This is a genomic window from Pseudoalteromonas sp. BSi20652 (assembly GCF_000239855.1).
Classification (GTDB): Bacteria; Pseudomonadota; Gammaproteobacteria; order Enterobacterales; family Alteromonadaceae; genus Pseudoalteromonas.
Genome location: NZ_BADT01000001.1, coordinates 1 through 49151 on the forward strand (window position 1 = coordinate 1; position 49151 = coordinate 49151).

44 protein-coding genes and 2 pseudogenes are annotated in these 49151 nt (G+C 38.3%); 15 read left to right on the plus strand and 31 right to left on the minus strand.

The annotated features are described in order from the left end of the window. Positions 1 to 367 precede the first annotated feature (367 nt). Positions 368 to 1678 (plus strand): hypothetical protein, encoded by a 1311-nt coding sequence (locus P20652_RS17000; protein ID WP_008165237.1) that lies wholly within the window; start codon positions 368 to 370, stop codon positions 1676 to 1678. A gap of 251 nt (positions 1679 to 1929) precedes the next feature. Here P20652_RS17000 and P20652_RS16995 read toward each other — a convergent pair whose 3' ends face one another. Further along, positions 1930 to 2733 carry a DUF2306 domain-containing protein gene (locus tag P20652_RS16995; RefSeq protein ID WP_158307892.1) on the minus strand — a complete coding sequence of 268 codons (804 nt, stop codon included), beginning with the start codon at positions 2731 to 2733 and terminating at the stop codon, positions 1930 to 1932. A 359-nt stretch (positions 2734 to 3092) separates the two neighbouring features. Between P20652_RS16995 and P20652_RS16990 the strand changes: the two genes are divergently transcribed. Next, on the plus strand, positions 3093 to 4097 hold the full coding sequence (locus tag P20652_RS16990; protein WP_237707079.1) for an AraC family transcriptional regulator: 1005 nt from the start codon (positions 3093 to 3095) through the stop codon (positions 4095 to 4097). Positions 4098 to 4505: 408 nt separating this feature from the next. Here the strand turns inward: P20652_RS16990 and P20652_RS16985 are convergent, their stop codons facing one another. The 5 genes from P20652_RS16985 to P20652_RS16965 form a co-directional block, all read right to left on the minus strand. After that, entirely contained in the window at positions 4506 to 4814 is a 309-nt protein-coding gene (locus tag P20652_RS16985; protein ID WP_008165240.1) for a hypothetical protein, read from the minus strand. A 157-nt stretch (positions 4815 to 4971) separates the two neighbouring features. Then, a complete protein-coding gene (locus tag P20652_RS16980) occupies positions 4972 to 5187 on the minus strand; it encodes a helix-turn-helix transcriptional regulator (RefSeq protein WP_008165241.1) in 216 nt (71 codons plus the stop codon). After that, complete coding sequence (locus P20652_RS16975) at positions 5187 to 5744, minus strand: DUF2975 domain-containing protein (protein WP_008165242.1); 558 nt, start codon at positions 5742 to 5744, stop codon at positions 5187 to 5189. Before P20652_RS16975 ends, P20652_RS16980 begins: the two co-directional genes overlap by 1 nt. 97 nt (positions 5745 to 5841) lie before the next feature. After that, entirely contained in the window at positions 5842 to 6600 is a 759-nt protein-coding gene (locus P20652_RS16970) for an alpha/beta hydrolase (RefSeq protein WP_008165243.1), read from the minus strand. A gap of 192 nt (positions 6601 to 6792) precedes the next feature. Beyond that, positions 6793 to 8781, minus strand: a complete 1989-nt coding sequence (locus P20652_RS16965) for a methyl-accepting chemotaxis protein (RefSeq protein WP_033016842.1) — start codon at positions 8779 to 8781, stop codon at positions 6793 to 6795. 434 nt (positions 8782 to 9215) lie between these two features. Between P20652_RS16965 and P20652_RS16960 the strand changes: the two genes are divergently transcribed. The 5 genes from P20652_RS16960 (at position 9216) to P20652_RS16940 (ending at position 13660) form a co-directional block, all read left to right on the plus strand. Then, entirely contained in the window at positions 9216 to 10019 is an 804-nt protein-coding gene (locus P20652_RS16960) for an alpha/beta hydrolase (RefSeq protein WP_139048190.1), read from the plus strand. Beyond that, a complete protein-coding gene (gene kynU / locus P20652_RS16955; protein ID WP_008165246.1) occupies positions 10016 to 11251 on the plus strand; it encodes a kynureninase in 1236 nt (411 codons plus the stop codon). The genes P20652_RS16960 and kynU overlap by 4 nt, the downstream gene beginning before the upstream one ends. 393 nt (positions 11252 to 11644) lie before the next feature. After that, entirely contained in the window at positions 11645 to 12241 is a 597-nt protein-coding gene (locus P20652_RS16950; protein ID WP_008165247.1) for an ACP phosphodiesterase, read from the plus strand. Between the two features lie 104 nt (positions 12242 to 12345). Then, positions 12346 to 13281 (plus strand): hypothetical protein, encoded by a 936-nt coding sequence (locus tag P20652_RS16945; RefSeq protein WP_033016844.1) that lies wholly within the window; start codon positions 12346 to 12348, stop codon positions 13279 to 13281. A 37-nt stretch (positions 13282 to 13318) separates the two neighbouring features. Beyond that, positions 13319 to 13660, plus strand: coding sequence for a YajD family HNH nuclease (locus P20652_RS16940; RefSeq protein ID WP_008165249.1), 342 nt, complete (start codon positions 13319 to 13321; stop codon positions 13658 to 13660). Between the two features lie 66 nt (positions 13661 to 13726). Here the strand turns inward: P20652_RS16940 and P20652_RS16935 are convergent, their stop codons facing one another. Beyond that, positions 13727 to 14161 carry a nuclear transport factor 2 family protein gene (locus tag P20652_RS16935; RefSeq protein WP_008165250.1) on the minus strand — a complete coding sequence of 145 codons (435 nt, stop codon included), beginning with the start codon at positions 14159 to 14161 and terminating at the stop codon, positions 13727 to 13729. A 99-nt stretch (positions 14162 to 14260) separates the two neighbouring features. Further along, positions 14261 to 14731, minus strand: coding sequence for a YHS domain-containing (seleno)protein (locus P20652_RS16930; RefSeq protein ID WP_008165251.1), 471 nt, complete (start codon positions 14729 to 14731; stop codon positions 14261 to 14263). Between the two features lie 126 nt (positions 14732 to 14857). On the opposite strand from P20652_RS16930, the gene P20652_RS21280 reads away from it, so the two are divergent. After that, positions 14858 to 15109, plus strand: coding sequence for a cupin domain-containing protein (locus tag P20652_RS21280; protein ID WP_008165252.1), 252 nt, complete (start codon positions 14858 to 14860; stop codon positions 15107 to 15109). Beyond that, the gene (locus P20652_RS21285) at positions 15109 to 15666 is read left to right on the plus strand and encodes an AraC family transcriptional regulator (protein WP_008165253.1); all 558 of its coding nucleotides are present in this window, start codon (positions 15109 to 15111) and stop codon (positions 15664 to 15666) included. The genes P20652_RS21280 and P20652_RS21285 overlap by 1 nt, the downstream gene beginning before the upstream one ends. A 38-nt stretch (positions 15667 to 15704) precedes the next feature. Here the strand turns inward: P20652_RS21285 and P20652_RS16925 are convergent, their stop codons facing one another. Both P20652_RS16925 and P20652_RS16920 read right to left on the minus strand, forming a co-directional pair. Beyond that, the gene (locus P20652_RS16925) at positions 15705 to 16976 is read right to left on the minus strand and encodes an alpha/beta hydrolase (protein WP_008165254.1); all 1272 of its coding nucleotides are present in this window, start codon (positions 16974 to 16976) and stop codon (positions 15705 to 15707) included. A 204-nt stretch (positions 16977 to 17180) separates the two neighbouring features. Continuing rightward, on the minus strand, positions 17181 to 18539 hold the full coding sequence (locus P20652_RS16920; protein ID WP_008165255.1) for a serine hydrolase: 1359 nt from the start codon (positions 18537 to 18539) through the stop codon (positions 17181 to 17183). A 217-nt stretch (positions 18540 to 18756) separates the two neighbouring features. On the opposite strand from P20652_RS16920, the gene P20652_RS16915 reads away from it, so the two are divergent. Beyond that, positions 18757 to 19029 carry a hypothetical protein gene (locus P20652_RS16915; protein ID WP_231612769.1) on the plus strand — a complete coding sequence of 91 codons (273 nt, stop codon included), beginning with the start codon at positions 18757 to 18759 and terminating at the stop codon, positions 19027 to 19029. 124 nt (positions 19030 to 19153) lie between these two features. On the opposite strand, the gene P20652_RS16910 is transcribed toward P20652_RS16915, so the two are convergent. From P20652_RS16910 to P20652_RS16895, 4 genes are all read right to left on the minus strand, one after another. Then, on the minus strand, positions 19154 to 19831 hold the full coding sequence (locus P20652_RS16910; RefSeq protein WP_008165257.1) for a DUF799 domain-containing protein: 678 nt from the start codon (positions 19829 to 19831) through the stop codon (positions 19154 to 19156). Between the two features lies 1 nt (position 19832). After that, positions 19833 to 20180 (minus strand): DUF4810 domain-containing protein, encoded by a 348-nt coding sequence (locus tag P20652_RS16905; RefSeq protein WP_008165258.1) that lies wholly within the window; start codon positions 20178 to 20180, stop codon positions 19833 to 19835. Further along, positions 20180 to 20860 (minus strand): CsgG/HfaB family protein, encoded by a 681-nt coding sequence (locus tag P20652_RS16900; protein WP_008165259.1) that lies wholly within the window; start codon positions 20858 to 20860, stop codon positions 20180 to 20182. Before P20652_RS16900 ends, P20652_RS16905 begins: the two co-directional genes overlap by 1 nt. A gap of 306 nt (positions 20861 to 21166) precedes the next feature. Continuing rightward, positions 21167 to 21949 carry a DUF1223 domain-containing protein gene (locus tag P20652_RS16895; RefSeq protein WP_008165260.1) on the minus strand — a complete coding sequence of 261 codons (783 nt, stop codon included), beginning with the start codon at positions 21947 to 21949 and terminating at the stop codon, positions 21167 to 21169. A gap of 164 nt (positions 21950 to 22113) precedes the next feature. Here P20652_RS16895 and P20652_RS16890 point away from each other — a divergent pair. Continuing rightward, positions 22114 to 22792, plus strand: a pseudogene (locus tag P20652_RS16890) (glutathione S-transferase family protein). 53 nt (positions 22793 to 22845) lie between these two features. On the opposite strand, the gene P20652_RS16885 reads toward P20652_RS16890, so the two are convergent. From P20652_RS16885 to P20652_RS16855, 7 genes are all read right to left on the minus strand, one after another. Beyond that, entirely contained in the window at positions 22846 to 24585 is a 1740-nt protein-coding gene (locus tag P20652_RS16885) for a SulP family inorganic anion transporter (RefSeq protein WP_033016847.1), read from the minus strand. A gap of 468 nt (positions 24586 to 25053) precedes the next feature. Next, entirely contained in the window at positions 25054 to 27993 is a 2940-nt protein-coding gene (locus P20652_RS16880; protein WP_008165266.1) for a TonB-dependent receptor, read from the minus strand. Between the two features lie 867 nt (positions 27994 to 28860). Next, positions 28861 to 29385 (minus strand): DNA starvation/stationary phase protection protein Dps, encoded by a 525-nt coding sequence (gene dps / locus P20652_RS16875; protein ID WP_008165268.1) that lies wholly within the window; start codon positions 29383 to 29385, stop codon positions 28861 to 28863. Between the two features lie 360 nt (positions 29386 to 29745). Next, positions 29746 to 30114, minus strand: coding sequence for a DUF2237 family protein (locus tag P20652_RS16870; protein ID WP_008165272.1), 369 nt, complete (start codon positions 30112 to 30114; stop codon positions 29746 to 29748). 79 nt (positions 30115 to 30193) lie between these two features. Then, positions 30194 to 32062, minus strand: a complete 1869-nt coding sequence (gss, locus tag P20652_RS16865) for a bifunctional glutathionylspermidine amidase/synthase (protein WP_008165274.1) — start codon at positions 32060 to 32062, stop codon at positions 30194 to 30196. A 481-nt stretch (positions 32063 to 32543) separates the two neighbouring features. Beyond that, positions 32544 to 33299 carry a DUF6515 family protein gene (locus P20652_RS16860; protein WP_008165275.1) on the minus strand — a complete coding sequence of 252 codons (756 nt, stop codon included), beginning with the start codon at positions 33297 to 33299 and terminating at the stop codon, positions 32544 to 32546. A 309-nt stretch (positions 33300 to 33608) separates the two neighbouring features. Beyond that, complete coding sequence (locus tag P20652_RS16855; RefSeq protein WP_008165277.1) at positions 33609 to 34748, minus strand: alkene reductase; 1140 nt, start codon at positions 34746 to 34748, stop codon at positions 33609 to 33611. A gap of 80 nt (positions 34749 to 34828) precedes the next feature. Here P20652_RS16855 and P20652_RS16850 point away from each other — a divergent pair, with 80 nt between their 5' ends. Then, entirely contained in the window at positions 34829 to 35746 is a 918-nt protein-coding gene (locus P20652_RS16850; RefSeq protein ID WP_008165278.1) for a LysR family transcriptional regulator, read from the plus strand. 19 nt (positions 35747 to 35765) lie between these two features. Here the strand turns inward: P20652_RS16850 and P20652_RS21290 are convergent, their stop codons facing one another. The 3 genes from P20652_RS21290 to P20652_RS16835 all read right to left on the minus strand — a co-directional run bounded on the left by P20652_RS21290 (position 35766) and on the right by P20652_RS16835 (position 39926). Continuing rightward, on the minus strand, positions 35766 to 36752 hold the full coding sequence (locus tag P20652_RS21290; protein ID WP_008165281.1) for a methyl-accepting chemotaxis protein: 987 nt from the start codon (positions 36750 to 36752) through the stop codon (positions 35766 to 35768). 251 nt (positions 36753 to 37003) lie between these two features. Next, a complete protein-coding gene (locus P20652_RS16840) occupies positions 37004 to 37867 on the minus strand; it encodes an MBL fold metallo-hydrolase (RefSeq protein ID WP_008165288.1) in 864 nt (287 codons plus the stop codon). Between the two features lie 175 nt (positions 37868 to 38042). Beyond that, complete coding sequence (locus P20652_RS16835) at positions 38043 to 39926, minus strand: propionyl-CoA synthetase (protein WP_008165290.1); 1884 nt, start codon at positions 39924 to 39926, stop codon at positions 38043 to 38045. A 186-nt stretch (positions 39927 to 40112) separates the two neighbouring features. On the opposite strand from P20652_RS16835, the gene P20652_RS16830 reads away from it, so the two are divergent. Then, positions 40113 to 40514, plus strand: coding sequence for an NUDIX hydrolase (locus tag P20652_RS16830; protein WP_033016855.1), 402 nt, complete (start codon positions 40113 to 40115; stop codon positions 40512 to 40514). Here P20652_RS16830 and P20652_RS17085 read toward each other — a convergent pair. From P20652_RS17085 to P20652_RS16800, 6 genes and pseudogenes are all read right to left on the minus strand, one after another. Continuing rightward, positions 40515 to 41613 (minus strand): annotated as a pseudogene (locus P20652_RS17085) (polysaccharide lyase family 7 protein). A gap of 251 nt (positions 41614 to 41864) precedes the next feature. After that, entirely contained in the window at positions 41865 to 42629 is a 765-nt protein-coding gene (locus P20652_RS16825) for an ABC transporter substrate-binding protein (protein WP_008165300.1), read from the minus strand. A 206-nt stretch (positions 42630 to 42835) separates the two neighbouring features. Beyond that, complete coding sequence (locus P20652_RS16820; RefSeq protein WP_008165302.1) at positions 42836 to 44380, minus strand: DUF4105 domain-containing protein; 1545 nt, start codon at positions 44378 to 44380, stop codon at positions 42836 to 42838. 371 nt (positions 44381 to 44751) lie between these two features. After that, the gene (locus tag P20652_RS16810; protein ID WP_008165306.1) at positions 44752 to 45234 is read right to left on the minus strand and encodes a DUF3015 domain-containing protein; all 483 of its coding nucleotides are present in this window, start codon (positions 45232 to 45234) and stop codon (positions 44752 to 44754) included. Between the two features lie 168 nt (positions 45235 to 45402). Next, positions 45403 to 45792: a hypothetical protein gene (locus P20652_RS16805; RefSeq protein ID WP_008165308.1), complete on the minus strand. Its 390-nt coding sequence runs from the start codon at positions 45790 to 45792 to the stop codon at positions 45403 to 45405. Continuing rightward, positions 45789 to 46094, minus strand: coding sequence for a hypothetical protein (locus P20652_RS16800; RefSeq protein WP_033016856.1), 306 nt, complete (start codon positions 46092 to 46094; stop codon positions 45789 to 45791). Before P20652_RS16800 ends, P20652_RS16805 begins: the two co-directional genes overlap by 4 nt. A gap of 273 nt (positions 46095 to 46367) precedes the next feature. On the opposite strand from P20652_RS16800, the gene P20652_RS16795 reads away from it, so the two are divergent. After that, positions 46368 to 46787, plus strand: coding sequence for a VOC family protein (locus P20652_RS16795; protein WP_008165311.1), 420 nt, complete (start codon positions 46368 to 46370; stop codon positions 46785 to 46787). Positions 46788 to 46835: 48 nt separating this feature from the next. On the opposite strand, the gene P20652_RS16790 is transcribed toward P20652_RS16795, so the two are convergent. Further along, entirely contained in the window at positions 46836 to 47732 is an 897-nt protein-coding gene (locus tag P20652_RS16790) for an AraC family transcriptional regulator (protein ID WP_008165313.1), read from the minus strand. Between the two features lie 194 nt (positions 47733 to 47926). Between P20652_RS16790 and P20652_RS16785 the strand changes: the two genes are divergently transcribed. After that, a complete protein-coding gene (locus P20652_RS16785; RefSeq protein ID WP_008165314.1) occupies positions 47927 to 49072 on the plus strand; it encodes an iron-containing alcohol dehydrogenase in 1146 nt (381 codons plus the stop codon). Positions 49073 to 49151 lie beyond the last annotated feature (79 nt).

Consider the following 49151-nt stretch of genomic DNA (forward strand, 5'->3'; position numbering starts at 1 on the left):
TGCAGGCTAAGTAAGTTAATAATTGCAGATGATAGGGTCAAATTACAGTTCGAAAAACTTCGAGATAGTTTGATGTATGAAGTCAAGATTTGACCCCAAGCCTTTCCAAGCCTCCTTTCTTTGTGGAGTGAAGAACTAAATGGGTGACCCCTAAGCCCGACCAAGGTTTGACCCCTAATCCCGACCGAACCCCAGCCTACTCAGGCCACGAACTAACTTTGCAGGTATGGCTATTTGTTGGCTTTATTTGCGAGGTGTATGTTTTATTTTTGTTTACAAACTATTACAATTTAGTTGCTAAATAACCTATTGTTGCTCTATTTAAGTGGAGATAATGAAACAGAATAAACTTAATGGACTAATAAAAATGAATAAATTTATACTTACCCCACTCGCTATTGCACTTTCTTTAACACTCAGCGCATGTGGTGGCTCTTCATCAGATGGGAATTCTGCAAGCTCATCAAATGGCGGCAGCACTACTCAGCTTCAAACTATTGCCTTGCAAACATTAACCCGTGAGTGCGGGGCTAATTCTGCGTACCAAACAGATGTTGTTTTTCATAATGACGATGGTGATGCTATAGGCTCTGTTAAAACCGACGCCCAAGGTAGTTTTTCAGGTGAATTACCTTCTGGTACAAAACATGTATCAGTATTAGGTGATGTGTTTGATGAAGAAGACGGTGGTTATAAGCAAATTTTCACTGAGCTTGATATTGAAAATAGAACTAATTTAGGCACATTTTATTTTAATGATTTTAGAGAGAATTGTGGATGTACAGAATATAGTGTTGATACAACAGCGCTAAGTGCGATTGCATCTGATTACACAATATACCAATCTCAAGGTGATGAGGTTTCAGGTTCTGTATACATTTGCCCAAGTGACAATAAGCTATATTTAACAGCGCTGTCTAGGTATTCAGTTGATGCAAAAGCAGCAGTTATTGATGTACCGGTAAACTCATCAGTTATTACGCTAACAGATGAAGACTTTATTCACGACGGTGTTGAAGTTCCTGTTCAATTAGATTTTAATGCTGATTATTCTAGTACTAGGAGTTATATTGAAGCTGAAAATACTTATCAGTTTGTTCAATATAGTTTTTCAGCAATATCAGACACTCTTTTCATATTCCCCACAGTAACTGAGCACAATTTTTATGTGCAGCTTGATTTTATGTCCGACTCGATGAACATAGATGGTGTTGAAGTTGATATCCAAAGTTATGCTCGAAGCGCAATAGAAACTGATGGTGATTATCAGCTGACAGAGCTTCCCACCGTTACTGAAGATTTAGGGTTTAGTTTACTTCAATTTACTGAAAACAATGATGCAAGCTTTGACTTTAGCAATGTAGATAACCGGTTTGCTCGAACAACATGGGGTTATAGTTTTTTAGTTGATGATGCTGCAGAAAGCCGGTTTGATTGGACAATAAGAGGTGGCATAAGCGGTCAAATTCCTGATTTATCTTTTGGTAGTATTTTTCCTGAGCCTACCGATGAAGTTATTTTAGAAGAGCTAACGTTATTACTTTATGGCTATGCTGGTAATGCAACCGATGCTAACAGTTATGCACAATTATTAGATACGATTTCTGAAGGCGGGCATTTAACTAAGCCTGAATTTAGTAATTACGTATATACATTCGTAGGTGCTGAGTTATATTAGTAGTCACGTTTGATTTTGTAGTATAAGGCCACATTTTTGGCCTTATACATTAAAATTAAAGGGGTCAAATTTTGCTTAATATATTAAGGGTCTAGATTCATGGTTTACTATTCATTGAGAGAATAACTATGTCTAGACCGCTACGAATAGAATACCAAAATATCTTTTTAAGTGATGACGATTTTAAGCATTTTTTATACTGTATTTGTCCATCTACTTCGGCCTTTCTTCTTTAATGATTATTGAGTATGTTAGCCAACTATCGCTGGGTACCAACTTGCAAGCACTACACCAAATAAGCCGACTAAAAATACGATGGATATCAACACCATTAAGCTTGCTGTGGTGATTGTAATGATTTTATTAGTTGTAGTTTCTGCATGCCTTACCAGCTCAGCAATAAGTAAAGGGATCACATAAGAGCAAATACTTACAGCTAGCACGGTTGGACCGGTAAATGTTGTAATATCAATCCCTAAAGTACCAAATGTTAAAAACCAGGCAAAAATTATCAGCCTAAAAAATAAAACGCCGTTTGCTGCAAGGTATAAACGTATTGCCCAAATTTTATGTTTAGTGATATTACGCTTTCTGGCCGCTTGTACAGCTAATATACTCGCTAAAAGAACCATGCAACCACCAAACATAATCAACGCATGCATCAAGGTGTTACCAACGGTTGCTCTGGCTATCATAAGATACATACCTGCTAAAGAGATGGTGCAAGCTAATATTACGAATACGCGGCCATTATAGCGGTGAAACTTAGCATACTTTGCTCTTATTGCGGGTATTAGCTGTAAGCTACCGCCAATTATCATCACGATGGCGAGTAAAACATGCAGCGCGTACATTGAATTACCAGTGGGATCGCTGGCCACATAGGCGGTGTTATTTAGACGACTCCAGCCAGATATTCCCTTAGTGAGCCCCGTAAGCCCGTAACCCAAGGCGAGGTAAATAACAAAGCAGATTTGTGCCATCAACAGGCACGTTAACCACATTTTTTTACTCATCTCAAGTAGCTTATTGGGCGTTTTTTTTATTGTTTGCATTAACATGTGCTTTTCCAAAAAATCTTTTCAATAGCCCAAATATAAAGACTTTCATGGTGATTGCTTCTCAAATTCGAAATTTGAGTAACGATATATTGATATTTTTTTGCAATTAGCTATTGCGGTATAGACACATTCACTAACAAAGTTTTTTTGCCAACATGCATGTTAATTTGTACCATGTAATTCAGGCCACGTTGTTGGTTAAAACATCATTTTAAGAGCACGCTATTATGCAAAATTATTCCCCTTATTATCTTCTTCTTTTTGTTTGTATGGGGTTAATGTTTTTAAATGCGCTGAAAAAAGATAAGCAGCTGGTTCATTATTTATTTGCGATATTTTGTGGCTCCCTTTGTATGGTGGCAGCACAAAAGCTCAGTGCGCAAAGTATTGGCGCGTATCAATATCTAATCGGGTTGTTCACTTGCGCAACATGTAATGTTTCATGGCTGATTGCAAGAACGTTATTTCGTGAGTATTCGCCAATTTCCCGCAGGCATGTGGCTTTTGCTGCAACCATTGCCGGCTTGATCATGTTTAATCAAACATGGCACTACTTAGTGAGCCTTGATCCTCAGCCTTTACCTACCAGTGATATAATGTGGCGCTTAAAGCAAGGGGTGAATGAGGTCACCATATTGCTTTCATCAAGTATTCTTGCGCTTTCTTTTTGGGAGGCGTTTAGAGGTTATAGTAAAAAAACACAGTCACAAAAAATGCAATCAGCGATCTTTGGGAGCGCTTGGGTTTTAGCTGTGTTTAATGCCAGCATTTTGCCAAAGTTAATATTTAGTGCGGCTGAAATTGAGCTTTACAATCCTATAATTATTACCTCATCTGCGCTTTTAATTGTATTAGCGATGCAAGCAGTCATCGCCCTTCAAGCAAGAGTGATAAATAACCAAGTACTTAAGCAAAAAGGTGATATTGGCACTATTAACAATGACACGAGTAATCTAAATGAAAACTGCAATCAAGATGTAGAGCCTGAATTGATAGTTGGCATTACAAAGCTTATCAATGAGCAGCAGCTTTACTTACAAGCCAACCTCAAAATTTCAGATTTTGCACAAGCGCTAATAGTACCTGAGTACAAAGTTAGCCGAGCAATCCGCTATCACTATAAAGTAGCTAATTTTAATTTATTTATTAACCAATACCGCGTTAAGTATGCAAAAAAGTTATTAATAAACGATCAGGCCAAAGAGTGGAGTATTTTAAGCATAGCACTTGAGAGTGGTTTTTCTTCTCTTGCGACTTTTAACCGCGTGTTTAAAAGTATTGTGGGTGACATTCCTAATGAATATCGAAAACAAAACGGTGACTACTATAATGAAGGTATACGGGAGCTTGTTGATTAGCCAGCTACGTTTAGTTATCTGTAAATAAAACCAAAGGGGTCAACCTTAACTTCATACATCAATGGTCTAGATTTATAGTTTACTATTCATTGATAGAATAATTATGTCTAGAGCGCTATGAATAGAATACGAAAATACCTTTTTGAATGATGACGATTTTAAGCATTTTTTATGCTGCATTGAGCAAGCAAGCCTTCGTTTTAATATTGAAGTGCATTCGTATTGCTCAATGATCAATTACTATCACCTGCTGATAAAAAACCAAGACGAATTTGACCTCTATGGGTTCTACTTTCGGTTCTAATAAAAATGAAAAGCCGTTGCAGCAATGCAACGGCTTTTTATTATGGTTTTCTATATTTTCGGCGACGAGAGCATAAGCCAAAATCTCTTTTTAAAACCGTCGCTTTAATCATCTGGCCCCTTTAAAGTAAACACTAAATGCTTGCGCATATCTTTTAAAATCACGCCTTTTTTGAGCATTGCGCCGCTTAAGCGCTTTTGCCACTTTAATAAATCAGGCTCTGCGGCCGCTAAGGCTTGCTCGTTTTCAAACTGAAAACATAGCAATAAAGAACTTGGAAATAAGTGATATTGCACATCAAACCAGCATTGCAACATACCAGGGAGCTCAGCGCGGCCTTGCTCTTCTAATTTTTCAGCTGTATTAAGTACAAGCGCTTGCTGTTTTATTTGCACTGCAGAAAGTTTTTTCATTAATAAAATCCAAGTTAGCGGCTAAAAAATGCAGCCGGAATGCGGGCATTATACGCAAGCTTGTAGGCAGGCAACAACCGTAGGTTGGATGATAGGCGTAGCCATGCCATCCGACATTTAATAAAAATAAGCCACTTAGTTTAATGGCTCAAAATATTTACTCTGTTTCTGAATCTACAAATCGTAAAATGTCGCCCGGTTGGCAGTTTAAATGTTTACAAATGGCATTTAAGGTTGTGAATCGAACGGCTTTTGCACGGCCAGATTTGAGTACCGATAGGTTTTGTGCCGTAATACCTATAGCCTCAGCAAGTTCATTCGATTTCATTTTGCGTTTAGCGAGCATAACGTCTAAATCAATAATAATAGGCATTAAATAACTAATTCTTGATCTTGTTGTAACTGGCAAGCTTGCTTCATAATCCATCCAATAACATAAATAATTAACCCAATTATTAATCCTATTATATCTGTATCATTAATTGAAACTATTCGCTTAAGTTCAGTGCTGTCAATAATATTAATAATACTCAAAATTAAAGCTGGATATAAGGCAACAATAAAAAACTGTAAAATTAAAACACCGCCTAGCCATGAAAAGCACTGACTGTTTTTTTTGCTAAAAATACTCCCTTGTCGGTATAAGTTAAATAAGCGTATTAAAATGATATTAATTAAGAGTAATAGCACAACCTGCATAAGTCCTAACCATTTAACTGGGCTGTAATTATTATCAGTAAGTTGCGTTGCGGCTTGTTGCCAAGAACCGCTCACTTCTAGGCCAATCGACATTTGTGCACCGCTAGCATTACTATAATTTAATAGCTCAGTATCATTAGCTAATGACATAGCAATGCTGATCAAGGTTGTTAATAAACCAATTACAAGCAAAGCTAATATAAAATTACTCATATAGGTGATTTTTTTCATTGAGGTACATTATTTTTAGTTATTTTAGATAATAGTACAGCATATTTTGACTTTAATTCAGTGCCTTTTAATGCATTACTGTGATGCTTGCCTTTAGCTATATATAATTGTTTTGTTTAGATATAGAGTGCTTATAAAGCTGCTTAGCTAACGAGCTTGGCGTTTGATCGTCATTTTCACCTGTCACTATTAATAGTGGTGAATAGTATTGCTTAACCATGGCTAAGTTATCTATTGTTTCTAGTTCTTTTGAGTAATTGATATTGATAAATGGTTTTGCGTACCAAGGAATACGAGCATCTATCATGTGTTTTACATTTGTAACACTTCCCTCTAAAACTAAACCATCTATAGCTCGTTGTGTTGCTACATAACCTGCGATCATGCTACCTAATGAGTGACCATGTAAAATGATGGGGAGGTTATTTGGTGTATTTAATTGTTTAGCAAAGTCATAAATGCTTAGTGCATCATGTTTCATATTATCAATATTAGGTTCACCTTCATTTTGACCATATCCCCGATGGTCAAACATTAAAATGTTAACTTGTAAGCTAAGTAACGCAGTAACAGGTTCTGCGCTATACCTACGTATAGTAAATTCATTCCCACCAAAATAAATTACAGTGGCTTTGGCGTTCTCAATACTAATATACGCGCCATGTAGCAATTGGCCGTCATCAGTTTTTATATCAACAGGGGTTATTTTTACTGAATCGTTAATTGTAGAGAGTGCTTTTAGCTCAATGTTTTTATTAGGTTTAATGAAGTGAGACTCTTTAACATCGATAGTTGTGCAGGCTGTTTGACTAAGAGTTAACATTATTAAAAGTGCACAAAGTAATAGCTGTTTCATATTTAAATCCATTAAATTAAAACATAAAGATGCCACTTTTGATATTGAAAAACAACATTTAATTATCGAATTTCGATAATTAAATGTTGTGGTTAATCGCTTTATTTAGCAATAATTCTATACAAGCATGATGTAAACTCAGAACTAAAGTGGTCCCTTTAACTATTAGCAGTACCACTACAACTTTAAACGTTACTGAAACTTAAAGTTTTTCATTGTATGTTTTAACGTTGTGGTATTAAGCCTCATTTCTTCAAATATTTCTTCCTGTTTTTTTGCAGCCTCAACTTCATGATTTGCGTATTCAAATACGCTCGCTGCATCTACTGCTATATTTGAAGCAACTGCTGATTGCTCTTCAGCAGCAGATGAAACATTCATGGCTAAATTTTCTAGCACTTTACTTTGCGCATGGACTTGCTCTGATACAGCCCTTGCTTGCTCAAATCGTTCTAGGGTAGCTTTGGATAATTTAGAACTGGTCACAATTGAGCTAACCACTTGCTCACTAATCGACTGTAGCTCACCAAGTAGACTCGAAATTTTCTCAGATGATTCTTTACTATTGCCTGCAAGGCTTCTTACTTCATCTGCTACAACGGCAAAGCCTCGGCCGTGCTCACCGGCTCTTGCAGCTTCAATGGCAGCGTTTAGTGCAAGTAAGTTGGTTTGTTCTGCAATGTTACTGATTGAGTCTAAAATGGAAGATATGCTAGCAACTTGCTGATCCATTTTGCTTACCACGTCTTCTACACCCGACATGCTCGCTGCAAGTTCACTAATTGAGATTTGACTGAGCTTATTATCTTCAATTAACAGACTGGCCTGCTTATTTAGCTCATCACTAGAGCTAAGTGTTGTAGAAGCCGAACCTGCTATTTCGCGACTCGTTGCAGCCATTTCTTCTATGGCGGTAGCAATATTGCTAGCCATAGCCAGAGTTTTATTTGAATCATCTAGCACTGTTTTTGTTGCATGGCTCATGTCGTCACTTAGTTTTGAGCCTGAATTTATTGAATGATCTAGCCCCAACAGCAGATCTTTAAAGGCGTAAATTGTATTGTGAATTGCGTTTGATATTTCGCCAAGTTCATCTTTACTTTCTAGCCTTATATCTATTGTTAAGTCGCCTTTTTCGGCTTTGAGCAATAAGGACGTTAATAGACTTAATTCTTTTTTAAGTGTGGTTAATAAGTAAAAGTTGAGGTATGTAATAGTTACCAGCGTAACTAAAAAGTATATTATGATCGCAGTCAACGTCATATCAGCAGCTTCTTTTAATTCAAAGCCATCTTTATTAACAGTATCCCATTGGTTATCTAATAACTTTTTAACTTGCGTTATTTGCTGTGTCGCGATAGGAAACCATACCGAGGCTGTTGGTAAAGCGGTGAAATCGGGTGAGTCTTTGCTAAGTAATGTGTTAGTTATTGCATTAATTTTGCGTGAGTCTGCACTTTGCAAAACACTATTAAAATCCGCTAATTGCTTACCCTGTAAGTTAGATGTTAAATACAGATTAAGTAAATCTATTTCTGAATTGTATAAAGCAATATTTTGCTGTGTAGACAGAGTTAACTGCTTTTTGGCCAAAGAGCCATTTATTTTTCCACGGTTTTGCCCTAAAAGCTCTTTATAGCGAGCAAGTAAAAAGGCGTTGCTAAGATCTTTAGACAATTCAGGGTGTGTAATTTGGCTGCTAAGGTTTTCCGCCACATCAAGCGCCATTTTATTAAGCTTACTATAAAATTTAAACGCATCTGGCGCAGCGTTGTTATCAACTTGTTTACGTAAAGCCGCTTTACCAGCGTCGTGATTGTAAAGAATGCTTAGGTTTTTAGATATCTTTGTCGAGTTTTCGTTTAATTGAGCACTTATAGTTTTTAAGTGTTGTATGGAAGCATCTGCTTTTTCGCGTTGTGCTAATACTTTGTTTTTTGCTGCATCTGTACCATTCCCTAAAAAACCTGCAGTTAGGCCGCGCTCAACAGCATGATTATGTGCGACCTTTTCTAATGCGTCTAGTAAACGAATTAGCGATATATCTTGTTGTAGAGTTTGCGACTCTTGCCATTTATTCGCGATGTTTTGTATTAATAGTATAAAAATAAAAACCATTAATATTATCGACGTGAGCAACGAGAGTTGAATGATGGATAGTCGTCCAAGTAAGCGATTCATAAGTACAGTCCTATTTTGTATTTACCTACGTGTTTTCGATTAAGTAATTGTTTAACTGATAAAATAGCCATTAACGATGTAATCAATGAAGCTTAGTGTAATTTTTGATAAATTCACTCTAATTAAATGATTAATTAAGATAACCAAAATAGGAACTCGGTTATGGTTTACTTATAAATGATAAATAAAAAGCGAGTTAATCTGCAGGCTCGCACTTCACCTCTGCTCACTTTACTACTGTGCGGGGGCGTGGTTAACTGCTCAATTCTGTCGGTTTTTATTTGTTCGCTGGTGACGCAATAGTTTTAAAGGCTCGTATATGTGGGTTTTTAATCAATATGAACAAAAATAGCGCTGGCTATTAATTTTATGTGAGATTTTAAAAGGATACTTTTGTGAAAAACGGTGTAATTTTATTTTTTAGTCTGTTGTTTATGACTGCCTGTGCGGTGCAAAAAGAGGGTCTGTTTCCAGAGGTAGATAGTAATGTTGCTTATTCCAAAGTTGCGTCGTTAGGGTATAAAAATGCTGATGAAAAAATTACTTACGGGAGTGATGAAGCACAGTACGCATTACTTTGGCGCGCTTCTCAAACAGATCAAAGCCAGCCAAAGCCTTTGGTTGTGTTGCTGCATGGGGGATGTTGGCTTAGTGCATACGACATTAAACACACTTTTGCGTTAAGCACAGGGTTGGCGCAAGCGGGTTTTAATGTATGGTCTGTGGAATATCGCCGAAGTGGTGAAAGCGGTGGCGGTTGGCCTGTTACATTTGGTGATATTAAAGCCGGTATTGCAGCTTCTAGCACATACAATAATGGCGAATTTAAGCTTAATAACGCTGTAGTTGTGGGGCATTCTGCTGGTGGGCACTTAGCATTACTTGCGGGTGGGCAAATGAGCGAGCTTAAAGGCGTAATTGGCCTTGCACCTATTACCGATATTAAAGCCTATGCATCAGGCACGAATAGCTGTCAAAAGGTCACAAAAGACTTTATGCAAGGCATGCCAAGCGATAAACCAGACGCGTATACGCAGGCAAACCCAAGTGAACAGCCGCTTCATGCGCAAAGTATTATTTTACAAGGTACTAAGGATTTAATTGTCCCAGCGTATAACTTGAAGCAGTTAAATCGCCCTGTTGTAATGTTAGAGGGTGTTGGCCATTTTGATTGGATACACCCAGGCTCTGCCGCTTTTAATGCACTAGTTAAAAATTTAAACGGAATCAATAAATGAATTTTAATGAAATAGTCGGGCTGGATAAAGCCGACCCACTTGCAAGCAAGCGCGATGAATTTGAGTTACCCGCACATACCATTTACTTGGACGGTAATTCGCTTGGCGCTTTACCAAAAGCAGTTAAATCAAGAGTGGCTGAGGTGGTTACTCAGCAATGGGGAAACGACTTAATTAAAAGCTGGAATGTTCACAATTGGATTGATTTACCGATCCATGTTGGAGAAAAAATAGCGCCTATTATTGGGGCTGCAAAAGGCCAGGTTATTTGTTGTGATTCGATTTCAATAAACCTGTTTAAGCTTTTAAGCAGCGCGCTTACGCTAAATACTGGCCGCAATGTGGTTTTATCAACACAAGATAATTTTCCGACTGATTTGTACATGGTACAAGGGTTAAGCGATTTATTAGGCACCGATTTATGCCAGCTAAAATTAGTTCAAGAGCAACATATTAAACAAAGTTTAACGGATGACGTAGCTGTACTGCTACTAACCCAAGTTAACTTTAGAACAGGGCAGCTACTGGATATGCAAACGCTTACCAAGCTTGCCCATGATAAAGGTATTTTAGTTATTTGGGACTTAGCCCACAGTGCCGGTGCGTTACCTGTTGAACTGGATAAATGTAATGTGGATTTTGCAGTAGGTTGTGGCTATAAATATTTAAATGGTGGGCCAGGGTCTCCTGCGTTTTTGTATGTTGCAAAGCGTCACCAAAGCGCGGTGAAACAGCCGCTGAGTGGTTGGATGGGTCATGCTAAACCGTTTGCATTTGATGCTAACTATCAGAGCCCTGAGAATATAAATCAGTATTTATGCGGTACGCCCAGTGTCCTTGCCATGAGCGCACTTGATGCAGCGCTTGATGTATGGCAAAACGTAAGTATAGCGCAGGTAAGAGACAAATCTATTGCCCTGGCTAATGTGTTTATAAGCCTTGTGCAATCGCAGTCATGTTTAGCTGATTTACGTTTGTGCTCCACAGAGAACTCAAGCCAAAGAGGCAGCCAGTTGGCATTTTCTCATGAGAGTGCCTTTGCTATTTGCCAAGCGTTAATTGAAAAAGGCGTTATTGCTGATTTTCGTGCACCCAATATATTACGCTTTGGTTTTACACCGCTTTACACTTCGTTTGAGGATATTTGGAATGCGGTTGGCATTTTGGTAGATGTAGTAAACACACGGTTATATACCGAGCCTCGTTTTAATTTAGCAGGGAAGGTGACCTAATTTATTATCACTATTGCCATTAAGTCATGACTTAATGGCAATAGCTGCTTGGTTAATCTGTATATTAATCAGTACCGCGTTAAATATACAAAAGCATTGCTGACAAACAGTCAGGCTAAAGAGTCGAATATTTTATGTATCGCCCTTAAAAGCGGCTTTTCTTCTCTTGCAACGTTTAATCGGGTGTTTAAAAAAATGTGGCTGACATTTCTAATGAATACCGAAAAAAAATAGCGACTGTCGTAGCTCAAATATGGCTGAATCTTTATAAAACAAACTATTTCCCCGTATTTTATGCGTTTATATTTATACTATTTAATATACTAAAAACTTAGCTTAATCCTCTAAAATTAGGCTACGATTTTCATTACACTTACCAAACATGAGAGTACGTTGAATTATTTAGCTCATCTTTATTTAGCACAGCCTACAGCTGATTCTCATTTTGGGAATTTGCTGGGGGATTTTGGTGTTAAAAGGCATGTAAAACACTTACCAAGCACGGTTAGAAATGGGCTCGATAATCATTATTTGGTCGATAAATTTACGGATTCTCACCGCGCAGTTAAACACGCCAAACAGTACTTTTCACCTGAGCGTAAACGCTTTGCGGGTGTGGCGATTGATGTGGTGTTTGATCATTTTTTAATTGTGCATTGGCAGCGCTTTAGCAAGCAACCTTTAAGTGATTTTAAGTGCACCAGCTATCAGTTATTAAATAACCGTATACCTGTTATGCCGCCGCGCATGCAGCATGTTGTAACAAGCATGACTAAAAATGATTGGTTTAAAGAGTACGAAACCGTAGATGGAATAGGGTTAGCACTTGATAATATTGCCAAGCGTATTCGCTTTACTAACACTTTTGCGGGCGCCGCTGATGATATAACGCGTAACTACGACGAATTAGAAGCCGTGTTTTTAGCATTCTTCCCGGAACTAATTAAGCATGTAAATGAGTTTAGTCTCGAAAGCACTCAAAAAAGTTAGATAAAGAACTTTATTTAAAGTTTTCATTAATTGTTAACCTTTTGTGATAATTTAATGTGAAAAACACGCTACTCTTAATGCAAATTAATTTTTGAGTGTTTTTAATGAATCGCAATTACTTGGTTATTGTGAGCTTTGCTGTTTTAGCGGCATTTCAATCTGGTGCTGTGTTGGCTTTTGACTTTGACTTAAAGTCGGTACGAACCACTATTTCAAACCCAAATACTAGCCACGCGTTAATATACAATGACCTTGCTGGGAGTAATCAAAAAACACTGTTTTCGTTAGAGCCCCTAAACAACCAACGTGTGGGTGTGTTTTTTGATATTAATGACATTGAAATAGGCTACTCAGCCGATATTTTTGAAGATGATGTTGAAACAAAAACACAGGATATACTGCTTTCGTATAGAAAATTTAAAAATTCTAAAATCACGTTTAACTATCAAACGCTTGAAGGGCTGCAAAGCACTGCTAGCAATTTAAACGGCAATCAGTCAGAACAATTTTTCTCGCAAAATACACGTTCAACTAAGTTTGAGCTATCTGGCCAACACAACTTTTATACCTTCAATAATAAAGAGTCTTTGTTTGAGCATTTTTTTCTTAATAGGCCAAAGCTAAGTAACAAATTTGATTTTTCGTTAAGTATTGTTGGCGCATGGTCTTTCAAGCATGTATCTCTTGAGAATAAAGATAATATTGTGTTTCAAGCTGATTTTTTAAATTCATCTGCACCACAGGTCACTAAGTTAATTTCTAATTCGTACGGGGCGAGTATTGGCTCGCTTTTATCATTTTCGTTACCGCATAATGTTCACGTATTTGCTGAATATAAAGTAGGTAAGGGAAATATTCGAAATACAGACCCTGGACTGGGGTTAAAAGATTCGGGCGGCGAAAAAGTAGCAGCATACGGCGGTGGAATTTCTTGGACTTCAGACAATAAAAAACTTATGGTTGTACTACGTGCATGGGAGCAAACAGGCCGGCATATAGATACTTCTTTTGGTGATTTGTCAGTAATTAAATTTTTTTAGTATTGATCACCTAAATAGTGAATTTACCAGGAATACTATGAGTAATAATAACGCAGTACCTCAGGCTTATGTGAAGCAAGAGGAAGGTTATAGAATAAAAGCCTTAAGATTATACCCTTGGGTATGCGGGCGTTGTGCTCGTGAGTTTGAGTACTCTAATTTACGTGAGTTAACGGTGCATCATGTTGATCACAACCACAGTAATAACCCAGAGGATGGCAGTAACTGGGAGTTATTGTGTATTTATTGCCACGACAATGAGCACAATAAATACCACGAGCATATTATGTATGGCGGGTCGACTACAGATCGTAAAGTGGAGGCTGCAACGCATTCTCCATTTGCTGATTTAAAAGCGATGTTAAATAAGTCAAAGTAATGTTTGAGCCAGTTAATGGTTAAATAAATAAACTAAAATTTATAACAGCGATTACTGGCTTAACAGTTATTGCAAAATGTAAGCTTTAGCGACTATTTTCCATTCATTATCTAGTTTAGCTAATGTTAGTGCATCGTAAAAGCGGTTAGTAGAGCGAAATAAAACAACAGCTAAACGATCGTCAACTATGTTCATACTAACAATTTCACCATCGAGGTTTCCACCCGCTGGGTTTTTATTTGATGCCCATTGGTTAAGCACACTGGTCATATCTTTATACGACTTAATAACTTCTTTACCGTTGTCGTTTTTTACTACACCCACCATTGTTGCGTGATCTGCTGCAAATGCGCGAAATAAACGTTCTTTACTTGCCTCCCCTTGGCCTTGAAAGTAATCGTCTACTGCGGCTTTTATTGCTACTTTGTCAGAGACTTTATCTGCAAGCGCACTGAACGATAAAAAGGTAACACTTATAATAACTAACAACGATTTCAACATAAAACTCTCTTTTACTAATTCTTAAACGCATTAAATTTGAGGTTGCTGGCGTAAGCTAAAACAACCTCATAATATTATATTTGAGCTAAGCCCTATTTATTAAAGCTCTTTTGCTGTTTTGTCTTTTATGTCAAACCAGTTTGAATCGGCTGAAGTAATAAAGCCTGGGACGTCTTTTAGCCATTGTTTTTGAACCGATTTATCAAGATTTAAATAAAGTTTGTTTTCAACAATTTTGAAAGCCTCAGGATCTACATCAAACTTTTTCTCCATTGATACACCAAACGCACAAAAGCCACCAAATTGTGGTGCGTATTTTTCTGGGTTAGCTCTAAATAGGTCGCGGTGCTTAGCTGAGCTAAACTTATAAATGGCGTTTTTATGGGTTGCAGTATATTCAGAACTGCCTGTTACCGCTTTGTTTTGGGTAAAGTAAGCAACAGTGTCGTAGCCACTAATTGCGATGTCGTTAACGTCGGCATTTGCGTCTATGTCTGCTGCAAAGCTTAATGAACTTGCAAGGACTGATGCTGCAAAAAAAGCTGATTTAGTGAGTGTCGAAAATTTCATGTGTATCTCCAAAGGGTAATTTAATTAGTGTGTTTGTTTAAAACTCAACTGTACTTTATCGTTATTGTTTGGTTAATATGCGTCTATTAGTCTACATTTTCATACCAATAATCCAAAGAGAGGTTTATGGACGTACTTTCGAGTGTGTTGAGTCATTTTTCACTTAATGCGAATGTGTTTTTTAGCGGCAATATGTGTGGTACGAGTGACTTTAGTGAGGATCAAGGTGTTGGGCATTTACATTTATTACGCTCTGGTACGTTAAAAGTGCGCAGTAATAGTGGCTTTGAAGTGGTTTTGTCTACGCCTTCGGTTATTTTTTTCCTCACTCTACAGGGCACTGTTTATTTTCGGATAAGGGTGACGGAGCTGATTTAGTGTGTGCACAAATTAGCTACCAAAGTGGAGGGCATAGCCCTTTATTACAGGCGCTGCCTTTTTGCTTAAATTACGAATTAACGGGTGATGGATTATTAGCACAGAGCGCTTTTTGGATTTTTGAAGAGGCATTTAAAGACGCCAGCGGTAAGCATTTAATTATAGATCGCTTATGCGATGTATTTTTAATTAGTGTGCTGCGTAAAGTACTAGAAGAAGGCGCAATTAAAAGCGGGATGATGGCAGGGCTTGCCCATCCTCAGTTGGCTAAGGTATTAATAAAAATACACCAAACCCCAGAGCAAAACTGGTCGCTTAGCGCTATGGCTGAGGAGTGTGGCATGTCGCGCTCTAAATTTGCCGATACCTTTAAACGTGTAATTGAGCAAACACCGGCTGATTATTTGGCTGATTGGCGTTTATCGGTTGCTAAAAAGCTTATTTTAAAAAATCAAAATATGGATTTAGTGGCTAATCAGGTTGGGTACGAAAATGGCTCTGCGCTTGCCCGCGTTTTTAGAAAAAAACAGGACAAGCGCCAAAAGAGTGGTTATTGAGTCAGCAGTAAGCTTTTATTTTTGTAAGCTTACTGCAATTAGTTTTCAATTAAATACTTTGAATCGAGCGACCAAAAGTTATTTTCGAGCTTTTGCAAAGGTCGTTTTTTAGAGCCTGGTGATGCTTTATATAATATCAAATTAATCAGATCAGAACTGACCGCAGGGTCACTATGAAAGTAGTCATGGCCAATTAGGCTGCCAGATTTAGGTACTTTAATGAGGCTTACATTACCCACAGAGGTAAATATATCCTGCTCGTTTATACTTACATCTTTTGTGTTTAACCTGCCAAAACTCAAGCTGTTTGTTAGCCACTGTGAAATACCCAATGCACTATCTTCTTGAGAGGTGTAAATGGTAATTTTTCCAAATGCAGCTCCAAATTGCTCTGCCATCAACCTTTGTTTAATAATACCAAAATCGAGATCAGGGGCTGCTAAAATTAAGTTTTCAATACGCAGGTCTTCGCGGGGATTTCCGCCACTGGCTCTGTTTTCAATTATAAGCTCTCTAAGTGTTGTGGTTACTACATCTGTGCCACGGCTATGCGCAATAATATGAATGTTTTCAATTTCAGGATTTTTAAAAAGTAGTCGCAAGGTTTCTTTTAAATGAAAAATAGTAAATTGACCAGACTCTTTATCTTCAAAATAGCCGGTTAATCCTGTGGCGGCGGCAGGCCAAGAGTAAACAATAGGTACGCCTTGTCGGTTCAAAAAATGCCAAATACCGGCAAGAGTAAATACCGATTCGTTAAAGGTATTATTAAAGCCATGCACAAACAAAATAACATCTTTATTATTACTGTTTTTTAAACGCTGATTAATGTTTTTGTTTAACTGGGTTTCGTGAAAAATCTTTCGCTCTAAAATGTCTTCGTCAATTTGGAGTTTGTCTCCTACGCGTCTAAATTTATAAGGCGATAAAGGAAAGCGACCTAATTCATCAGCTTTTTCCATTACGTAAGTTAAATTAGCGGAGCGATTTTTAAGATTACTTTGCTGTAATAGCTCACGCCATTGCAAAGATTTATCGCCAAAATTTACTTTTGCTACACCGTATGCAATTGATGGCGAGCGACTTGCGTTATACATAACACCTTCTTTTTCTGAAACTGCACGGTCTGTAACATAGAGTAATTCCATACTTGTAGTATGTAAGTTTTTAGGTACTTGGGCTTCTGAATAAGGCGCACTTACATATATATTGGGTGTAGGCATTAAAGCTGGGTTTGAAGTACAGGCAGATAGCAAAATAATGAGCAAAAGACCGAAAATAGAGGATTTACTGTGAGGGTGAAAAAGCATGCTTATTCCTTATTTCGGTTTGTAAATTATTTTAAAGAGGTTAAGTATAAAATTAGCATATAAAAAGTAACATATTTATTACCTTTCACACACTCTATACTAATTTTACAATTTATTGTTGCGTTAACGAGGATTTAAAATAAAAATACCCGAGCTTATAAGTAGAGAAAACTGCGGGCATTGTTTTTTGGGGAGGTTATAAAGTTAAATCTTAATAGCCTCAGTAGGCGTTGTTGATAATCCACTAAAATACTTCATTACCAATTGGCCTTGGCTGTTTTTTTCTATTACTAAGTAATTGTTTGAATTAGGGTAGTAAAAGCTATTTTTAGACATGGTAATAAGTTTTATTTTATCGCCACCAGTGCGCTTGGAGTACAAAACGTCATTTTCAAAAATTAGGCTGCGTAAGGTGTTTTTATCAATACGGTAATCACCTAATACGGGCGCTAATTGCTGCGCTGTTACCTCTGCTTTTTTAAACTCGGGGAGTGTAATGCCTAGTACTCTGGCTGTGAGTTTTTCGTTGATAAAAATAGGGTTTATGTGGTTTGAATTAGCCAGCACTGCAACATATAGCTTTTGCTCTGGTATATAGCGTGCATGTGCCAAAAAGCCATTTATTCCGCCAGTGTGTTTAATTACGGTGTATTCATTCAAAGGCTCAATAATTAATCCGTAACCGTAGGATGAAAAGCTGCCGTCGTTAAGTTTAAAAGGGCTGATCATTTTTTCATAACTTGCTTTACTAATAAGCTTGCCAGACGATAACGCATTAAACCAAATATTTAAGTCAGTTGGAGTAGATATAAGCGCACCTGCGGCATATGGCCAATCCATATTAATGTAGCTGGTGTTGATAAATCCTTGCTCTGTTTGTTCATACCCAGATGCGCGATGGGCAACAATTTCTTGTCCTTCATAACTACTCTGGTTCATTTTTAGCTTTTTAAATATGTGTTGTTCAATAAAGTCTTTGTAAGACTGGCCACTTGCTACTTCAATTATTTTACCAAGCAGTGAATAGCCCGTGTTCGAATAAGCCATGGCTTCGCCGGGTTTAAACACCATTGGGTGTTTGGCAAAACGCGCTAACGTATCGTCAACGCTTGTGGGTACTTGTATTTCTTTATCAAAGAGATCGTCGTCATCTGTGTAGTTGGCGATGCCTGAGGTATGGGTTAATAAGTTTTCGATTGTGACGAGGTTGCCCTCTGTTGGGAAGCTTGCAACATACTTATGAATATCATCGGTAACCGCTAGCTTACCTTGCTCTTGCAGCATCATAATTGCAGCTGCAGTAAATTGTTTTGAAATAGAACCTAAACGTAAAACGCTTTGCTCATTAAGTGCGATGTTATGTTCAAGGTTGGCAAGCCCTCGCGCTTCTTTAAAAAGGACTTTGCCATTTTTGCTTATAATTACCGATACTCCAGGCTCATTTTCAACTAGGTTCTCGTTAAGAATTTCCTGATACTGCGAGGCCGTCGGGTTTGCTTTTACAAGGCTGGGTGTTAATAGCGAGAGGGCTAACAAACAGCTAGCGTAAAATGGCTTAATCATATTCATCCTTTTTAGTTTTTATACCAAACCTGTAGATAGGCTTAGCAATCCTTGTGCTTATTAGTGAATTAATATTGCACAGCTAAAAAGTAAACACAATTATTGAATTTTATAGGGGTTCAGTAATAGGTATAATCGCTGCGTTTATTGGTTTTATTATTTTTACAAGGAAGTTATTTATATGCCTGATGTAACGGCTCTATTTTATATTGCGATTATGGCTTTTTATTTATTACACAAAAACGAAGAGGACAAAATATTAGTGCCCATAATTGGTTTTGCTGTAATTCCTCTTTTTAGCAACGATTACTGGCTATGGTTTAAGGTGAGTGTAGGGTTGGGAATTTATGTATTGATGGTGGAAAAAGCTAAAGCAGGGTATACCGGTGGAGGGGCTGTTTCAGCATTTGCTATGTTTTTTATGGTGGCTTTTTTAGTTAGTATTTTTATAAAAACTATTTTTTCTGTTGCTATTAATTTTAGTTTTTAAAATCTGTTCTAAATACTTAAAAGTAACTTTGCTAAGCTTTTTAGCTAAGTAAGCTGTTATTAAAAAGGCCGAATCCCATTTAATGGTTCGGCCTTTTCAAGCTTTAGGTTAATAACAATAAGAGTTATTTTTTCTTTTCGCTTGGTGCTGGTTGGCCATAATTAGGTGAACGAGGTCCATATAATAAGCCGTTGTAAACATCTGAAGAAAGTAAGCGTGTTGAAGTCATTGCTGCGATTTCAAAGCCTTTATCAGTGACTGTTTCAGCAATTTGATTAATTGCTGCAATAACAAGCATGCCTACAAGGCCACCACCGCCATTACTTTGTTGTTCAGCTGAAGAGGCTCTTGCTTTGCCTTGCCATAATTGCTCGCCAGTGCGTAAATCAACTAATGAGGCTGACACAGTTACAGCTGTTTCGCTAGAAATTACAACATAGCTAGTACCGTATTCTTCAATAGTGATGTAAAGCGCAGAGTCTGCACCAAAAATCTCATGTAATTTATTTACCGGTACTTGGTGCACGTCGCTTGCAACAGTGAGGCCATTACCTTTAAAGGTTTGATCAACTAAAGCAACAGGAAAAACATAAAAACCCGACTCAGCTATAGGCGCGACCATTTGAGTCATCACACTGTATGGTGCAATTACTTCAGGTGTATTATTTAGCGGAGGTAAAATAATAACTGAGTGAGGGTCTGCTTGTTTAAACGCCGTGTAGTCATGTGCTGGTGGAGGTGAAACACAACCAGCGAGTAATGCGACTAATGCGATCGCTGTGTATGATTTTAAATTGAGCATATTAAGCGCCTTTCGCAGATTTTAGAAGGAAGTCGATGTAATGAACTGATTCTGGGAAAAGTGATTTCTCAGTTTCGAAGTGAGTAGTGCCTAATGAAGGATTACCCGTTTCAAAGTACAGCATACCTAGGTGTGCATGTAGCCCAGGCGCAACATTCTTACTTTTGTTTGCAGCATCTGCAATAATTTGCTCAAGCATACTAATTTGCTCTTCAGCTGTTACGTCATCTGCTTTTAAATAGGCGTATACGGCAGTGCTATAGTCACCGTAATAGTAAATAGGTTCTTTCGTTGAGTTACAACCCGTTAGGGCTATACAAACAAATGCTAAGGTAATTAGCTTTTTCATTATTTATTGCCCCATTGGCCAGCTTCAAGACCAGTAACTAACTTGTTAACGACTTCGCGAATAGCTAGGTCAAGTACTTTGCCATTTAATGTGGCATCGTATGAAGCTGTGCTACCAAAACCAATAACTTCACGTTCTGATAGGCTATATTCACCAGCACCTTGCACTGAATAAATAACTTCTGATGTAGTAACATCAACAACATTAAGCGTTACTTTAGCGTAAGCAATTTGCGATTTACCTTTACCCAATAAACCAAAAAGTTGGCGATCGCCAATAGCTTTACGGCCAAACTCTGTTACATCACCAGTTACAACAAATTTAGCACCGCTAAGAACTTGTTTTGTACCTGTTAACTTTGCTTCTTCTGCAAGGGCTGCCATATTGTCGCGATCAAGCACACTAAAGCGATTTGTTTGTTGTAAGTGGCTCATTAGTGTTGTTTTTGCTTGGCTGCCTAAACGGTCTTGGCCCGATGAAAATATACCATTTTGAAAGCTCGAACGGTTTACAAACTGACCTACGACTAGTTTGCTTTTTGTACCTGAGTAGGTTGTGTTATAGCTAGCAACAGTTGGTGTTTCTACTACTTTTGATGATGTTGTAGCACACCCAGCTAAAGACGAAGCTGTAATTGCAGCGATTACAATTGTTTTAATGTGGCTTTGGTTAATTCGCATAAATTTTTGTCCATATAGATAATTGCAGAAATTTTTATTGATAGGCGCTTGATTTTTATACTTATAAGTCAATTACTTATTTCAAGAGTCCATTCAACTTACCTTATAAACAAAAGTCGATGTAAATACAATGTTATTTATGTTTTATACAGGTACACACAATAAAAAAGAATAAATTCTTTGTAATAACAATGCTAATTCATTAGTTTTTAAATTATTGAAAGCCTTTTTCTATAGTTGATATACAGGGACATTTATTGCGCGCTGAGTTGTTAATTAGTAATTTTATTCAATTAACTTTAATTTTTAAAACCAATCGGCTGCAACTTGTAGTGGAGTAGGGTCGCCTTTTTTAGATACCCAAAACACTAAGGCTTGCTTTGTTGGCGATATTTTTTTAGCGCGAGGCATGGTCAAGTCAGTTAATGATAATTGCTGCTTGGTCTGCATGTCACTTTGCTCGTAGCCAATAACAACAAAGTCGTGTTTTAACTTATGGCCTGCGTTTTCGCCGCTGTGTATTTGTGTTTCTATGCCAAAGCCTAACAAAGCTACATGGGCTATTAAGTTTTGGTTAGTATTATCTTCGGTATTAACAGTATCGTATTCGAGATTAATTTTACTGTTGTTTATAGTCGCTTTTAAATTACCTAAATAACGGGCTTTAGCTACAGGAATAGCTTGTTTATAAAACCAACCTTGCCACCCGCTGCCGTTAACCATAAATCCTGGGGTTGCTACAATCCTACTTTTACCGAGTGCCTTATAAGTACGTTGTCTTTTACTAAAAACAGCAGAGGCAAACGGGTCTTTCCATCCTAAATAATCCCAATAAGTAACATGAAAATTAATAGGGATTAAATCAGTCCATAGTTTTTCATCATCTGTAAACGTTGAAATCCAGCGCTCTGCGGGTGGGCAACTACTGCAACCTTGCGATGTGTAAAGCTCTAAAAAGGTAGTCGGATTAGCTGTACTGGAAATAGTTACTTGCTCAGCAGCTTGGCTTTGAAAGCAAAAAATTATTAACCCAAAAAATACGATAAGGAATGGACGATATAATGTTTTAGAAAGCATGCTGTGATTCACAAAGGCTGATATTCACCTTAGCATAAGTGACTTTTAAGATTGAAGTATCACGAAATACTCACAATTAAATCACGTTTTCACTGTATATTTTACTTAGTTAAACTTAATTTGAACACCCGCTCAAGCTGTGCTTTAATCGTTGCTCAATTATTGAGGAACTTTACATGATTAAATTTTATTTTCACCATACGCCAAATCCAATGAAGGTTGCACTCTTTTTAGAAGAAACAGGCTTACCGTTTGAACTTGTTCCTCTTGATACTTTAAAAGGTGAGCAACATACACCTGAATTTAAAGCAATTAATCCAAACGCTAAGGCGCCAGCAATTGTTGATGGTGAAACTCGTGTGTTCGATTCGAATGCTATTTTAATGTACCTTTCTGAAAAGTATGCAAAGCTAGAAGGCAAGGGCGATGACCGCGCTGAAATGTTGTCGTGGTTAATGTTTATCGCATCGGGTTTAGGTCCGTATTCAGGGCAAAGTGTACACTTTAGACACATGGCGCCAGAAGGGCTTGATTACGCGGTTAATCGCTATTTACGTGAAGCGCAGCGCCATTACGAAGTACTTGATACGCACCTTGAAGGTCGTGACTTTATTGTGGGTGATACGTACACCATTGCTGATGTATCTGCATGGGGCTGGATTGATAAAGCACCGGTTGTATTGGGTGAAGAGGGTTTAGCACCGTACCCAAATCTTAAGCGTTGGTTTGAAAGCATTGATAGTCGCCCAGCAGTTGCACGTGCACGCGTGATTGGTACTGATATAGCCTTTAAAAAAAGAGTTTGATGAAGATGCTAAAAAAGCGTTTTTTCCTTCAAACTATCCAAAAGTATAAAAAAGTACTCAATACAATAAGCAGATCAGCTAGCTGATCTGCTGTTTAGTATTTTATGGCTGTGTGAGCGCCTCTTTATTTTCGTCTGACTCAAACAAGCTAACTTCTTCTGTATGCTGGCTTACGCTGTTTCTTTTTAGGGCGATGTATAGGTCTGAGTGGATATATATACCTTCTTTTCCTGACTTCATTCCTGCAATTTCAAACCACGAAAGTAACTGACGTTTTCTACCTGCAAGCTCAAGCCTTATATCGCGCTTTTTAAATATAACGTCGAGATCGGCAAGCATGGCCATTACGCTTAAATCTAAATGAGTAAAGCACGGTACAGCATCAATTATTACACATTGGGTGTCGTCTTTTTGCCTTGCGTATTGCTCAAGTAATCTGCGTTTAAAGTAGCTGGCATTAAAGTAAGTTAAAGGTGAATTAAAGCGATAAATAAACACGCCTTGCACTGCTTTTGCTTTATCTGTGGCGTCTAAACTTCTTACTACACCGTTAACATCTACGCCGAGTATATTGTCGGTTGGGCGCATAACAGTGCGAATAAATTGAAATAACCCAAGTAATACAGCCAGTGTGATCCCTGGAATAACACCAATAAATAACACCGCAAGTAAGGTGGCTGAGGCGAGATAAAATGCCTGTTTATCTTTTCGTTTTAATTGCCAAACCGCTTTTAAATCGAGTAAATGAACAGAGGCAATAATAAGTACAACACCCAGTGCCGCGCTTGGAATAAATTCAAGTGGGGCTGTTAAAAACACGGCTATGACCGCAATAATGGCCGCTGCTATTATTGATACTAACTGCGTTTTACCACCCGTTGCATCGTTAACAGCGGTGCGTGAGTCGGCGCCACTGACTGCAAAACCTTGCGAAAGAGCTGACGCAATATTGGCAATACCTAACGCTCTAAATTCTTTATCGGCGTCTATGTCGTAGCCATTTTTAGCAGCAAAGCTGCGGGCAGTTAGCATCATACTTACAAAGCTCACGATGGCTAAGTTAAGTGCGGGTACCACCAGCTCACGCATAATCCCTAAATCAAAAGCAGGGGTATTAAAAACGGGAAGCCCGCCAGTTATGGTGCCAATAGTTTTTATATCAAATTGTTTTAAATCGAAAATCCATACGAAAAGCGCACCAAATGCAATGGCGAACATAGATGCAGGCCAGGTGGGTCTTATGCGCTTCATGGCAAAATAAACCGCCAGTGTAAATAAGGCCATTAGTAAGGTGGGAACATGTGTTTGCGCTAGGTATGTAGGTACACCACCTAGGCGTTCAAGTAAGTAGCGCTCATCAAAGGTAAAACCGAATACTTTGGAAAATTGACCAACAATAATAGTGATAGCTACGCCGTTTAATAAGCCCATTAAAATAGGTTTAGATAAAAAGTCGGCTAATACACCTAACTTAAATTTACTGGCTATAAAGCACCAAAAGCCGGTCATAGCGGTCATGGTGACAACAAGTTGCCAATGCTTAAAGCTGTCGCCTGCAGCAAGAGGTGTTACTACTGCTGCAATAACAGCGCAGGTGGCGGCATCAGGGCCGACTATTAATTGTTTAGAAGTGCCAAATAGCGCATAAAGCATCATTGGCAGTATGCAAGAATATAACCCTACGGCGGCGTTAACACCGGTTAGTTGTGCGTAAGCAATGGCCACAGGTAAAGCCACTGCAGCTACCGATAGCGCTGCTCTTACATCATCAGCAAACCATTGACGCTCGTAGTGCAGCAATGTATCTAAACCCGGCATAAAATTATATAAACGCGACAACACTTCAGTATCCTTGCTAATAGTTACAACGTTTTGATAGTAAATTTAATATTCAAATAAGTATAGCTAGGAGGGAGTGTTTTTTACGTAATATAAAGCCACTTTTTTATAGACGTAAAAAAGCCTGCAAAAAAGCAGGCTTTAGTGTCTTGGGCGTGTTGACCTTTGTGGATTGAAATTTGTTCAATCTAGGGGGGATTAAATCGCGGCGCGAGGTTTGTAACCTAGTGGGCTAAGTAAAAACCGAGCAAAGCTTCCGCGTCCTGCTCACGCCCCTTACCTACATCCATGTAGGCAACAAAGAGTTAATCGTCCCTAGAATGAACCCAAAGGGCAGCGCATGTTTGGTCTTTATGCTGCGTTATCGCCTATTTATGGGGAATAACCACACTGCATAGGCTCTGCCTTGCCTAAAAACCAAACATACTGCTGCAAATTCACCCACCAAAGAACAACACGCCCTAGGGAAAATTAAAATTTAGCGCGAATACCAAAGCTGTAACGGCGATCCGCTTCAGTGTACTTCCAAGCACCACCTAGTTCAGATAGGTAGATAGAAGGCTCACCCGTTAAGTTGGTCGCATTACCTACTAAGGTCACGTTTTCGTTAATATCCCAGCTTGCAGAGAAATCTAACTGGCCTCTGTCGTCACGGTAGTTATTACCGTAAACAGTGCCTTCTGCTGAAATGCTGCCGTCTGAGTTAATATTTTCTACGCGTTTTTCGTTTTCAGTATCTAAGAAACTGTCACGGTAGTTATAAGCGACACGAGTCGAGAACCCTTCGTATTCCCAAAATACTTGTAAGTTGTACGTATTTTTAGAAATATCTAATAACGGGTTGCCGTTTGGTTGTTCGCTGTCAGCATACGTGTAGTTTGCGTTAATGCCTAAGCCAGAAAATGCACCCGGTAAGCTTGTGAAGAACTGTTGGTAACCAACTTCAAAACCTTGTACTGAGCCGTTTTCGCCGTTTACATTTTTAACGGTATCAATACCCGTTAGTCCTGCATCACGCAAGCCTGCAACATGGTTAAAGCCATCAATATCTACAGGATAGTCAGTCGCATCTGAGTAAACTAGGTTGTCTTGTGATACACCTGCAACGTCAAGCTGACATACTTGGTTCCACTGAGTTACGTTTTGACCTGCTGTTGTGCTTGAAGCAGCTACACAGCTACTTTCGTTACTCAAGAAAGACTCAACATCTTTATAAAATAAAGCGAAAGACAGTACGTTACCTTCATCAAAGTAATGCTCTACTGATAAGTCGTATTGCGTTGCACGGTATGGTTCTAAATCAATAGAGCCTTGTGTTGCGCCTGTAATGTCGTTATTAACGTCAAACGCAGGGCTTAGCTCGCTAAAGTCAGCGCGGCGCATAACTTTTGCAGCAGCAAAGCGGAATAATGTTTCGTCTGAGTAGTTATACGTAACGTTTAAGCTTGGTAAAAAGTCGCTGTAGTCATTGTCGCCAGTTACTTTTTCACCATTAAGAAATACGCTTGATTCTAAATCTGTAGTCACATAACGACCACCCACAATCGCAGTGATGTTATCAAAGTCTAAGTACGCTGATATATACACGGCGGCGGTATCTTCAACTACGTTACGGTATGCGCTTTCTTGAAACACTTGGTTATCTGAAAGACTCCCTGTTGACGCTAGGTTAGTGCCTGCAAGTAACTGCTGAAGTTGAGCATAAGTATTAGCTGGGTTAGATAAACCGTTGTAGCTTAAAAACGTTAGTAGGTCGTTTTGTCCCGAATGACCTAATTGGTCAAAAGAGTTGTCGTGGCTAACTGTTGTAAAGCTATTTGAAAAAGCAGCGTTGTAGTCATCAACCCATAAAGTAGCTAACGAACCGTCTGAGTCGTTAAATGCATTTTTATAAATGTCTTTAATTTCTACTTTGTATTGCTCATATTCGTAATCGCGGTTAGTAACACGTACACCTGCTTTTACTTTAGACACCCAGTTTAAGCTGCTGAGTGGCTCAAACATTTCAACATCAAAACGAATAGCTGTTTCGTCATTGTCTGTTCTTCTATCTTCACTTTTAAATGTACGCAGAGCTAAGTTTTGTGGGTCAGTAAATGCATTTGGATCTGAGTGAATGATGCTTGGTAATTTATTACCGTCTTGAGAAAATGCACCATCATATAAATGATTTGTTAGCTGAGTTCCGCCACTTGCTTCAAATGTTGATTTTTCGATTGGGCGAAGTGTAAATTCAGAATCAGGTCTTACGCTTTGTGATGATGCTACCGCAATTTCACCAGAGATTTTTATACTGTCAGTCAGGTTCCACTCTGCACCAAGTGCATTTGAAAACGAGTCAGTTTCACGAAAGTCACTGTATGTTTTAGGGATACCAAATTCGTTTGTTAGCGTGTAATTATTTACGCCGTTAGCATCTTGAGTTGTGTTTGCATCTGTTGATAATGAACCCGCAACACCTAGAATAGAGTTACCACTTTGCTCACCAGAGCGTTTGGTACCGCTTAAATCAAGATACACCATGCCATTACCTGAGCGTGGTGCCCACTGAAGTGATAAATTTACAGCAGTACGCTTACGCTGTTCTACATATTGTTCAACACTGTGCTCGTCTCGTACGATAGCGTTGCCACTGGGTGTATTACCTGCTTGGCCATTAATCTCAATGTTTTGAGGTTTAACACGGCTAGACGTTTCATCTTGGCGGATTTCACGATCTTGAAACGAAAACATAGCAATGGCACCAAAGGTCCCCATTTCGTCAAAGTCCCAATTGTTACCAAGCGAACCGCTAAAAATAGGCGCTACTTTTTCTGTTTTATCAGCGTACTCACCATCTAATGAAATTGCACCAGTTAGCTTATCTAGCTCTAATGGACGAACCGTTTTTAAACTAACCGTTCCCCCTAATGCGCCTTCAATCATATCGGCAGTTGGAGACTTAACAACTTCGACTGTTTTTAAGAAGCTTGACGGGTAATCTTGCAGACTAATACCATCACGAGAGTCACCAATAGTAGAGCGACCATTTAGTTCAACACGGTTTTGCGGTAAACCACGAATCGAAACACTGTCACCCACACCAAAATCGGTGTTAATAGATACGCCAGTAATGCGTTGCAGCGCTTCAGCGATATTATTGTCAGGTAACTTACCAATATCTTCAGCAACAATAGCATCGACAATACGACCGTCGGTGCGCTTAAGCATTGCTGCCGCTTTCATACTTCCTAGCATGCCTCTAACTTCAATAACTTCAATATCACTGTTAGATGTTTCTGGTGTGTTTTGTGCTTCTTGCGCAGCTAAAGCTGACGAAGTCATCAATAAAAATGCAGCTGCACCCATTAATTTTGAATGGTTTTGTTTGCTGTTTTTTATTATTGAGGAAGTAATTCGATTGAGTTCCATGTATCTCTCCCAGTTGGGTAATTGTGTGTTGTTAGTGAATGTTGGTTTACCAATTTTCTCAGTTGTTTCTGTTTTTTTGTCATACAGAAGATGTGGTTGAAATTAGTTCAATTAGTGCGTTAATACAAGTTTTGTTTACCAATAACGTGCTTTTGGTATTACAACTTTGGTCTAATGTGGGTATATAGTTAATTAATTTAATGGGTTAAGTTATTCTTTTGTTTTTAAATGAAGTTGAAAGTTTGAACGTAATACGGGTGCATAGGTTTTTTATCGTTGTTTTTAAATTTAATATGCTAAAAAATAGATAGGTTTAATCTTATTTATATGAGGAGTATGAGGTTTTAATTCATAAAAAAGCTGCTTTATTGGTTGGTAAGTGGCCTGTTAGTGTAAGTTTTCTCACAAGCGTGGTGTTTATTTACTCAATATGCAATGCCAAGTTTTAATCGAAATAATAAGAGAATACAAATCACTTTTTTATTAAGGTTTTGTTTTGATTTATATTGGTAATATTTTTTTATTTTTATTTTTACTAATATTGGTTAACCAAATTCATTTGCTCTTTTGTTGCTTATACAACGAAATATATTTTGATAACCGAAGCGTAAAATTAAAATATGGACTTAGGAGGGTATTTTATTTAGGCGTTGGTTATTTTATTACCGTATTTAATATGCCAGTGTTTAGCTAGCTTGCGTTTAGGTTAACTATTTTTTGGTATTAAACTTTTAAAGTAAGGGGGATCGGTGTTTGGTTATTTATTACGTTTTATTTTAGTTATTAAGTTATTACAACTTAAAAAGCCCCGCATTATCAATGCGGGGCTTTTTTAATTTCAATTGTTAGCTAATTATGACGACGTGCTTACTTTGTTAATTGACCTGTCGAAGACTCAATATGAGCGCGAATAAACCACTGAAATTGCTCTAACTGCGCCAATTGGCTAGTGATCATGTCTTCTGAAACAGGATCTAGTCCAGAAAGGCTATCTATAGCCTTACGGTGATCGGCGTTAATACCGTTATACACTTTATTAAGTGCGCCTAAATGCTCTGTTACTAAGCCTTTACCTAGTGAATATTCATCCCATGTGCGACGATCTACTATTGATTTTGGCGTACCTACTGGTATTCCACCAAGCGTAGCAATACGTTCTGCAATGGTGTCTGTCATTTCGCGTACCAATTCAACCTGAGGGTCTAACATTTCGTGTACGCCAATAAAGTTAGGACCAACCACGTTCCAGTGGATATGCTTTAAAGTAAGTTGTAAATCTAAAAGTGCAACCATACGATTATCGAGTGTTGCTATTGTTTTTTGAGCTGATTCGTCACTCATACCAGGCGCGGTAAAGTTAGCGGTTTTGCTTGATTGATTACTGTTACTCATAATTCCTCCTGCTTAAGTAATATATTGCTCATATAATATGTTGCGTTATGAGCGTGACTTAAACTTAATAAAGCAACGGCTATGCCACAAGTGGATTTATTTAAAAGCAATTAAAAAACATGTGGTTATATTTTTATTTGAGGCAGTAGATAATGTGTGAAACATTCGATTTTTGAAAAGCCTGCATATATTTGTAAAATGTGCAGACTTCGATTTAATGACGCTTATAGTGTTTAGGACGTGTTTATCTTTGGAGGTTTAATTTGTAACAGTGTGCTTTATTTTTAGGCAAGGCAGAGCTTATGTAATGTGGTTATTGCCCGTAAATAGGTGATAACACCCATAAAAACTAAACACGGCCTAAACTTTAGCTATATATTCATGTGCTTTTAAAACATCCAGCGAGACTACTTCTAGCGCTTTTTTATTTGTGGCTTCAAGTACCACTGGTGGCGCAACGCTTGCTGAAATAGCATGAAGCCATCTTACTGCGCACAGGCACCATTTATCACCGGCTTTTAAACCTTCAAAATCGTAAAGAGGATTAGGGCTTATTAAGTCGTTACCTTGCGATTTTGAAAACTGTAAAAACTCGTCAGTCATAATTGCACATACACTGTGATTCCCAAGATCTGACTCTGGTACATAACAAAACCCTTCACGTGTGTATCCACCATTACCGCAACATAATTTTAAACGTGTACCGAGTACATTAAATTGATTCGCCATGAAAAGACCTTAATTTGTTGTGTTTAATGGAGTTGATAAGTTTAAGCCCGCAACAATATGACGGGCTTAATAATGCTTATTATTTAATACGCAGTGCCATACAATCGCTATGACCGTTAATGATCATGCTTTTATCAACACGTACGCCACCACCCGAGTATTTACCAGCTGCCGTAAAGCTACATATTTGTACAAAGTAGTCATCTACTTTAGGCAGTGCAAATAACTGTTGGTATATCTGGTCTTGCTCGGCAAAGTGCCCCGCTGTTTTTTCGATAATTTGCTGCTGTTCATCAACAAGTTGAATGTTGGCGCCGCAGCGTCCTACTATCGGTTTAACTACATAACCGGTTTGCAATAACTCGTCGTTAAGTTCAAACGCGGTATTAAGTAAATACTTATGGTTAGGGAACAAGCTCCAAAGTATTGGCAAAATTGCCTTATTGCTTGGAATTAATGTCCACAGTGGTTCAAACACCATCACATTTTTACGCAGTAGTACATCCACTAGGCGCGGAGTTTTACCTGTTTGCCATTGTGGTTCAAAGTTATCAGTTAGTAATTGATCAGCTTCGCATTCCTCACGAATTTGATCAAGAGCAGTTTCCCACGACCACGTTTTCCACACATAACTGAGCTTATCGCCATCGGCATCTACTATGTTGCCAGATTCATTCCAGCTAAGTGCGCTTAAACCAATTACTAACTTACATTCAAAGCCTGCGGCTTCAATGGCTTCTTTCATAAATAATGCGTGGTAATGTTCTTCAGGTTCATCGTCTTGTAAAATATGAACAAGACCTTTTACCTCACTTTTACGCCATGCTTTTACGAGGTCTTTAAATAAATTATGACCTGCGTCTACACCTGTTTTAACACCAAAGTGTTTTGCCCACTTGCCCTGAACTTTGCCGCTTTCCATATAGCACGATGCCGAATCGCAATTGTATTCGTAAACCTTTAAGCCTGCAGCGGTTAAGGCGAAGTCAAACCGACTGGTAATTAACTGGTTTAAGCGGTTATCCCACGATTGACGAATTTTATTTAGCACAACATCGGGTAAATTAAACTTTTTTAATAACTCAGGGTGCTGCAATACATAATCGGTTGCATGCATAAATAAGCCATGTAACTCGTTAGTCGCATGCTCAATGGTTTGTTGCGCCGTTTGAGATATCGCAAAGTAATTATGTTGATCTTCATCTATTGAGGTTAATTTATGACCTTGCATCATTTCTACGTAAGCAGCTTCATCGTCATTCGCAATATTTAACCATGACTTATTTGCTTGCCCTGTATCTGCTGTTTTATGGGCTTCTATAGTAAATAAGTCAGTGTTTAGCTCAGACGTTGGCTCAGCATATTCTATTTCATCAGTTTGTGTCATCCAGCCTAAAATAGTGGCGTCGCTGTAAGAACACTCAATCCAGTAGTCGCCATCTTTAGTTACTTTTGCTTTTAGTTCACGGCACCAGTTTTGATCTTTTGGCCATATTTGATGTCCTACATTTTGCTCAGCAATACGTATTTTGTCCTCATGTACTTCCACGACTACAGCAACATGACCTGTTTCTTCAAACTCGCCGCCTTCTTCCCAAATAAGTAGACTACCTAATTGAGGGTGATGTTTAGCACCATTTTTAAATGCGTTTAGTGGCAGTCTGTTTTGACTATTTACATCGCGCACTGAGCGCAGCTCAAAAATATCGTAAGCCATGGCAATATCATCAAAAATATAACCATGGGTGAGATACATCCATCGGCGCGCAAACTCAACACATTGCCATTTATAGCCCATGTAAATGCCATCAAGGTAACTACGATAGGCGCTACGATTAGGATAAATGCTTTCATCAGCCGTATCATAATCAGATGAGTAAACAGCAACATTACCAGGTGCATAACCTAATAAAGTACCAAAATCACTAGCAGGAGCAGAAGATTTCATAAACAAAAATGTTCAAAATAAGGGTGTAATAATTTGCTGACTATATGAGCGAAACACTGTGATAGCAAGATATAAAATAGGTTTAATTTGAATTAAATTTAGACGTTAAAAAAGAGTCTAAAATTATTTTTCATAACAAGTAATTTTGAGAATCTCATTTAATAAATTTTCTTATCTAATTTTTATGTGTGCACAACGTTACTTTTTGTTGTCACGCTATTTTTAGCGTTAATTCAACACATCTGTGTCCATACAATCAATATATTGCGATACGCAAAAAGACGGTAAGTAGTGGTAACTGTGTTATTGATATAATTGCTGAATATTAACGTTGAAAGTTACAAGGCGGGGAGCATCACTCTTTTGGGTACTAATATAGAAAGAAGATTTAACTGATCTAGAGATAAATGCAAGGATGGTAGGTTTAATGTAAAAAGAGCAAGATGCGTGATGTATCTTGCTCTTTGATCTAATGTAAATTTTAGCTTAGCTTTATAGCAAGGTACTTTATTTCATCACCACTTATTTGCGGTAAAAAATAAATATCACCGTACTTAAAGTATTGCTGTGAGTTAACGATTACCGCCTCCGCTGTTAAAGGCAGTGAATCGTATGTTTGGCCTAAGCTATAGTTGTTCACATTATCTACTTTTATTGCTCTATTAAGAGGGATTTTAGGCTCATCAACTACAATATAACCGTTATTATCCTCAATATAATATACGTTTTGGTATGTGTAGTAGCTGGTGTTATGGCGCTTAAAATGTCTGTAGTTTCTAGGCAGCGCACTTATACGTAAGCCTCTAGGGGGGTTAACTGCATGGTAGCCTCTTTTGGCTTTGCGATAATAAAGGCCGTCGTTAAACGTAAATGAAATACCATTAAATCTGATCGATGCGCTATTGCGTGGTAAATGGTTTATAAATCTGTTTTGTTTGTAAGCGACCGAATTATGATGCTTTGTTAAGAAGCTATATTTGCGGTGGTTGTAGCGGTTTTGTTCACGCTTTTCCTGTTTGTACTTTGCGAGTTTACGTTTTTCTTGCTTACGGTCTTCTCGTTTTTCTTTTTTATGCTCAATACGCTGCTTTTTTTCATGACGGCGTTCATCGCGTTTATATTCAACACGCTTATCGTGATCGCGTTTATAGCTCTCTCGCTCGTCTGGTGCTCCAAGCGCAGAGCCTGATACTACGCCAATGGCCAGCAGTGCAGGTAGTAAAAAAGTAAGTTTCATAGTATTGCCTCGTTTATGTTGTTACACAACTGAGTTCAATATTAGCGTCTCAAACTGAATGCTAACTGACATGCAATAGTAAACCAGCTTATGCTTACAGCTTTTTACATTTTGCTGACGATTCTTGACATAAGCTTCCATTTTTTCGGTTTTAGGTGCGTTTTAATGCTGTAATACATTAAAGTATGTATTTTATTACGTGGACTCTATTTGTACATTCTAAATAGTTAGCCAAATGAAGCGTAATACTAAACAACATAGGTTTGAAAAATTAATGTTAAAGTTAAGCCTTCCATGGCCTTGTATTAATTACTTTTGATAAAACGGGTAATCGCTATAACCCACTTCGGTGCCGCCATACATGGTCGCTGCATCGGCTTCGTTAAACGTCCAATTATTCGCTATACGCTCTGGTAAATCAGGGTTAGCTATAAATGGGCGACCAAATGCAAATAAATCACCGTAACCTTCGCCTAAAATACGAATTGCCTTTTCTACTGTATATTTACCAGCATAAATAATGCGACCAGAGAACTCAGCTCTTACCGCTTTGTAAAACTGTTCTGGTAAATCAGGGGCGTTATCCCAATCAGCTTCCGCAATTGATAGATAAGCAATACCTGCTTGTTCAAGTATTTTTACAGCTTCTACATAAGTGTGGTGAGGGTTTGATTCTACAAGTCCTAAATACACTCTTGTTTCATCTGTACTTGCAAACAAAGGAGCAAAACGTACACCTAAACGATCGGCACCCACTACGCCACTCACAGCATCCACTATCTCTTTCAAAAAGCGCAGGCGATTAGTAAGTGTTCCACCGTATTGATCGTCACGATTGTTAGTATGCTCAGAAATAAACTGATTAACTAAATACCCGTTAGCGCAATGAAGCTCCACACCATCAAAGCCGGCTTCAAGGGCGTTGCGTGAAGCTTGAGCATACATATTTACTAGTTCACCAACCTCAGCAGTGCTTAGTGCGCGCGGTTCACTTGGATTAGCGAGTGCACCTTCACTAGGTGCGGTTTCGATAAATACTTTTACATTGTCAGCAACAATATCTGAAGGACCAACCGGTTTATCTGCACTTGGTTGTAGCGACGTGTGCGATACACGACCTACATGCCAAAGCTGAGCAAAAATAACACCGCCTTTAGCGTGGACGGCTTTTGTTACTTTTTTCCAGCCTTCAATTTGTACTTGCGAGTGAATACCAGGGGTCCACGCGTAGCCTTGACCTCGAGGTTCTATTTGTGTGCCTTCGGTAACCATAAAACCAGCCGATGCGCGCTGTGCATAATACTGTGCCATTAATTCATTAGGGATATTACCCGGCTGAGTGCTGCGAGAGCGTGTTAGGGGTGGCATTACAATTCGGTTTTTAAGCGTGAAAGGGCCAAGCTCAATTGATGAGAATAAAGAGGCGGTATTAACTAATTCTGATTTCATTTTAAATTCTCTTATAAAGCAAACAAAGGCTTAAATAGTGGTTAAGCAACATTGGCAGCATAGAGATTTAAAGATACAATTTGAAACAACAGTTTTTTGTTTTAGATACAATTATGAATGGTGTCAATAGGCTCGATATTAAACAACTCAGTGTGCTTAACGCATTACTTGATTTAAAAAACCTTTCGCAAGTGGCTCGTAAAATGGGTTTAACTCAACAAGCAATTAGTGAGCAGTTACGAAAACTGCGTGATTTATTTGACGACCGATTGTTTATCCGTCAAGGCAATAGTATGGTGCCGACCCCTAAAGCTCTCGCTATGCAGCAACCTATTATTCATATATTAAAACAACTAGAAACCTTGCTAGAGCCAGAGCTATTTACACCACAAAGCTACAAAGGTGTATTTACTATTAGTGCGACCGATTATGCAACTCAGGCATTATTGCCTCAGCTGTTTAATATAACCCGCCGCGAAGCACCGGGTTTAAAGCTTATTGTGCGCGACTTTGCATCCGACAACGTTAATCAGCTTATAACCGCAGGCGAGCTTGATTTGCTTATAAGCTTTCCAGAGTTTATACCTGACAACTTAGCGTATGTCACTTTGCTAGAAGAGCAGCATTTGTGTATTACAGGTTGTAAAAATAAGTTTGAAAATGAGCCATTAACACTGTCGCAAATTGCAGCGCACCCGCAACTGGTGGTGTCGCCTTCACGCGCTAATTTACGTGGCTCACACGATCAATGGTTTGCAAATAAGGGTTTAAAGCGAAATATTGTTATGTCGGTACCGAGCTTTTCAGCAGTGCCCGACATTTTACATACAACTGATATGTTGGCGTTTTACCCATCAAGATTATTACCAAATAATAAAGTTAAACAGCTTAAAACGCAGGCGTTACCACCTACCTTTAAAGTAATCGCAGCGTGGCATCCTCGCACTAACAACAGTCCAATTCATAAATGGTTGATAGAGCAATTACAAAGCTTTTAATAAAGAAGTGATTTAGTCGCTAGTGTATTTCATCAAGCAGGTGCATTACACGCTCACTCGCAGTTTCCATTTTATGTATATGCTTAATAGCGGCTTCTTTATTTCCTTCTTGTATTAGACGAAGGGCTTCTACACCATTTTTATGTACTTCTCTGTGTGGATTTTCAAGCTGCTTAAACACATTAGAATGCTTATAATCAGCGGATTGGTCAGAGTTATACCATTTACCCAACCTACACATTGTATGATCGCTAAAACTCTCAATTGATTTATTACTTTGACCATTAGCAACAGCATATACATCACCTTTCCATACAATATGATCAAGCTTAACGGTTTGTATAAACGAGCGAGTAGCAGCTTGAGAAATCGTATTTTTCATATTACTGCAAAAGCCGATAATAGATGAGTAGTCGCTATTGAGTGATTCAAAATTTATACTCAACTGTGAGCTATTGTCTTTAATCGCATCAACAGAGGTAACGGTTTCATTTGTTTTATTAATAATTTCATTAACAAGATCTGCAACTTCTTGCGCTGATTTATTTGTATTGGTTGCCAATACCCTAACTTCGTCTGCAACTACGCTAAACCCTCTACCAGCTTCGCCAGCCCGAGCTGCTTCAATAGCGGCATTGAGTGCAAGCAAGTTAGTTTGATCTGATATCTTACTAATTGTTGAAACAAATGTACTAATAGATCCTGCCATACTTGCTAAGCCAGAAATATTGGTCGTCATACTGCCCATTTTATTTGTCATTAATTCCATTTCTTTAATGATATGGTTTAGAACACTATTTGATTTTTCGAGGAGGGTATTAATTTTTATACTTACTTGGTTTTCTTCGTTAATTTGAGAGTAAGAATCAAGAACAGTTTGTCTTATGCCTTCTATTTGCTTAATGCAATCTATTGAGCTGGAAAGTAAAGAGTGTGTAAATTGTTGATTGGGATTATTAATGGGGCTAATTAGTTCTTTTTTTAATGACTTGTTCTCATTGGTCAAAGACGTGTTTTTAGCGCGTAAAGACTCAATTTCTTTTTTAGTTCGTCATTTTTATTTTGTACTAATGAATAAGTCTTACTTAAAACAAACATTTTAACATCCTGAATTTTAATTATATATTTACCTGCCTTTTCATTATAGAGGGTAATTTTATTCGAGCATATATTTATAATATCTAGTTAGGGTGTTATTAATAAATACATTGGTAGTTGCGTTATGTGCGCCAATACCAATGCTTCTAATTATTGAGCTTAGATTTTTAAATCGCTGCGCCAACTCATACCAGACTCTTCCATTAAACGCTCGTACACGCCTTCAATGTTAAGCGGTAACCATGCATCAAACTGTTTAAAGTCATTAAATTGGTCTAACTTTACATTTTGTTTAATTTCGTCAAGCGTATTACCGGCTAAAACACCTGCTGTTACTTGGCTATATAAATGCTCCAAATAACTTAAATAGCGAGCTACATCAGCCTTGCTGCCAATATCAGCATGTCCGCCAACAAAAGTATCAAAGTCGTATTTTAGTACGGCTTGGGTTGAGTTAATCATGCCTTGAATGTCGTAACTCCACAGTTTTTGCCACGGCATTCTGCCAATAACAATCCAATCAACTACAAACAACGTTTTTTGCTTTTCGAATAATATACTAACCGAACCACGACCATCGTTTGGACCATGATAGTTAAGCTTTACTGTTGAATCACTAAGGGTAAGTAGTAGCTCGTTATCAAAAGTAAGGCTGGGCGTTACAGTTTTCATTTGTGTGTTTTTAATATCTTGTGCAGCGAGTTTATGCGCTACAAAAGTGGTGTGCGGGCTTTTAAATACTTCTGCACCGTAAATATGATCGCTGTGATTATGGCTATAAATTACATATTTTACAGGCACGTTATAGCGAGTTTTAATTTGCTCGTTTAACCAGGTGGCGGCTTTTTTATTAAGCGGGTCGGTAACAATCGCGCCCTCAGGAGTGATTAAAAATACTGAACGGTGTCTGTCGTCTATTAAGCGGTGTAAGCCATTTCCTAAATCTTCTATTTCATAGGCTTGTGTGGCAAAGCCTATAAATAATAGGGCTGTGGTTAATAGTTTTTGTAGCAAGCGGGGCATACACCATTCCTTTTAAATTGATCAAATTAATAACGCTATTAAAAGAAGAAAGCAAAAAGCGGTAATAAATTTCAGTTGTTAGTTTAATTAAAGCTTAAACGAAAGCTTTAATTAAAAGGAATAAATAAAAAGCCATTATAAAAATGGCTTTAGATAGTTAACAGATTGGTTGGTTTTATCTCTGTGTTAGTTGTTGGTTTATTTCTTCAAAAATGCTTGCATCGTCTATGGTTGAAGGTATTTGTAGCTCTTCGCCATCAACTAGTTGGCGTAAATTTTTACGCAGTATTTTACCCGAGCGAGTTTTAGGCAACCTATCTACGCTAACTATATTTTTAAGGCACGCAATAGCGCCAATTTGATTACGAACACTTAAAACAAGCGCTTGTTCTACGTCGGTACTTGAGCCCATAAAATCATTTTTAAGCACGATCATTGCCATAGGAAGTTGCCCTTTTAGGGGATCATTCACACCAAAAACAGCGCATTCAGCAACAGCTGGGTGTGCAGCTACTATCTCTTCCATTTCGCCGGTAGAAAGCCTATGTCCTGCTACATTTATAACGTCGTCGGTTCTGCCCATAATAAATAGGTAGCCATCTTCATCAATATAACCGCCATCGCCAGATAAATAATAGCCTTCGTATTCACTTAGGTAGCTTGCTTTAAAGCGCGGGGTATCTTGCCAAATAGTTGGTAGGCAACCCGGTGGAAGTGGCAGTTTAATTACCACGGCGCCTTGCTGGTTAGCTGCGCATTCATTGCCATCCATATCTAATATTCGCACGTCAAAACCCGGAGTAGGGACGGTAGAGCTGCCAGGTTTTGTTGCTAAGTACTCAAGCCCTACAGGATTACAAGCAATAGCCCAGTCGGTTTCTGTTTGCCACCAATGATCGAGTACCGGCAATTTGGTTTTTTCTTTAAGCCACTCGTAAGTGGGAGGATCTAATCGCTCGCCAGCTAAAAACAAACGTTTTAAGCTAGAGGTATCGTACTGGTTAAAACCATCAGCATTTGGATCTTCTTTTTTAATTGCTCTAAAGGCAGTGGGGGCACTAAATAATGCATTTACTTTATATTCTTCAACCACGCGCCAAAATGCACTGGCATCGGGCGTTTTAACTGGTTTTCCTTCATATAATACAGTCGCACAGCGATACATTAGCGGCGCGTATACTATATAAGAATGCCCAACTACCCAGCCAATGTCAGACGCTGCCCAAAATACATCACCGGGCTTCATACCATAAACGGTTTCCATGCTGTATTGCATTGCCACTGCGTGACCGCCATTTTCGCGTACAACGCCTTTGGGTGTGCCTGTGGTGCCAGAGGTATATAAAATATAAAGCGGATCATCTCCATTTACAGGCACCGGATCTACGCTTGCAGCCGTTTGCATTGCCTGAGTCCAATCTATATCTCGCTTAGGCTTAAGAGTGGCGGTTACTTGTGGACGCTGATAAATAACGCAGTGTTCTACTTTGTGCGCAGCTAAGTCTATTGCGTTATCAATAAGTGGTTTGTATTCAATAATGCTGTTTACTTCAACACCGCATGAGGCACTTAGTATAAGTTTAGGCTTGGCATCATCAATACGTACAGCCAATTCGTGTGGAGCAAACCCACCAAATACCACAGAATGAATAGCACCAAGGCGAGCGCACGCCAACATGCCAATAACCGCTTGTGGGATCATTGGCATATAAATAACAACGCGGTCGCCTTTTATAACTCCTAACGATTGCATTACGCCTGCAAATTTAGCAACTTCTTGTTGTAGTTGTAAGTAGCTATAGGTTTGCTTTGTGTTAGTGACAGGGGAGTCGTAAATCAGTGCAGTTTGCTCGCCAAACCCGGCAATAACGTGCTGGTCTAGCGCTAAAAAACTGGTGTTTAATTGCCCGTCGCTAAACCAATGATAAAGCCCGTCGTCGTCTTGTGTGTATGCTTTTGTGGGGATTTTATACCACGGAATATTTTTACTTTGTTCGAGCCAAAATTGGGCTGGGTTTTGTTTAAAGGCATTATATTGCTGTTTATATTCGCCTGACATGTAAGGCTCCTAAAGCTAAATTTGTGTGTGAGAGACCTTACAAAATGTAGGCTTTTTTTAGCAAGCAAGCTATTCGACCTTGGTCGGCTAAAAGTTAATCAACACACTGGTTTTAAAAATACAAAATTGACAATACAAAGCGTGTGGTTCAGCATGGCGGGCAGTAAAAATAAGAGAAAACACGATATGAGTAACGTGGTAAGAGTTGGTGTGGCGGTTATTATAATGCGCCAAAACACAATTTTACTAGGTGAGCGCATTGGCGCGCACGGTGCCAATACATGGGCAACACCTGGTGGGCATTTAGAATTTGGTGAAAGTGTTGAGCAATGTGCAATACGAGAAGTGTTTGAAGAAACAGGTTTAAAGGTAAGTAAAATTACTAAGCTTGATTTTACCAATGATATTTTTACAGCACAGAACAAACACTATATTACGTTGTATGTAAAAGCTGATTTTGAAGGCGGAGAGCCTGAGCTCAAAGAGCCTAATAAATGTTTAAAGTGGCGCTGGTGCGATATTAATAATCTACCCACGCCACTGTTTACATCACTAAAAAATTACTTATCTGAGGCTGTACTAGCCTAGTTATTTTGTTGGCGGTGTCGCTGGGCTTAACGCAAGTTTACTAAAGCTTACTTGAGCGTAATCGCCATTTTGTTTATCTTTAGACCAATCGCCAGTACCTAAACAACCTGGGTACCAAATACCTTTCGCGCTTTTAGTACTACATTGGTTATAAGCGCCGGCTTTAAAGTAATGCCAATCTGCAGCGTAGCCATGTGGATGATCTTTTTCGTCCACTTTGCCATAAGCATCTACGTTATTACCTAAGTTAATAGAGTAGTTAACGTCTTCTTTGCCTTGTGCGCTAAATGTAAGGTGCATAACATTTTTATACACGTTTACCGTGTAGCTAAATTCTTCACCTAGTGCAATACCGGCACTGCCTGGTTCGTTAGGGTTTTCCCATGTATTACCCCAAACAGGGTAAGTAATGTCTTTGCGGTCAGGATTGGTTTTAGGTAAATTACGTTCGTAGTTCCAAAAAAATTGAGCCTGTTTCGTGCCCTGGCCATTTTTTGTAATATATTTTAAGTGGTTCATTGCCCCAGCCATAACCAAGCTTGGTATCAATAAGTGCTTGATCTTTACCTGCGTGAATTTGCCCTACAACAACCGAATAAGCCGCTTTTTTATTAGGATCAGTCGCACGTAGCGCAACGTGATCTACTTTTAACGTTGCTTCCATTTTTCCACCAATAGAGCCAAATCGGTCAGATAGCGGGTGAACAGCTAAAGCAAAGTTGTTTTTAGAGTGTTTAGTTTTAATTTTAGCATTTGATCCACGGATCATCTGTCTAAGTTCACTACGGGTATTAGTAGAGTTAGCACTTGTAAGCGCTTTATTAGGGGAGGTAAATACCATGTAGCCTTTATCATCAAGATAGAAAAAATCAGGGTGTGCGTAAGTCTGAATTTCTTCTACATCTATTTCATCAATTTTACCGTCGTTGTTTAAATCCACTGGTACATTTATTTTCCAGTGTGATAAATCAAACTTTGTTGCAGGTACTGGCGCATCGCTTTGCTGGTTATTGCTTTGGGTGCTTGTACAAGCCGTGAAAAGTAGAGGTGTGATAACGGCTAAAGCCGTAAGTTTAAATGTGGATGTATTTTTTATCATTATTGTCTCTGTGTGATGAAGTAAAAATTGTGCGGTACTGACATCGCTTAACTTCAATTTAACATACCAATTTAAAAATTAAAACTTACCAATTTATGGTTTTTTAGAATTAATTGTTATTTCGGTGATGGCGTTTTGGTTAACCAATAAAATTGGTTAACGTTATTATATTATTTTAAATTGTTAAACAGGGGGGATGTCATCATATTTGGTAGCGCTTGATGTTGGCTAATATGTTTATTTAAATAGGTTTAATTTATAGAAGGAGGGAGAGGGAGTTGCCACTTTTTTAAAATAGCTTGGTATTCGCCACTTACTTTTATATTTTTTAATGCCTGCGAGATTAAGCTGGCTGTTTGTTCATCAAGCTGATTATTAGCAGCAAAATAGAGTATTGAAGGAAAATCAGCTAAATGAAGTCGTTTAGTGATTAAGTTAGGATCGAGCCCTGACATTTTTAGTTCATTGTCTAAGGTAAGTGTATTCATAAGGACAAAGTCAGTTCTGCCTTTATAAAGCATTTGCCATGCTTGCTGATAATAACTAGTCAGTATTAAATTTTTATCTTCTTCAAACCCCATTTTTATTAAATATTTGGCACTCAAATATCCACGAATAGTGCCTACTTTATAAAATTTTGCATGATTTAAATGAGTTACTTCGTCTTTGTGGCTTTTTAAACTAACTAGGTAGGCATCAGTAAAGTATACCGCTCCTAACCATTTAAACTGATTTTGCCTAGCAGGAGTTTTTAATAAAGAGAGCATAATTGTGTTTGGATTAGCTTCTAGCTGATGAAATGCACGTGCCATTGGCATTATTTCAAACTTGGCTTTTAATTCAGCTTCTCTTAAAACAGCCTTAGCAATATCAACAGAGGCCCCGTCAACTTCACCGCTTTTGTTTTTAAAATGGTAAGGATGTAAATCTTCTGCAATAAAAGTAAGTGAGCTTACAGCCCCTACATTACCGCAAAAAATAAAAATAAAAATGATAACGACAACACGCAGGTACATAAGAGAATCTTTCTAGCTACAATACATTGAGTTTAAAGGGTTTTGCCTAAAATATATACTCAAATGTATAAAATAAGTAAATGCATAGGTATGTAGGGAGTCTGTTATATAATTAAGGTAGAGAATAATTGAACGTATTAAATAAAGCTTTATACGTGACACAAGCGCTATAAAAATAATTAAGCGCTTGTGGGTTTATGCAGTGATTAAAAGTAATATTGAATTGCAAACTTAGCCGAGGTACTACTTGTGTACCAATGTTGGTTTTTAAGCTCAGTACGAATAGATAAGTTACGCGATAAAGAGTAATTCCATTTTAATGTAAAGTCGCTGTGTTTATCTGCTTGGCCATCTATTAACCATGTTATATTTGCTATGAGGGCAAGTTTATGATTGTTATTTATTTGCCATATTGCACCGGCTTCACTACCAACACCTGTTGTTAGGTTGTCTGTTATGTCACCGTTATTAAACTCAATTTGGCCAAGTAAATAGCCGTGTAACGTGTTTGGGTTACCGATTGATTTCCCGTATCCACCTTTAGCAAACCAACGACCTTGCAAAATATTATTATTAGGCTGTCGATCAAAGCCCATTTTAACGTTCCACGACCAGCTATCAAACACGCGGTTATCGGGTGCAAGTGACATAGCATCTAATAAATAAAAATGCTCAAGCCGCGTGTTACCTTTGTCGCTTATGGCACCTTCAATATCAAAAAAGCTAATTTGAGCACCAGGAATAAATCCAGCTGAACTATCTAATAAGTCATGGTAGGCAAGGCGATATGCAAAGCTTGTTAAGTCACTTTGATGGGCATATTCAGTTCTTCCGAGCGTTACTTTAGATGAACCATGACCTAGCTCTGGGGAAGCAATAGGACGGCTTGGCTTAGTAAAAGGCGAAGCTACTTTATATTTACTGCGCATTAGGAGTAGCTTAGTTAGTCGTGGGGCAATTTCTTCACGATTTAATGCTTTGTCGTAAAATTCAAAATTTAACCATTCATACGCCATTTCTAATATAGCGACTAATTGCGACGGTGAGTAATTACGAGTATTGAGAGAGCCACCTTGCATTAACTCTCTTGCATCATCAAGTTGTTCGTCAGTCATTTGATTAGAGTAATGGTAAAGCTTAGTGCCAAAAGCAGGGCGGTAATTAGGTGTTTGTAATAAGTTGTTATTTTTTAGTACTGCAACGGTATCTGATGGAATAGCTTGCATATTAAATGACGATGTTAAATCAAGGTCATCTTGTGCAAGTTGTAATAATGCAAGTAATTGGTAAGAGCAGTTTTCATCAATAAAAAAGTAATCGAATGTAGCTAATTGCAGCTCCCATAAGTGCAATAAAATAAGCTCTACCTGTGGCTCTGATAAATTAAGTTTGTATTCCCAAATATCACGAGATTCTAAATCATTATATTCACGTACTTTTTTATAGTACGGCATAAGTGAAAACTTACCTGGGTAGCTGCCAATCAACCCTTTTAGTGCATACATAGCTGCGTTATCTGAGCCGTCTGGTTCTGCTGCAAAATTAACTGCAAATGCGAGCAACTCTTTATGGCGAGTCTGATCTTTTGCATCAATACGAAGCAAAGTGTGGCCAAACATTGATGATGGGCTATTCATAAATGCGGTTGGAAAAACTAACGTAACCCCCTTAGGATTTATTATTTTTTGCCACGCCTGTAGCTCTGGGCAATTAAGTTCGGGCCAGTTATTTTTAATTTTGTTTTTATCCATTTATAACGTGCAGGAAACTGACAACGATATTGTGTTGTTTTTGGGTCAGTATTTTTACCACTAAATGCGGCTATAGTGGCTTTAAGTTCGTCAAATGGACTTGTTTTACCTGTAGGAGATAAAAAAACTCAGCACTATCTACTTCACTTTTCCAATCACCTAATGTGGCCCCACGGTAGTGACCTAATTTAAGCCAGTAAGGGTGTGTTGCTAAGGTGTCATTTTTAAAACTTTGAGCGTTTATATAAGTACTAAACAGCACAATTGATAAAACAAAGAATATTTTTTTCATAATCACTAAACAATAAAAGCCGCTAGAGGGGTACTCCAGCGGCTTTATTTATACGTATAAAACCGGCTAATTTAGCTGATTAAGAAAGAGTATAAGAAGCAAGTTGTGCGTTACTTGCAAGAACAGTGTTTAGGTTTTCTAAAACTGTTTGCGAAGTTACGTTTTCAGAAGTAAATACTGAAGAAAACTGTGCTTGAGCAAGCGCGTTGAATGCTGCTTTATCTTGATCTGCAACACCCCAAGCTTCAGCTAGAGTCGCTAAAGTTTCGCCTTCACCTTTTGACATATCACGAGCAAGTTGCTCCATGTTACCGTCGATGAATAAAGCAATTTTTTCTGAAGACGTTACTGTACCAGTACCATCACAACCTAAAGTACCAAAAGTGATACCAAAAGTTTGGTTACCAGAAGTACCGTTTGTTGTAGCGCCTAAAACTTTAACGCCTTTACCTTGCTGACCTGCAAATAACATAGAACCAAGACCACAACCAATATCTTGGTCAGCCATAGCATTTGAGAAAGGTAGTAAAGATAGTGCAGCTACTGCGATTAGTTTTTTCATGTTCATAAATCCATATATGATTGTCTTTATTTAGGGTAAATAAAGTTCGCGGAGGATTTTAACAGACTTGCAGAAAAAAGGAACAGGCTAAAACATGAATATTTTACACCCTAATTTTTAAATATATTAAAGTTAATGCTAGGACAAAAATCAGTCTAGTTTTACTTTTTATTGAACTGGTGGCGGTTTTTTACTTCTTGGGGCACCTAACAAAATACACGTATGGCAAATACACACCGACAAAAATGCACTAACCCCCAGTGCACCACCATAGCCATCGAGTATTGGTAAAAGGTATTCAAACAATAATGAGAATAAAACTGATGAGCTTGCTATTGTATAAACCCCAAAGCGGTGTGGGGCGCTCATACCTATAAATGTGCCGCCAAAAAATACAACTGCATATAAATCGGGATTTAAATTTAAAGCGCTAAAAATTAAATAAGCAATAATAGAGAGTGACGATGAGGCTCTTATGCCATCAAATCGATTATGTTTAGCTAAGTAAAACGTTAAAAAAGCACCAAAGAGTGCAAGTAATGGGTATTCAATACTCATAGCACTATTTCTCTGGCTAATACAAAAAGTGCCACACTTGCAAAGGCTACACTGCCGAGTTTACCACCAAAACCAGTAAATATATTCATAGTAAGTACATACAAACTTGAGCCAATAAGTGAAATAATCGCAATTTCCCAGTAACTGGTAATTAAGTGGGTTGAACACATACCTGCAAAGCTGCCAGCATACATTGCAGCATACGGATGGTTTTTATAGCGCGCAGGAAAGGGAATAAACGAGCCAATAAGCCCTGTTAGCGCAGCAGAAATCACTAACGATAATTCCAAGGTAGTGTGCATAGCAAAGCAAGCTACAAAGCCTAAAAAGAAAGCGATAAATTTTAAAAATAGGAACTTAATCATAGCGTCGCATTTTAAACTAATCCTTTTGCGCTTTCTAATACTCTCTAACAAATAAGTGTTATAAGTAATTACACATTCAAAAAGCGTGTTTTTTAAACGACTTTTAGGTATTAAATATGCTTAATAGTGCCGCTGTTAATGTTCTATAAATCACAAATTATGTATAATGGCGATAATTTAATGTATTAAAGTGTTAACCAAGGGTTATTTATGTCTAACTGTTTGCATCTGGCTATTCCGGCTGGCGATTTAAAAGTGACTAAAGCGTTTTATTGTGACGTGCTTGGTTGTAAAACGGGTAACAGTGAAGAAGGTCGTTGGGTTGATATTGACTTTTGGGGTAACGAGTTAACATTACATCAAAGTGTTGAGCGCCTACCAACAGTGCGCCATGATGTAGATATGGGTGCCGTAGCTGTACCACATTTTGGTATTCATTTATCAGAAATCGACTTTAACGATTTAAAAGTACGAATTGAAAGCGCGGGAATAGAATACCTTGATAAACCTTACCGCCGATTTATTGGTGATGAGTTTGAACAAGAAACGTTTTTTATTGAAGATCCGAATGGTAACGTACTTGAAATGAAAACTATGGTTAACCCAGACGTTTTATTTAAAAAAGTATAGTGTGTACCCGTGTTATTTAAAGCCACTTTTTTGTGGCTTTTTTGTGTACTAGCTATGCAGTTGCGTTAATACTTCGCTTGGTGTTTTATTAAAGTGACGTTTAAACTCGCGACTAAATTGCGATGCACTGGTATAACCTACCTTCAATGCAGCTTCGTTGGCCTTGCTGCCACTAGCTGTAATCAGCTCTTTTGCTTTAGCTAAGCGCACTTTTTTTAAGTACTGCAATGGCGACTCAAAGGTAACTTGTTTAAAGGCACGATGAAACGACGACACGCTCATATTTACATCTTCAGCTAACCCTTCAACCGTAATTTGATTGGCATAACTGCTATGCATAGTTGAGAGCGTACGAGCTATGCGCGCATAATGTCCATCATGCATCGCAAGACCAATTAATGTGTCGCCTTGGGGGCCGCACAGTACGCGATACACTAATTCTTTCACTATATCTTCGCCGAATACTTCTGCCTCAAGTGGGTTATTTAAAACAGTTAATAACCGATGAGTAACATGCTCCATTGCTGTATCTAGCGTCGCTGACTGAACTCCCCCTGTTTGCGATGATGACGAGGAAGTACAAAGCGGTTTATGTAGTATCATTTGATTAACGAGTTTATGCAGCATTGCCGGGTTTATGTCGATAGCAATGCCCATTACAGGCAGCCCGTTATCGGTGAATGCTTCACACTCTAATGGCACCGGTACGCCAAGAACTAGGTAGTCGCCTGCGCCGTATTTTATTTGATGTTCAGGAAAGTGAATTATTTTATGACCTTGTCCAACAATTATAATACCTGAGTTATATATAAGAGGTTGGCGCGGTGAGCTTTTAGTTGCGCGATGAAAATACACCCCAGGAATAATCGTTTCCATAGTGCCCTCAAAGCTGAGTAACTGACTATGCTCTGCGTATTGTTGCAACATATTGGCTATGGTGGGCATAAAAGGGATCTTTAATTAAGTGTATTTTGCGTAAAATAACAATGTTGGTAGTTTTAGGCAAGCTTTTGCGAGTTATTGGGCTTTTTTTATGTTTGTTTTGCCACTAATATGCACACATCTATACTTTGTTAGATACTTTGATTAGGTAACTAAGTAAAGTACTCAGTAATTAACCGTCACCTAGGATCAAAATAATGAAATTTAGCTACGTAAATCCAACTCTTATCCAATTCGGTCAGCAACAAATTGCGGCACTATCTGATTTGATCGCAAAAGATCTAAAAGTACTTGTAGTGTATGGCGGCGGTTCAATTAAAAAGAACGGCGTGTACGACCAAGTAGCTGCAGCACTTGAAGGTTTTGATTGGGTAGAGTTTTCGGGCGTTGGCGCTAACCCAACAGTTGAAGTATTAGACCAAGCAGTAAAAATTTGTAAAGAACAAGGCATCGACTTTGTACTAGGTGTAGGCGGCGGTTCAGTAATCGACGGCGTTAAATACATTGCAGCATCAGCCGTTTACGATGGCGAAGGCTGGGATATTCCTACTGGTAAGCACACTATTACCAGCGCATTACCAATAGGAGCAATATTAACATTACCTGCAACGGGTTCTGAGTCTAACCAAAACTCAGTTGTGAGCAAAGAAGCAACAAAGCAAAAACTACCGTTTGCATCACCAGAAGTACTTCCTAAATTTGCGATTATGGACCCTGACGTAATGAAAACATTACCGCAGCGTCAACTTGTAAATGGTTTAGTAGATGCGTGGGTTCATACTTGTGAGCAGTACCTAACATTTCCGCAAACGGCATTAGTGCAAGAAGGTTACGCAGAAGCGCTTTTAAGAACGCTTAAAACATTGGGCGATAACGTTGAAAACCAAGACGACGCATGGCGTGCAAACCTTATGTGGGCAGCGAATCAAGCACTTAATGGCTTAATTGGTTCTGGCGTAGCACAAGATTGGGCAACACATATGATTGGCCACGAGCTTACTGCTGCTTACGGCGTTGATCATGCACGTTCACTTGCTATTGTTCAGCCTTCTTTATTACGTAACCAATTTGCAGTTAAAAAAGCAAAACTTGAGCAAATGGGTAAAAACGTATTTGGTTTAGCTCAGTCAGATGATTTAGCTGAGAAAACAATTTTAGCAATTGAAGCGTTTTACCACAGTCTTGACGTAGCAACTGTGCTTAGTGAACATGGCGATGATAAAGCTGCAGCAATTGACAATATTATTGGTAAACTTGAAGCACACGGCATGATTGCGCTTGGTGAAAATCAAGCTATTACACTCAAAGAAAGCCGCGAAATTTTAGAACAAGCAGTTGCTTAATTTTGCACAACTAAAAGCTTGAAACAGATTTAAATCAGAGTTCAGGTTATTTAGTAAAAAAGCCGCTAACCTTTAAGTT

Coding starts and splice junctions, on each gene's coding strand:
- P20652_RS17000 (WP_008165237.1), top strand. CDS start 368: ATGAATAAATTTATACTTACCCCACTCGCTATTGCACTTTCTTTAACA.
- P20652_RS16995 (WP_158307892.1), bottom strand. CDS start 2,733: ATGCAAACAATAAAAAAAACGCCCAATAAGCTACTTGAGATGAGTAAA.
- P20652_RS16990 (WP_237707079.1), top strand. CDS start 3,093: ATGGTGGCAGCACAAAAGCTCAGTGCGCAAAGTATTGGCGCGTATCAA.
- P20652_RS16985 (WP_008165240.1), bottom strand. CDS start 4,814: ATGAAAAAACTTTCTGCAGTGCAAATAAAACAGCAAGCGCTTGTACTT.
- P20652_RS16980 (WP_008165241.1), bottom strand. CDS start 5,187: ATGCCTATTATTATTGATTTAGACGTTATGCTCGCTAAACGCAAAATG.
- P20652_RS16975 (WP_008165242.1), bottom strand. CDS start 5,744: ATGAAAAAAATCACCTATATGAGTAATTTTATATTAGCTTTGCTTGTA.
- P20652_RS16970 (WP_008165243.1), bottom strand. CDS start 6,600: ATGAAACAGCTATTACTTTGTGCACTTTTAATAATGTTAACTCTTAGT.
- P20652_RS16965 (WP_033016842.1), bottom strand. CDS start 8,781: ATGAATCGCTTACTTGGACGACTATCCATCATTCAACTCTCGTTGCTC.
- P20652_RS16960 (WP_139048190.1), top strand. CDS start 9,216: ATGACTGCCTGTGCGGTGCAAAAAGAGGGTCTGTTTCCAGAGGTAGAT.
- kynU (WP_008165246.1), top strand. CDS start 10,016: ATGAATTTTAATGAAATAGTCGGGCTGGATAAAGCCGACCCACTTGCA.
- P20652_RS16945 (WP_033016844.1), top strand. CDS start 12,346: ATGAATCGCAATTACTTGGTTATTGTGAGCTTTGCTGTTTTAGCGGCA.
- P20652_RS16940 (WP_008165249.1), top strand. CDS start 13,319: ATGAGTAATAATAACGCAGTACCTCAGGCTTATGTGAAGCAAGAGGAA.
- P20652_RS16935 (WP_008165250.1), bottom strand. CDS start 14,161: ATGTTGAAATCGTTGTTAGTTATTATAAGTGTTACCTTTTTATCGTTC.
- P20652_RS16930 (WP_008165251.1), bottom strand. CDS start 14,731: ATGAAATTTTCGACACTCACTAAATCAGCTTTTTTTGCAGCATCAGTC.
- P20652_RS21280 (WP_008165252.1), top strand. CDS start 14,858: ATGGACGTACTTTCGAGTGTGTTGAGTCATTTTTCACTTAATGCGAAT.
- P20652_RS16925 (WP_008165254.1), bottom strand. CDS start 16,976: ATGCTTTTTCACCCTCACAGTAAATCCTCTATTTTCGGTCTTTTGCTC.
- P20652_RS16920 (WP_008165255.1), bottom strand. CDS start 18,539: ATGATTAAGCCATTTTACGCTAGCTGTTTGTTAGCCCTCTCGCTATTA.
- P20652_RS16915 (WP_231612769.1), top strand. CDS start 18,757: ATGGCTTTTTATTTATTACACAAAAACGAAGAGGACAAAATATTAGTG.
- P20652_RS16910 (WP_008165257.1), bottom strand. CDS start 19,831: ATGCTCAATTTAAAATCATACACAGCGATCGCATTAGTCGCATTACTC.
- P20652_RS16905 (WP_008165258.1), bottom strand. CDS start 20,180: ATGAAAAAGCTAATTACCTTAGCATTTGTTTGTATAGCCCTAACGGGT.
- P20652_RS16900 (WP_008165259.1), bottom strand. CDS start 20,860: ATGCGAATTAACCAAAGCCACATTAAAACAATTGTAATCGCTGCAATT.
- P20652_RS16880 (WP_008165266.1), bottom strand. CDS start 27,993: ATGGAACTCAATCGAATTACTTCCTCAATAATAAAAAACAGCAAACAA.
- dps (WP_008165268.1), bottom strand. CDS start 29,385: ATGAGTAACAGTAATCAATCAAGCAAAACCGCTAACTTTACCGCGCCT.
- P20652_RS16870 (WP_008165272.1), bottom strand. CDS start 30,114: ATGGCGAATCAATTTAATGTACTCGGTACACGTTTAAAATTATGTTGC.
- gss (WP_008165274.1), bottom strand. CDS start 32,062: ATGAAATCTTCTGCTCCTGCTAGTGATTTTGGTACTTTATTAGGTTAT.
- P20652_RS16860 (WP_008165275.1), bottom strand. CDS start 33,299: ATGAAACTTACTTTTTTACTACCTGCACTGCTGGCCATTGGCGTAGTA.
- P20652_RS16855 (WP_008165277.1), bottom strand. CDS start 34,748: ATGAAATCAGAATTAGTTAATACCGCCTCTTTATTCTCATCAATTGAG.
- P20652_RS16840 (WP_008165288.1), bottom strand. CDS start 37,867: ATGCCCCGCTTGCTACAAAAACTATTAACCACAGCCCTATTATTTATA.
- P20652_RS16835 (WP_008165290.1), bottom strand. CDS start 39,926: ATGTCAGGCGAATATAAACAGCAATATAATGCCTTTAAACAAAACCCA.
- P20652_RS16830 (WP_033016855.1), top strand. CDS start 40,113: ATGAGTAACGTGGTAAGAGTTGGTGTGGCGGTTATTATAATGCGCCAA.
- P20652_RS16825 (WP_008165300.1), bottom strand. CDS start 42,629: ATGTACCTGCGTGTTGTCGTTATCATTTTTATTTTTATTTTTTGCGGT.
- P20652_RS16820 (WP_008165302.1), bottom strand. CDS start 44,380: ATGGATAAAAACAAAATTAAAAATAACTGGCCCGAACTTAATTGCCCA.
- P20652_RS16810 (WP_008165306.1), bottom strand. CDS start 45,234: ATGAAAAAACTAATCGCAGTAGCTGCACTATCTTTACTACCTTTCTCA.
- P20652_RS16805 (WP_008165308.1), bottom strand. CDS start 45,792: ATGAGTATTGAATACCCATTACTTGCACTCTTTGGTGCTTTTTTAACG.
- P20652_RS16800 (WP_033016856.1), bottom strand. CDS start 46,094: ATGCACACTACCTTGGAATTATCGTTAGTGATTTCTGCTGCGCTAACA.
- P20652_RS16795 (WP_008165311.1), top strand. CDS start 46,368: ATGTCTAACTGTTTGCATCTGGCTATTCCGGCTGGCGATTTAAAAGTG.
- P20652_RS16790 (WP_008165313.1), bottom strand. CDS start 47,732: ATGCCCACCATAGCCAATATGTTGCAACAATACGCAGAGCATAGTCAG.
- P20652_RS16785 (WP_008165314.1), top strand. CDS start 47,927: ATGAAATTTAGCTACGTAAATCCAACTCTTATCCAATTCGGTCAGCAA.